General features: G+C 72.1%; 34 protein-coding genes and 5 pseudogenes (1 of these 39 running past the window's edge). 15 read left to right on the top strand and 24 right to left on the bottom strand.

Annotation, left to right across the window (positions count from 1 at the left end):
* A protein-coding gene (locus AB0P17_RS32750) for an amino acid adenylation domain-containing protein (RefSeq protein WP_365816657.1) crosses the window boundary here: on the top strand, positions 1 to 4,409 show its final stretch. Its footprint begins 5,719 nt before the window's first position; the window shows 4,409 of its 10,128 coding nt (coding positions 5,720–10,128); its start codon lies off the left edge, out of view; its stop codon occupies positions 4,407 to 4,409.
* Positions 4,410 to 4,515: 106 nt separating this feature from the next.
* On the opposite strand, the gene AB0P17_RS32745 is transcribed toward AB0P17_RS32750, so the two are convergent.
* Entirely contained in the window at positions 4,516 to 6,138 is a 1,623-nt protein-coding gene (locus AB0P17_RS32745; protein ID WP_365816654.1) for an MFS transporter, read from the bottom strand.
* Between the two features lie 344 nt (positions 6,139 to 6,482).
* Between AB0P17_RS32745 and AB0P17_RS32740 the strand changes: the two genes are divergently transcribed.
* The 3 genes from AB0P17_RS32740 to AB0P17_RS32730 all read left to right on the top strand — a co-directional run bounded on the left by AB0P17_RS32740 (position 6,483) and on the right by AB0P17_RS32730 (position 11,563).
* A complete protein-coding gene (locus AB0P17_RS32740) occupies positions 6,483 to 7,118 on the top strand; it encodes a YigZ family protein (RefSeq protein WP_365816651.1) in 636 nt (211 codons plus the stop codon).
* Positions 7,119 to 7,256: 138 nt separating this feature from the next.
* Complete coding sequence (locus AB0P17_RS32735; RefSeq protein ID WP_365816649.1) at positions 7,257 to 8,423, top strand: exonuclease SbcCD subunit D; 1,167 nt, start codon at positions 7,257 to 7,259, stop codon at positions 8,421 to 8,423.
* Positions 8,420 to 11,563 carry an SMC family ATPase gene (locus AB0P17_RS32730; RefSeq protein ID WP_365816647.1) on the top strand — a complete coding sequence of 1,048 codons (3,144 nt, stop codon included), beginning with the start codon at positions 8,420 to 8,422 and terminating at the stop codon, positions 11,561 to 11,563. The genes AB0P17_RS32735 and AB0P17_RS32730 overlap by 4 nt, the downstream gene beginning before the upstream one ends.
* Before the next feature lie 65 nt (positions 11,564 to 11,628).
* Here AB0P17_RS32730 and AB0P17_RS32725 read toward each other — a convergent pair whose 3' ends face one another.
* Positions 11,629 to 12,849 (bottom strand): MFS transporter, encoded by a 1,221-nt coding sequence (locus AB0P17_RS32725; RefSeq protein ID WP_365816645.1) that lies wholly within the window; start codon positions 12,847 to 12,849, stop codon positions 11,629 to 11,631.
* 57 nt (positions 12,850 to 12,906) lie between these two features.
* Between AB0P17_RS32725 and AB0P17_RS32720 the strand changes: the two genes are divergently transcribed.
* On the top strand, positions 12,907 to 13,878 hold the full coding sequence (locus AB0P17_RS32720) for a transcriptional regulator (protein ID WP_365816642.1): 972 nt from the start codon (positions 12,907 to 12,909) through the stop codon (positions 13,876 to 13,878).
* A 154-nt stretch (positions 13,879 to 14,032) separates the two neighbouring features.
* On the opposite strand, the gene AB0P17_RS32715 is transcribed toward AB0P17_RS32720, so the two are convergent.
* Positions 14,033 to 14,932 (bottom strand): ATP-grasp domain-containing protein, encoded by a 900-nt coding sequence (locus tag AB0P17_RS32715; protein ID WP_365816640.1) that lies wholly within the window; start codon positions 14,930 to 14,932, stop codon positions 14,033 to 14,035.
* 141 nt (positions 14,933 to 15,073) lie between these two features.
* Between AB0P17_RS32715 and AB0P17_RS32710 the strand changes: the two genes are divergently transcribed.
* On the top strand, positions 15,074 to 15,478 hold the full coding sequence (locus tag AB0P17_RS32710; RefSeq protein WP_365816638.1) for a GNAT family N-acetyltransferase: 405 nt from the start codon (positions 15,074 to 15,076) through the stop codon (positions 15,476 to 15,478).
* Between the two features lie 12 nt (positions 15,479 to 15,490).
* Here the strand turns inward: AB0P17_RS32710 and AB0P17_RS32705 are convergent, their stop codons facing one another.
* The 5 genes from AB0P17_RS32705 to AB0P17_RS32685 all read right to left on the bottom strand — a co-directional run bounded on the left by AB0P17_RS32705 (position 15,491) and on the right by AB0P17_RS32685 (position 24,921).
* Positions 15,491 to 17,173, bottom strand: a complete 1,683-nt coding sequence (locus AB0P17_RS32705) for a DUF885 domain-containing protein (protein ID WP_365816636.1) — start codon at positions 17,171 to 17,173, stop codon at positions 15,491 to 15,493.
* 321 nt (positions 17,174 to 17,494) lie between these two features.
* The gene (locus AB0P17_RS32700) at positions 17,495 to 18,952 is read right to left on the bottom strand and encodes a GNAT family N-acetyltransferase (RefSeq protein WP_365816634.1); all 1,458 of its coding nucleotides are present in this window, start codon (positions 18,950 to 18,952) and stop codon (positions 17,495 to 17,497) included.
* 97 nt (positions 18,953 to 19,049) lie between these two features.
* The gene (locus AB0P17_RS32695; RefSeq protein WP_365816632.1) at positions 19,050 to 21,758 is read right to left on the bottom strand and encodes a DUF6493 family protein; all 2,709 of its coding nucleotides are present in this window, start codon (positions 21,756 to 21,758) and stop codon (positions 19,050 to 19,052) included.
* Positions 21,755 to 23,206 (bottom strand): SWIM zinc finger family protein, encoded by a 1,452-nt coding sequence (locus AB0P17_RS32690; RefSeq protein WP_365816630.1) that lies wholly within the window; start codon positions 23,204 to 23,206, stop codon positions 21,755 to 21,757. The genes AB0P17_RS32695 and AB0P17_RS32690 overlap by 4 nt, the downstream gene beginning before the upstream one ends.
* 68 nt (positions 23,207 to 23,274) lie before the next feature.
* The gene (locus AB0P17_RS32685) at positions 23,275 to 24,921 is read right to left on the bottom strand and encodes an alkaline phosphatase D family protein (protein ID WP_365816628.1); all 1,647 of its coding nucleotides are present in this window, start codon (positions 24,919 to 24,921) and stop codon (positions 23,275 to 23,277) included.
* Positions 24,922 to 25,082: 161 nt separating this feature from the next.
* Between AB0P17_RS32685 and sigJ the strand changes: the two genes are divergently transcribed.
* Together sigJ and AB0P17_RS32675 are read left to right on the top strand one after the other, a co-directional pair.
* The gene (gene sigJ, locus AB0P17_RS32680; RefSeq protein ID WP_365816659.1) at positions 25,083 to 25,964 is read left to right on the top strand and encodes an RNA polymerase sigma factor SigJ; all 882 of its coding nucleotides are present in this window, start codon (positions 25,083 to 25,085) and stop codon (positions 25,962 to 25,964) included.
* Between the two features lie 166 nt (positions 25,965 to 26,130).
* Positions 26,131 to 26,895: a GntR family transcriptional regulator gene (locus AB0P17_RS32675; protein ID WP_365816626.1), complete on the top strand. Its 765-nt coding sequence runs from the start codon at positions 26,131 to 26,133 to the stop codon at positions 26,893 to 26,895.
* A 72-nt stretch (positions 26,896 to 26,967) separates the two neighbouring features.
* On the opposite strand, the gene AB0P17_RS32670 is transcribed toward AB0P17_RS32675, so the two are convergent.
* From AB0P17_RS32670 to AB0P17_RS32635, 8 genes are all read right to left on the bottom strand, one after another.
* Positions 26,968 to 28,125, bottom strand: coding sequence for an ROK family transcriptional regulator (locus tag AB0P17_RS32670; RefSeq protein ID WP_365816624.1), 1,158 nt, complete (start codon positions 28,123 to 28,125; stop codon positions 26,968 to 26,970).
* Positions 28,126 to 28,324: 199 nt separating this feature from the next.
* Complete coding sequence (locus tag AB0P17_RS32665; RefSeq protein ID WP_365816622.1) at positions 28,325 to 29,782, bottom strand: MFS transporter; 1,458 nt, start codon at positions 29,780 to 29,782, stop codon at positions 28,325 to 28,327.
* Positions 29,783 to 29,995: 213 nt separating this feature from the next.
* Positions 29,996 to 31,048, bottom strand: a complete 1,053-nt coding sequence (locus AB0P17_RS32660; RefSeq protein WP_365816620.1) for an NAD(P)-dependent alcohol dehydrogenase — start codon at positions 31,046 to 31,048, stop codon at positions 29,996 to 29,998.
* A 165-nt stretch (positions 31,049 to 31,213) separates the two neighbouring features.
* Positions 31,214 to 32,737 carry a mannitol dehydrogenase family protein gene (locus AB0P17_RS32655; RefSeq protein ID WP_365816618.1) on the bottom strand — a complete coding sequence of 508 codons (1,524 nt, stop codon included), beginning with the start codon at positions 32,735 to 32,737 and terminating at the stop codon, positions 31,214 to 31,216.
* Positions 32,738 to 32,743: 6 nt separating this feature from the next.
* Positions 32,744 to 33,967 (bottom strand): D-mannonate dehydratase ManD, encoded by a 1,224-nt coding sequence (manD, locus tag AB0P17_RS32650; RefSeq protein WP_365816616.1) that lies wholly within the window; start codon positions 33,965 to 33,967, stop codon positions 32,744 to 32,746.
* The gene (locus tag AB0P17_RS32645) at positions 33,964 to 34,953 is read right to left on the bottom strand and encodes a 2-hydroxyacid dehydrogenase (protein WP_365816614.1); all 990 of its coding nucleotides are present in this window, start codon (positions 34,951 to 34,953) and stop codon (positions 33,964 to 33,966) included. Before AB0P17_RS32645 ends, manD begins: the two co-directional genes overlap by 4 nt.
* Positions 34,950 to 36,011, bottom strand: a complete 1,062-nt coding sequence (locus AB0P17_RS32640) for a LacI family DNA-binding transcriptional regulator (protein WP_365816612.1) — start codon at positions 36,009 to 36,011, stop codon at positions 34,950 to 34,952. The genes AB0P17_RS32645 and AB0P17_RS32640 overlap by 4 nt, the downstream gene beginning before the upstream one ends.
* Before the next feature lie 204 nt (positions 36,012 to 36,215).
* Complete coding sequence (locus tag AB0P17_RS32635; protein WP_365816610.1) at positions 36,216 to 36,803, bottom strand: TetR family transcriptional regulator; 588 nt, start codon at positions 36,801 to 36,803, stop codon at positions 36,216 to 36,218.
* A 97-nt stretch (positions 36,804 to 36,900) separates the two neighbouring features.
* Here AB0P17_RS32635 and AB0P17_RS32630 point away from each other — a divergent pair, with 97 nt between their 5' ends.
* Entirely contained in the window at positions 36,901 to 37,950 is a 1,050-nt protein-coding gene (locus AB0P17_RS32630; RefSeq protein ID WP_365816608.1) for an NAD(P)-dependent alcohol dehydrogenase, read from the top strand.
* 182 nt (positions 37,951 to 38,132) lie between these two features.
* Here AB0P17_RS32630 and purB read toward each other — a convergent pair whose 3' ends face one another.
* The 3 genes from purB to AB0P17_RS32615 form a co-directional block, all read right to left on the bottom strand.
* Complete coding sequence (purB, locus tag AB0P17_RS32625) at positions 38,133 to 39,566, bottom strand: adenylosuccinate lyase (protein WP_365816606.1); 1,434 nt, start codon at positions 39,564 to 39,566, stop codon at positions 38,133 to 38,135.
* 1,142 nt (positions 39,567 to 40,708) lie between these two features.
* Complete coding sequence (locus AB0P17_RS32620; protein WP_365816604.1) at positions 40,709 to 41,350, bottom strand: universal stress protein; 642 nt, start codon at positions 41,348 to 41,350, stop codon at positions 40,709 to 40,711.
* An 83-nt stretch (positions 41,351 to 41,433) separates the two neighbouring features.
* Positions 41,434 to 41,832: a hypothetical protein gene (locus AB0P17_RS32615; protein ID WP_365816602.1), complete on the bottom strand. Its 399-nt coding sequence runs from the start codon at positions 41,830 to 41,832 to the stop codon at positions 41,434 to 41,436.
* Positions 41,833 to 42,402: 570 nt separating this feature from the next.
* On the opposite strand from AB0P17_RS32615, the gene AB0P17_RS32610 reads away from it, so the two are divergent.
* Complete coding sequence (locus tag AB0P17_RS32610) at positions 42,403 to 46,158, top strand: hydantoinase B/oxoprolinase family protein (protein ID WP_365816600.1); 3,756 nt, start codon at positions 42,403 to 42,405, stop codon at positions 46,156 to 46,158.
* A gap of 6 nt (positions 46,159 to 46,164) precedes the next feature.
* A complete protein-coding gene (locus AB0P17_RS32605) occupies positions 46,165 to 46,968 on the top strand; it encodes a transposase (protein WP_365816598.1) in 804 nt (267 codons plus the stop codon).
* 88 nt (positions 46,969 to 47,056) lie between these two features.
* Here the strand turns inward: AB0P17_RS32605 and AB0P17_RS32600 are convergent.
* Positions 47,057 to 47,173, bottom strand: a pseudogene (locus AB0P17_RS32600) (transcriptional regulator); the annotation flags it as partial.
* 245 nt (positions 47,174 to 47,418) lie between these two features.
* Between AB0P17_RS32600 and AB0P17_RS32595 the strand changes: the two are divergent.
* Together AB0P17_RS32595 and AB0P17_RS32590 are read left to right on the top strand one after the other, a co-directional pair.
* Positions 47,419 to 47,871, top strand: a complete 453-nt coding sequence (locus tag AB0P17_RS32595) for a universal stress protein (RefSeq protein ID WP_365816596.1) — start codon at positions 47,419 to 47,421, stop codon at positions 47,869 to 47,871.
* 154 nt (positions 47,872 to 48,025) lie between these two features.
* Positions 48,026 to 50,773 (top strand): cation-transporting P-type ATPase, encoded by a 2,748-nt coding sequence (locus AB0P17_RS32590; RefSeq protein WP_365816594.1) that lies wholly within the window; start codon positions 48,026 to 48,028, stop codon positions 50,771 to 50,773.
* 350 nt (positions 50,774 to 51,123) lie between these two features.
* Here the strand turns inward: AB0P17_RS32590 and AB0P17_RS32585 are convergent.
* Positions 51,124 to 51,417 (bottom strand): annotated as a pseudogene (locus AB0P17_RS32585) (avidin/streptavidin family protein); the annotation flags it as partial.
* A gap of 89 nt (positions 51,418 to 51,506) precedes the next feature.
* Positions 51,507 to 52,721: an IS110 family transposase gene (locus AB0P17_RS32580; protein ID WP_365816591.1), complete on the bottom strand. Its 1,215-nt coding sequence runs from the start codon at positions 52,719 to 52,721 to the stop codon at positions 51,507 to 51,509.
* Positions 52,722 to 52,836: 115 nt separating this feature from the next.
* On the opposite strand from AB0P17_RS32580, the pseudogene AB0P17_RS32575 reads away from it, so the two are divergent.
* Positions 52,837 to 53,976: pseudogene (locus tag AB0P17_RS32575) on the top strand (IS4 family transposase); the annotation flags it as partial.
* A 123-nt stretch (positions 53,977 to 54,099) separates the two neighbouring features.
* A pseudogene (locus AB0P17_RS32570) lies at positions 54,100 to 55,016 on the top strand (phosphoketolase); the annotation flags it as partial.
* Positions 55,017 to 55,375: 359 nt separating this feature from the next.
* On the opposite strand, the pseudogene AB0P17_RS32565 reads toward AB0P17_RS32570, so the two are convergent.
* Both AB0P17_RS32565 and AB0P17_RS32560 read right to left on the bottom strand, forming a co-directional pair.
* A pseudogene (locus AB0P17_RS32565) lies at positions 55,376 to 56,754 on the bottom strand (IS1380 family transposase).
* 182 nt (positions 56,755 to 56,936) lie between these two features.
* Positions 56,937 to 57,671, bottom strand: a 735-nt coding sequence (locus AB0P17_RS32560; RefSeq protein WP_365816589.1) for a group II intron maturase-specific domain-containing protein, incomplete at its 5' end; no start/stop codon positions are given.

The raw sequence follows: 57,671 nt of genomic DNA, 5'->3' as shown, positions 1-57,671 counted from the left end.
AGCCCCCGTTGACCCGGGTGATACTGGCCCGGCTCTCCGGCGGGCGCGTACAACTCGTCTGGACCTTCCACCATCTGCTGCTGGACGGGTGGAGCAGCGCCGCGCTGCTCTCCGATGTCATCGCCGAGTACGCGGCACTCACCGGCGCCGCACCCGCACCCGCACCTGCACCTGCACCCGCACTCGCACCCGGACATCTGCCCGGTCCGGCGCCGCGCGGCCCGTTCCGGGACTATCTGAGCTGGCTGGCGGGGCGTGACCACGCCCAGGGGGCGGCGTACTGGCAGGACCGGCTGGCCGGCTTCACCGAGCCGGTGGCACTCCCGTACGACCGGCCCTCCGCCTGGCAGCACCGCGGCCGGTCCACCGCGCGCACCGAGGTTCCGCTCTCCCCCGAGGCGGCCGTTCTGGCCACCCGGTTCGCGCGCCGCCACCGGATCACCGTCAACGCGGTGGTCCAGGGCGCGTGGGCGCTGCTTCTCGCCCACCACGGGGGAACGCGCGATGTGGTCTTCGGAGCGACGGTCTCCGGGCGTCCGGCCGAACTGCCCGGAGCCGGGGAGATCCTCGGGCTGTTCATCAACACCCTCCCCGTACGGGTCGACGTGGACCCGTACCGCGGCCGCTCCGCCTGGCTGGCCGGGATCCAGGAGCACGCGTCGGAGGCCGGGCAGCACGAATATGTCGCCCTCCGCGACATCGCCACCGAACTGCCCTCGGGCACCGCGCTCTTCGACAGTCTGGTGGTCTTCGAGAACTACCCGGCCGACGCGGACGCCGCCACCCGCCACGGTGTGGCACTGCGCGAGGTCGAGGCCGTCGAGGCCACGAACTACCCGCTCACCCTGATCGCCGGAGCCGACGGACCCGGCCTGAGCCTCACCCTGGCCTACGACCCGAGTCTGTTCGACGACGCCACGGCGGACCGCCTCGCCGCCCACCTCGTCCGTATGGTCGAGGAGTTGACGTCCGGTACGGATCGGTCACTGAGTGACATCCCGCCGGTCTCCCCGGAGGAGGCGCGCCGTGCGGCCGACCGGGGCACCGGCCCGGCCGCGGCGGCGCCCGTACCGCTGGGGGAGTGGTTCGCCCGGCGCGCCGCGGCGCACCCCGAGGCGCCGGCCCTGGCCTTCGGCGGCGACGAACTGTCCTACCGCGAGCTGGACGAACGGGTGAGCCGGCTCGCTCACCTGCTGCGCGCACGCGGAGTACGGGTCGAGTCCCGGGTCGCGGTGCTGCTGCCGAAGTCGGTGGAGTGGGCCGTCGCCGTGCTCGCCGTGGTACGCGCGGGCGGCGTCCACGTTCCGATGGATCCCAAGTGGCCTGCGGACAGACTGCGTTACGTCCTCGATGACTGCGGTGCCACGCTGCTGCTGGCGGATCGTCACCATCTCTCGGTCCAAGGCGCGGACGGGGCCAGGGCCGGGTCCGGCGGGACGGAGTGGCTGGCCGTGGACGATCCGGCGGTCCTCGGGGAACTCGCGCACTTCCCGGCGACGGCACCGGACGTCGCGGTGCCGGCCTCCGCCGCGGCGTACGTGATCTACACGTCGGGCTCGACCGGGCGGCCCAAGGGCGTGGTCGTACCGCACACCGGACTCACCTCGCTCGCCCGGTCGCTGGTCGGCCGCGACACGATGGACGACACGGACGGTTGCTCGACGGACGGTTGCGTGTCGGACGGTTGCTCGTCCGACGCGTCCGCCCGCGTCCTCCAGCTCGCCTCGTCGGGCTTCGACGCCTCCGTACTGGAGCTGCTGCTCGCCTTCGGCGGCGGCGGAACGCTCGTACTGCCCGCACAGGAAGGGCCGTTGGCGGGCGAGGAGCTGGCGCGAGTGCTGGAGGAGGGCCGGATCACCCACGCCCTGGTGCCGCCGACCGTGCTCGCCAGCATCCCCCCGGGCCGGGCGTCCGGCCTGCGTACGCTGCTGACGGGCGGCGAGGCGTGCGACGCCGGACTGGCCGGGCGCTGGGCCGGCGGACGGACCATGGTGAACGCCTACGGCCCCACGGAGACCACGGTCGTCGCGACGATGAGCGGGACCCTCCCCGGCGGCGAGGACGGCGGTACGCCACCGATCGGCGTGCCGGTGTCCGGGGCCGCCGTCTCCGTACTCGACCGGCGGCTGCGCCCCGTCCCGGTCGGCGTTCCCGGTGAGTTGTACGTGGCGGGCGCCGTGCTGGCCCGCGGCTATCTCGGCCGCCCCGGGCTGACGGCCTCCCGGTTCGTGGCGGACCCGTCCGGCGGCGGACGGCTGTACCGGACCGGCGACCTCGTACGGTGGCGCGCGGACGGCCAGTTGGAGTACGTGGGCCGCGCGGACGACCAGGTGAAAATACGGGGCCTGCGGATCGAACTGGGCGAGATCGAGGCGGTGCTGGCCCGGCACACCGCGGTGGAGCGGGCGGCGGTGACGGTGCGTGAGGACCGGCCCGGCGTCAAGCGCATCGTCGCGTACGTCGTTCCCGGCACCGAGGACGAGCTGCCGACGGGAGACGAACTGCGCGCGTTCGCGGGCGCGTCGCTCCCCGAGTACATGCTGCCCGCCGTCTTCGTCACGCTGCCGGAACTGCCGGTCAACGCCAGCGGAAAGACCGACCGCCGGGCACTGCCCGCCCCCGACGAGGACGCCGACCGTGCCGCCGCCGCGTACACCCCGCCCCGTACCGGGACCGAACGGATCCTGTGCGGGATCTGGGCGGAGGTCCTCGGTGTCGAGCGGGTGGGCGTCCACGACAGCTTCTTCGCGCTGGGCGGCGACTCGATCCTCAGCATCCAGGTCGTGTCACGGGCCCGCCGCGCCGGACTGGAGCTGTACTCCCGCGATGTCTTCGTCGGGCAGACCGTGGCAGGGCTCGCGGCGGAGGCGGACGCGACCCGCGCCACGGCCACCCCGGCCCCCGCGGCGGAGGAGACCGAGGTGGGGCCGCTGCCGCCCACTCCGGTCGCCGAGTGGTTCTTCGCCACGCACACCGAGGACCCGGCCCATTTCGACATGACGATGTCCTTCGAACTCGCCCCCGACACCGATGAGTCGGCGCTGCGACAGGCGGTCGCGTCCCTGCTCCGGCGCCATGGCATGCTGCGCGCGGTCTACCGCGAGGAGAGTTCAGGACCGGCGGGGTCCGGCGCGGCCGACCGTACGGGCCGGTCCGGTTGGATCCTTGAACACGTCGACGAGGACGCGGTGTTCACCGCCCACGACCTTCGCGTCGGCAACGCTCCGACCGCAGTGGCGGCGTCAGCAGCGGATGCGCCGGAGGCACGCTGGGATGCCCTGGTCCGTGAGGTACAGGCCGGATTCCGGCTGGAGTCGGGGCCGCTCTTCCGCGTCCTGTTCGGCACCAGGGGCCCGGGCCTGGCCCCCTGGCTCACCGTTGTCGCGCACCATCTCGTGGTCGACGGTGTGTCCTGGCGGATCCTGCTGGACGACCTGGAGGCGGCGTACGCCGAGGCTCTGGCCGCCAGTTCCGCCAGTTCCGCCAGTTCCGCCGGTTCCGCCAGTTCCGCCAGTTCCGCCAGTTCCGGTGTCTCCGCCGGTTCCGACGAGCGGGCCGGGGCGGTCGTACCCCGGCCGAGGACGTCCTCCGTACGACAGTGGGCCGAACACCTCGCCCGGCATGTCGCGGAGGGCGGATTCGACGGTCAGGTCGGCCACTGGCGGGCGGCCACCGATCCGGCGGCGGTCCCACTCCCCGTGGACCGGCCTGGGGCACCCAACACCGGCGCCGAACTGACCGCCGTCGCCGAGACCCTCGGTGCCGAGCGGACGCACGCGCTGCTCAACCTGGCCCCCGGCCGGTACCGCACCCAGATCAACGACATCCTGCTCGCCGGGCTCGCCCGCACTCTCGCCACCTGGACCGGCCGGGCCCGTACCGTCGTCGACATGGAGAGCCACGGGCGGGAGGACCTGTTCGAGGACATCGACCTCTCGGGCACCGTCGGCTGGTTCACCGCCATCCACCCGGTCGCACTGGAGGCCTCCGCCGACAGCGGCTGGGACGCGACGATCCGCGCGGTCAGGCGACAGCTCCGGGCGGTCCCCGACCACGGTGTCGGGTACGGTGCGCTGCGCCGCCTCAGCGCCCCCGGCGCCCCGGGCGGCACACTCGCGGACGCCGCCGAGCCCCAGATCAGCTTCAACTACCTGGGCCGCTTCGACCTGGCGGGCGGACGCGGCGGCGAAGGACTGCTCCGCTCCGAACTGTCCGTCGCGGGACGGGACTTCAGCCTGTCGGAGGAGCGTCCGCATCTGATCGATGTGGCCGCGGTCGTCCAGGAGGGGCGGCTCACGGTCACCTGGTCCTACTCCTCGGCGATGTACGACCGGAAGACCATCGCCGAACTGGCGGCGGCGTACACCCGCGCCCTCGCGGAGATCGCCGACGGCTGCTCGGTGAGGTGAGGTGGGGTGAGGTGGCGTGAAGTGTGCGGGCCCACCAGGCCCGCACACAGAAAGGCGGCCGGACCGTGGAAGGACGGTCCGGCCGCCGCGGGCCCGGCGGGGCGAGCTACGCGCTCGGCGCTTTGGTGGTCTCCGTACCGGCGTCCGCACCTGTATCCGTATCGGTACCGGCACCCGTACCGGCACCCGTACCGGCACCCGTACCGGCATCCGTACCGGCATCCGTACCGGCCGGTCCCGCCGCCTCGGCCCGTTCCGCGCGGCGCAGCAGCAGCGCCGCCAGCAGGCCGCCCGCGAGCACCGCGACCGCGCCGAAGAGCTGGCTGGTCTCCAGGCCCGAGGCGAAGCCGTCCGCGATACGCTGCCTGGCCGCCGCGCCGTCCGCCTCGGCCAGCACCGTGGGCAGCGACGCCGCCCCCACCGCGCCCGGGACGAGCGCCGCGAAGCGGGAGTTGAGCACCGCGCCGAGCGTGGCGACGCCGAGGCCGTTGCCGAACTCGCCGAGGGTGCCGTTCACTCCCGCGCCCACCCCGGCCTTCTCCGGCGGAATCGCGCTCATGATCGCGTTGGCCATGGCGGGCGTGGCCAGCGCGATGCCGGCGCCCATCACCACCAGGCCGAGCAGCATCCCCGCATAGGCGTGGCCGCCCAGCACGGCGATCGCCGTCAGCCCCGCGGCGAGCATGGCCATTCCGATGGCGATGGTGAGCGGCGTGCCCAGCCGGGGCAGCAGCCGGGCCCCGACGCCGGTGAGATTGAGCGCGACGACGGTGAGCGCGAGGGGAGCGGTCCGCAGGCCGGCCTCCAGCGGGCCGTACCCCAGCACGAACTGGAGGTGCTGCGTGAGCAGGAAGAGCGAGCCGCCCATCCCGAAGGCGATCAGAACCGCGCCCGCCACCGCCCCGACGAACCGCCGGTCGCGGAAGAAACGCATGTCCAGCATCGGGTGCGGGATACGCAGCTCCCAGAGCACGAACGCGGTGAGTACGGTCACCCCGACCGCCCCGGAGGCCAGGACCTGCCCCGACGCCCAGCCGTGCTCGGGGCCCGAGATGATCGCGTAGACCACCCCGGTCATCCCGATCGTGGAGAGCAGCGCGCCGAGCAGGTCGGGGCGGTCGCCCTCCTTGGTCTTCGACTCGGGTACGAGCGCGATCACCGCGGCCAGCCCCATGACGGCGACCGGGATGTTGATCAGGAAGATCGCGCCCCACCAGAAGTGGTCCAGCATCACCCCGCCGACCAGGGGGCCCACGGCGAAGCCGAGCGAGTTGACCGTGGCCCAGAGCGCGATGGCCCGCACCCGCTCCTGCTCGTCGAAGATCTGCACGACCACGGCGAGGGTGGTGGTGATCAGCAGCGCACCGCCGACGCCCATGCCCGCCCGCGCCGCGATGAGCTGCGCGGAGGAGTCCGCGAGACCGGCCACCAGCGATCCGATGCCGAACAGGGTGAGCCCCGCGACCAGCATCTTCTTCCGGCCGTACCGGTCGGCGGCGCTGCCCGCGGTGAGCAGCAGACCCGACTGGACCAGGGAGTAGGCGTTGATCATCCACTGGATGTCGGCGGTGGACGCGTCCAGCTCCCGGGTGAGGGAGGGGATCGCGACGTTCAGCACCGTGTTGTCGAGCAGCACCGTGAGCTGGGCCAGGCAGATGACGCCGAGGATGAGCCAGCGTTGCGGATGGCCCGACGGGGCTCTGCCCGCGTCGGTGGTCGTGACCGTCATGCGGCCCTGCCCTTCTTGTCCTTCTCGATACGTGTGTACGGAACCGTTCCGGCGGGCGCCGACGCGGGCACAGCCGCCCCGGCGGGGAGCCTTCGGCGGGGAGCCTTCGGCGGGGAGCCTTCGGCGGGGAGCCCCCGACGGAGAGTCCCTGGCGGAGAGTCCCCGGGGGCGCCCCGCATCGGCCGTCGTCACCGAACCATCGAGGCGGCCACAGTCGTCGGACCCACGACATCCGTTCACACTCATGGCCCGGCACGGGCCCGGACAAGGAGTTTCCGTACAGCCCGAAACGCGCTTCCCCGCTTCGGTCGGGGCGGCGATCACGCCCCGCATAGGGTGGGGGCATGCAGGAGCAGTACCGGACCGTCGCCCGCGCGGGCGTCCACGAGACCGAGGTCAACCGGTCGCGCTTCCTCTGTGCGCTGGGACCGGCGGCGACCGAGGAGGAGGCGCAGGAGTTCATCGCGCGTGTCCGCAAGGAGCACCCGACGGCCACGCACCACTGTTTCGCGTACGTGATCGGCGCTGATGCCTCCGTGCAGCGGGCGAGTGACGACGGCGAACCGGGCGGCACGGCGGGCGCACCGATGCTCCAGATGCTGATGCGACGTGAGGTGCGCTACACGGTGGCCGTCGTCACCCGCTACTACGGCGGGGTCAAGCTCGGCGCCGGTGGCCTGATCAGAGCGTACGGGGGAGCGGTCGGCGAGGCGCTGGACGCGCTGGGGACCCGGATCAGGCGGCGCTTCCGGCGGGTCACCGTCACCGTCGACCACCAGCGCGCGGGCCGGCTGGAGAACGATCTGCGCGCCATGGGGCGCGCGGTGGGCGAGGTGCGCTACGCCGAGGCGGTGACGATCGAGCTGGGGCTGCCGGACGCGGAGGTCGACGCGTTCCGCGCGTGGCTCGCGGACACCACGGCGGGGACGGCCGTCCTGGAGCTGGGCGGGGAGGCGTACGGCGATGCCCCCTCGGAGTGACCTGCTGATTCGACCGAGCCGACCGAGCCGACCGAACCAACCGAACCAACCGGATCAACCAAACCAACCGGACCAATCAACCCCACCGGGCCAACGAGACCAACTGGGTCAAAGGCGCGAACGGGAGGAATGTCTCTCTTGAGGTTTCTGCACACGTCGGACTGGCATCTCGGCCGGTCCTTCCACCGCGTGAACCTGCTCGACGCCCAGGCGGCCTTCCTCGACCACCTCGTGGCGATGGTCCGCACCCACGACGTCGACGCGGTCCTCGTCGCCGGTGACGTCTACGACCGGGCCGTACCGCCGCTCGCCGCCGTCGAGTTGTTCGACCGCGCGCTGCACCGCCTCGCCGGTGCCGGGGTGCCCACCGTCATGATCTCCGGCAACCACGACTCGGCCCGCAGGCTCGGCGTCGGAGCCGGGCTCATGGAGCACGCGGGCATCCACCTGCGGACCGACCCGGCAGGCTGCGCCACCCCCGTCCTGCTGGCGGACGCCCACGGCGAGGTGGCCTTCTACGGACTGCCCTATCTCGAACCGGCCCTGGTACGGGCGGAGTTCGAGGCGCCGAAGGCCGGTCACGAGGCGGTGCTCGGGGCCGCCATGGAGCGCGTACGGGCCGACCTCGCCGCCCGCGCGCCCGGCACCCGCTCGGTCGTCCTCGCGCACGCCTTCGTCGTCGGTGGCGCGCCCAGCGACAGCGAGCGCGACATCACCGTCGGAGGGGTCGCGGCCGTGCCCGCCGGGGTCTTCGACGGTGTCGACTATGTCGCGCTCGGGCACCTGCACGGCTCCCAGACGCTCAGCGAGCGCGTCCGCTACGCGGGCTCGCCCCTCGCCTACTCCTTCTCCGAGGCCGGCCACCGCAAGACGATGTGGCTGGTGGACCTCGGGCCCGAGGGGGAGATCGACGCCCGGCGGATCGACTGCCCGGTGCCACGCTCCCTCGCCCGGATCCGCGGCCCGCTCGACGAACTGCTCGGCGACCCCACCCTCGCCCGCCACGAGGAAGCCTGGGTCGAGGCGACCCTCACCGACCCCGTGCGCCCGGCCGAACCCATGGCGCGGCTCGCCACGCGCTTCCCGCACACGATCAGCCTCGTCTTCGACCCCGAGCGGCCGGAGGGCGATCCGCTCGCCTCCTACTCCAGGCGCCTCGCGGGCCGTACCGACCAGCAGATCGCCGCGGACTTCGTGGCGCACGTACGGGGCGGGGCGGGGCCGGACGAGCGGGAACGCGTCGTGCTGGGCGCCGCGTTCGACGACGTACGGGTCGAGGCGGCGGCGCGCGAGGTGGCCCCGTGAGACTGCACCGGCTGACCGTCACCGCCTTCGGTCCCTTCGCCACCACCCAGGAGGTCGACTTCGACGCGCTCTCCGGCGCCGGGCTCTTCCTGCTGCACGGCCCGACCGGCGCCGGAAAGACCTCCGTGCTGGACGCGGTCTGCTACGCGTTGTACGGGGCCGTACCGGGCGCCCGGCAGGGCCCCGGCACCACCCTGCGCAGCGACCACGCGCCCACCGGGGCCGTCACCGAGGTCGTCCTCGAACTGACCGTCGGCGGGCGGCGGCTGGAGATCACGCGGCGGCCCGCGCAGCTCCGTCCCAAGAAGCGCGTCAAGGGCTTCACCACCGAGAAGGCGCAGAGCTGGCTCCGGGAGTACGCACCCGACGGCCACGCCGGCGGCGGAGCGTGGCGCGCCCTGAGCCGTTCCCACCAGGAGATCGGGGAGGAGATCAGTCAGCTCCTCGGCATGAGCCGCGAACAGTTCTGCCAGGTCGTGCTCCTGCCGCAGGGCGACTTCGCCCGCTTCCTGCGCGCCGACGCGGAGGCGCGCGGCAGACTCCTCGGCACGCTCTTCGACACCCGCAGGTTCGCCGCGGTAGAGGAGCGCCTCGCCGAGCTGCGGCGTGCCGCCGAGCACCGGGTACGCGCCGGGGACGACCGGCTCCTCGGCATCGCGCAGCGCATCGCCCAGGCGGCGGAGGGGAGTTCGGCCGCGGCGGGGGGCGGGGAGGTGCCGCAGCCGCCCGAGGGGAGGCCCGGTGAGGCCGGGCTCGCGCCTGCCGTGCTCGCCTGGGCGGCGGTCGTACGCTGCGACGCCCACGAGCGGGCGGACATCGCGGCGTCCGGCCTCGCCCGGGCCGAGCACCGGCTGGCCGAGGCCCGGAGCGTACGGGACGCCGAGGACGAACTGGCCGTACTCCAGGAGCGGTTCGCGGAGGCTCAGCGGCGCCGCGCCGCCCTCGAAGCGCGCCGCCCCGAGTACGAGCGCAGCCGGGCGCTGCTGGAGCGCGACCGCAAGGCCGAGCTCGTCGCCCCGGCGCTCGCCCTGCGCGACGAGGCGGAAGAGGCCCACCGCGCCGCCTCCGCCGCGCACGGGCGGACCAGGGGCCTGCTGCCTCCGGAGCTCGCCGACGCCGGGGCCGAGCAACTCGCCGCCCTGGAAGGGGCCGTACGCCAGGAGCTGGGCGCCCTTGACGCGGCGCGGCGGGCGGAACGCCGCAGCGCGGAGATCACGGCCGAACGCGCCGAACTGGACCGACAGGCGCGCGCCGACGACGACATCCTCCAGGAGGCGGCCGCCTGGCTGGCGGGCTGGGAGTCCGAACGGCGCGCCCTGCTCGACCGGGTGGAAGAGGCACTGGAGGCGGCGACCCGCGCCGAACAACTGGCCGGACAGCTCGAACCGGCCGGGCGGCGACTGGCCGCGGCCCGGCGGCGCGACACCCTCGAAGGGGACGTACGGGAGGCGGAGCGGCGGCTGCTGGCCGCGGGCACCCGCGTCAACACCGCCCACGAGCACTGGCTCGACCTGCGCGAGCGACGCTTGAAGGGCATCGCCGCCGAACTGGCCGGCCGGCTCGTCGAGGGCGCCCCCTGCGCGGTCTGCGGCTCCGCCGACCACCCCGACCCCGCGCGCCCCACGGACGACCAGGTCGAACCGGCGGCGGAGGACGCGGCCCTGGTGGAGTACCGGCGGTCCGGCACGGCCCAGGAGGAGGCCGACCGCGCGCACGCGGCGCTCCGGGAACAGTACGCGACGGCCCGCACCCAGGCCGCCGACCCGTCCCCGCCCGCCGACCCGTCCACCCAGGACCCCACCCTCGTCGAACGCCCCGTCGTCGAGCCCACCGTCCTCGACCCCACGGTCATCGAACTCGCCGCCCTCGACCCCACCGTCCTCGAACTCGCCGCCCTCACCGAGCGGTTGGACCGTGAACACACCGCGGCGCGCCAGGTCGCCGCCGGGGCACACGCGGCGCGCGAGGTCCTGGCCCGGGCCGAGCGTGAGTACGAGGGGCGGGTCACCGCACAGCGGGAGGCCGAACGCCGCGCCGCCGCCCGGACCTCGCGGCGCGAGGCGCTGGAAAGCGAACAGGGCTCGCTGCGGGCCGAGTTGAGCCGCGCCAGAGGAGAGGCCGCCACCGTCGCGGACCGGGTGGCCGAACTGGCGGGCCGGGCCCGGCTGCTCGCCGCGGCGGCGGAGACCGCACGCGCCGCCGACGCCACCGCGCTGCGCCTCAAGGAGGCCGACGGGCATCTCGCCGGCGCCGCCTTCCGGGCCGGCTTCGACACCCCCGGCGCCGCCGCCGAGGCGCTGCTCGGCGCCGCCGACCGGCGGTCGCTCCAGCACCGTATCGACGACTGGCAGGCCGAGTCCGCCGCGGTCGCCGACCGGCTCGCGGAACCCGCGCCCCGGGAAGCCGCCGCGCGCCCGCCCGCCGACCCCGGCCCCGCGCGGGCCGCCCACGACGCCGCCGAACGCGCCCTGCGTGCCGCCTCGGCCCGGGGCGCCGCCACGCGGGAGACCCGGGAGCAGCTCGCCGGCCTCTCCCGGCGGGCCGAGGCCGAGGTGCGCGGGCTCGGCCCCGTGCGCGAGGAGTACGACCGGGTGGCCCGCCTCGCCGGGCTCACCGCAGGCACCTCGGCCGACAACGAACGCCGGATGCGCCTGGAGTCGTACGTCCTGGCGGCCCGCCTCGAACAGGTCGCGGCGGCCGCCACCGTGCGCCTCCAGCACATGTCCTCCGGGCGTTACGCCTTGTCCCACACCGACGCCCGCGCGGGCGGACAGCGCCGGTCCGGGCTCGGGCTCCACGTCATCGACGCCTGGACCGGCAGCGCCCGGGACACCGCGACGCTCTCCGGCGGCGAGACGTTCTTCGCCTCCCTCGCGCTCGCGCTCGGCCTCGCGGATGTCGTCACGGACGAGGCCGGCGGCGTACGGCTGGACACGCTCTTCATCGACGAGGGCTTCGGCAGCCTGGACGACCAGACCCTGGACGAGGTCCTGGACGTACTCGACTCGCTGCGGGAGCGGGACCGCAGCGTCGGCATCGTCAGCCATGTCGCGGACCTGCGCCGCCGTATCCCGACCCAACTGGAGATCGTCAAAGAGCGGCACGGGTCCGCGGTGCGCCAGCGAGTCGTCGGGGAGTGAGGGGAGTAAGGAGGGTGGGGGAATGAACAGGCCCGCCCCCTACGGACGGTGCCACCGCGGCGCTCTCAGTGCGACGGTGTTTCCGTACGGGGCGCCCGCGCCGGCCGCGGTGCCCCACCGCCGGCCGTCGGCACCTTCCGCAGCCCGGGCGCCAGGGTCAGTGTGACGGTGACGGAGAGCACCGCCATGACGGCCGGCGCCGCCGACACCGAGGTGAGCTGGGCGACGCCACCCGCCAGCGCGGCGCCCACCCCCTGCATCGCGAGCATCCCCGAAGTGTGCAACCCGAGGGCGTGGCCGCTCAGTTCGTCCGGAGTCAGGGACATCAGCCGCTCCTGGAGGACCAGACTCGCGGCGAACCCCACCGAGGCCAGGGCCACGGCCACCGCCACGAGCGGCAGCGCCGGACGCGGGGCGAGCAGCGGATACGGCAGGGCGAGCAACAACAGCAGCGGCACGCCGAGCCGCTCCCGCCACCGGCGCGGCACGAACCGGCCCACCGCGACGTCCCCGGCCAGCATGCCGCAGGCACCGCAGGCGAAGAGGAGCCCCGCGTACCGGGGCGCGTAGGCGACGAAGAGCGATTCACAGCCGACGATCAGCCCGTTGGGCACCCACAGCGCGAGATAGACGGAGCGGCGGGGACGCGAGGACCACAGCAGCGCGTTGGTCCGCCAGGTCTCGGCGGGCGAGGGGCGCCCCGTCGCACGCGGCGGCCGGCCGCTGAGACCGAGGCGGGCGACGGCCGCGGTGGCGAGGTGGAGAGCGGCGCCCGCGAGCAGGGTGCCGCGAGGCGACAGGGCGGTCACCAGCAGACCGCCGGCCGCGAAGCCGCCGATCTGCGCCGCGCCCGCGCACTGGTTGAGCACGGAGCGCCCGAGCAGATAGCCGTCCCGCTCCAGGATCTCGTTGAGCAGCCCGTACCGCACCCCGCCGACCGGCGAGGCGACCGTACCGAGCAGGAACAGCACCCCGAACGAGGCCCCCACCGGCAGCCCGGGGACGGCCAGGACGGCGGTGCCGAGGGCGAACAGCAGCGACGTCCCGGCCAGCGTGGCACGCGGCGGCAGCCGGTCGGCCGCCGAGAGGAGCGTGGCCGCGCCGACCACCTGGGCGAGGGAGGGCCCGAACATGGCGAGCGCGGAGAGCAGCGGTGAACCGGTCGCCGAGTAGATCAGGGTGCCCAGCGCGAGCCCGCCGACCGTCTGGGCGCCGACCTGTCCGGCGGACAGGAGGAACAGCGGGGTGAACTCGGGCACACGGAAGAGTTCGCGGTAGGTACGCATGAGTGGAGTGTCGAGCGGCCCCGGCCGGGCCGTTACTCTTTCGCGGGGAGGCGAAACATGGGCTGGTGGCAGGTCAGCGCGGACACCCTCGCGAGCAGCCGTTTCGTCGTCTCCGCCCTGGCCGAGACGGTCGCGAGCCTCAAGATCCTGGAGCGGGGCACGGCCGCGCATCCGGGCGAGCGCGCCTGGCTCGGCCTCCACCTGCCCGCCTACCGCGAGCGCCAGGCCGACGACCCGGTCGGCGCGCTGCTCGTACGGGCCGCGCTGGGGCGGCACTGGAACGCGGACTACCTCACGCCCACCCCGACCGGCGACGGCGACCAGCCCTTCGAGGACGAGGTGAGGTGCGTACGCGAGACGCCCGCCGACGCCGCCCGCGCCGATCTGACCGTATCGCTGAACGGCCCGCTCCCCGCCCTGCTGCACCGCTCCGACCTGCCGGAACGCACCGCCGAGGTACTGACGTGGGTGTGGACGCGGACCGTGCTGCCCACGTGGCCGAGGCGCCGCCGCGTCATCGAGGCGGACGTCGTCGCGCGTACGGCCCGGCTCGGCCGGGCCGGCTGGGCCGCGACCCTGGAGGGCATGCGCCCCGGGATGCGCTGGCTCGGCGGGAGCCGCCTCCAGATCAACACCAAGGACAACCCGCCGAGAGAACTGTCCGGGGCGCGCCTGATGTTCGTCCCCGTGACACCGGTCACCGGATGGGTCTCCTGGGACGCGCCGCACCGGTACGCCGTGGTCTACCCCTGCTCCGGCGCCCTGGCCGAGGCGGACCGCGCCCCCGTCCCCGAGAGCCTCGGCGCGCTGCTCGGGCCCGCGCGGGCGGGCGTCCTGGTCCTCCTCGACACCCCGAAGAGCACCACCCAACTGGTGGCGCTGACCGGCCAGGGCCTCGGCTCGGTGGGCCGCCACCTCAAGGTCCTCCACGACGCCCGGCTGATACGCCGCCGGCGCGCCGGCCGGTCCGTGCTCTACTTCCGCACCGACGCCGGCGAGGTCCTGGTCAACGCCCAGCACGACGGCTGACCCGGCGCCCGGGAACCGCGCACCCCGGAGGAAAACCGCATGACAACCACCGCCGCCCCGGCCATCATGGGCCCCCATGTCCGCACCCGAGCCGCCCGCCCGCCGTGCCGCCGGACGCCCCGTGGCACCGGAGGCGGTTCGGGGCAGGGGCGGGTCAGTCCGTGGCGCCGGCCTCCGCGAGCGCGGTGAAGAGATCCGTCAGGTCCGCCCCGGCCGGCGCCCCGCTCACCTGTCCGTCGCCCACCTCCACCACCCGCCACACCCCGTCCTTCCGCAGCGCCAGATCCGTCGTCAGGAACCGGCAGCCGAGGGCCCGTACGGCAGGTGCCACCGCTGCCAGCACCGTCGCCGCACCCCGCGCGGATTCCAGGTCCGGCAGGTGGCCGGGGGTGTCCGGGTGGGGGGTGGTCAGGACCGGCACGCCGTCCACCCACCACACGCGGGCCTCACCGCCGGGCGTGAACGGCTCGTACGCGCGCAGCACCACCCCGCCGGCCAACGAGTCCTCCTGAAGCGCGAAGAAGCGGTCCACCACCGCTATGAGGCGCTCGTGATCGGTGAGTTCGGGGATGAAGCAGGCCTCGTCCCAGCGGTCCTTCCGGGACTTCACGTAGTCCTTGACGATCCCGGGACCCGGCCCGAGGGGCGCCGCGAGCGCCGCCAGTTCCGCGCGCCCGGGGGGTTCGGCGGGTGGCCGCTCCTGCCAGACGCTCCGTGGCGTGAGGTCCGCGAACTCCACGTACCAGCCCGGGAGTTCATGCGCGCGCCGGTACGAACCGGGGTCGGTCAGCAGCCGGCAGCCCCGTACCTCCATGCCGCGCGCCAGTTCCTCGTACGACGCGGGGGGCATCATCCACCCCCGGTACCAGTACGGCCCCGAACCACGCCGCACCCCCGCCAGCGCGCCCGCCGTGTCGCCGGAGAGCAGCGCGTCATGGTCGAGCAGCGCGAACGCCGAGTCGGGCGAGCGCGCCAGGGCCGCCTCGGCGGCGAACACCGGATCGGTCCGGACAGTCCGCAGCGGATCGGCGCAGAACAGAAAACCGGCTTCCATCGCATCCCCCAGACATTTCCCACGCTTGAGTCACACACCTTGTGACTGCCCTGACTGTCCTGTGATTGTCGCGCTTCCGGCGGAAGGGCATCAGCGGAAGGGCATCAGCGGAAGAGAATCAGAAGAGAACCAGGAGAGAACGTGTCCACGGCCCCCGCACTCGACATCCGTCCCGCCCTCTCGGACGACGAGCTGAACGAACTCTTCGCCGCGTCGTGGCCGGACCACACCACGACGGCGTTCGCGCCCCTCCTCGACCGCAGCCTGCTCTGGGTGGCCGCCCGGCGCGCCGGGCGGCTCGTCGGGTACGTCAACGTCGTCGGCGACGGCGGACTCCACGCCTTCGTCCTCGACACCACCGTCCACCCCGACGAGCGCCGCCGGGGCCTCGGCCGCCGGCTCGTGCGGACCGCGGCGGCCGAGGCGTGCGCGCGGGGTGCGCGCTGGTTCCATGTCGACTACGAACCGGCGCTGGCGCCCTTCTACGCGAGCTGTGGTTTCCGGACGACCGAGGCCGGGCTCATGCCGCTCGTGCCACGCGGCTGAGCCCGGCCCGCGTCAGAGCTTCGACAGCTCGTCCACCAGATCGTCCAGGCCCAGCGAGCCCTGCGACAGCGCGGCCATGTGCCACGCCTTCGCGTCGAACGCGTCGCCGTGCGCCTTGCGCGCGTTCTCCCGGCCCAGCAGCCAGGCGCGTTCGCCCAGCTTGTAGCCGATGGCCTGGCCCGGCATCGACAGATAGCGGGTCAGCTCGCTGCTGACGAAGTCCGCGGGACGGCCGCTGTGGCTGCCGAAGAACTCCTCCGCCAGGTCGGGCGTCCAGCGCTCGCCCGGGCGGAACGGCGAGTCCGCCGGGATCTCCAGTTCCAGGTGCATCCCGATGTCCACGATCACCCGGCAGGCGCGCATCATCTGCGCGTCCAGATAGCCGAGCCTGCGCTCCGCGTCCGGCAGGAAGCCCAGCTCGTCCATGAGACGTTCGGCGTAGAGCGCCCAGCCCTCGGCGTTGGCGCTGACCTGCCCCACCGACGCCTGATAGCGGGAGAGCTGGTCCGAGACATGCGTCCACTGCGCGATCTGGAGGTGGTGGCCCGGGACGCCCTCGTGGTACCAGGTCGACACCAGGTCGTACACCGGGAAGCGGGTCTCGCCCATGGTCGGCAGCCAGGTGCGGCCGGGGCGTGAGAAGTCCTCGGAGGGCCCGGTGTAGTACGGGGCCGCCGCGCCGCCGGGCGGGGCGATGCGGGACTCCACGCGGCGTACCCGCTCGGCGAGTTCGAAGTGCGTGCCGTCCAGCGCGTCGATCGCCTCGTCCATCAGCTTCTGGAGCCAGATCCTGACCTCGTCGACGCCCTCGATGTGCGCGCCGTGCACATCGAGATGGGCCAGCGCCTCCCAGGGGCCCGCGCCCGGCAGGATCTTCCCCGCCTCGTCCTTCATCTCGGCGAGCAGCCGGTGGTACTCCGACCAGCCGTACGCGTACGCCTCGTCCAGGTCCAGGTCCGTACCGTTGTAGTAGCGCGCCCAGCGGGCGTAGCGCTCCCGGCCCACGGTGTCGGGCGCGTCCTCGACGGCCGGGGCGTACACCTCACGCATCCAGTCGCGCAGTTCCGCCACGGCGGCGGTCGCCGCGTGGGCGGCGCCGTCCAGTTCCGCGCGGAGCGAGTCGGGGCCGGCCGCGGCGAACTCCTCGAACCAGCCCCGGTCCGTACCCGCCCACTCCGTGAGCTGTTCGACGAAGGTCGCTGTCGCGCGCGGCCCGGCCGGCAGCTTGCGCTCGATGCCCAGCGCCAGCGACGCGCGGTACCCCTCCAGCGCGGCGGGCACGGCACGCATCCGCGCGGCGAGCGCCGCCCAGTCCGACTCGGTCTCCGCGGGGGTCACGCTGAAGGCGTTGCGGATGAAGTGCGGGGCGGAGTGGAGATTGCTGACCTCGCGCAGCCCCTCGTCCGTGTCGTGGACGGCGAGGAACGCGGTGAGCCGCTCGCGCAGCAGCCGGCCGCAGCGCCGCTCGGCGTCGCTGTCGGCGCCCGGCAGGGTCTCGGCCTCGTCGAGCCGGGCGAGCGTGGCCCGGGCGAGATCGGCGCGGGCCTGCTGACCGGCAGGGGAGAAGTCGGGGAGGCGGCGGGAGGATTCCGCCACGCCGAGATAGGTCCCGGTGATCGGATCGAGTTCGATGAGCGCGTCGACGTAGGCGTCGGCGACCTGGCGGGGCAGCGCGCTGCCGGCTGTGTCTGACATGCCGCCATCCTCTCCGACCCGGACGGCCGCGTCACTTCACCTTCTCCGGTGCACGGTTGGAATGGCTGATCAGATGGGATGGCGTGAGACGGGCCGCCCGGCACCGCCCGCGTCGTACGCCCCGGGACGGCGCGGGCAGGCCACGACGAACACCGGAATCCAGCCTTCTCCATGCGGCGAAACGGCCGGTCAATTCCGCCCGTTACGGACGGACCCGGGCCCAGAACCGAGGGGGAGCGGTGCCCGCGGCCCCGGACCGACTTTGGCCGGATCCCGACACTCGCGCGCGCCGCCGGGCGACTGGCCGCCGCCCGGCGGGCGTCACGGAGTGGTCCGGTCGAACAGGCCGGAATCGTTGTACGACGGACGGGGCGACCCGCCCGGGGCGGCGTGCTCCAGCCGGGCCGTGATCACGAGCGTGCCCTCGTCGATCTGGTAGTCCAGCGGCAGCCCGAGGTCGCGCATGGCCGCGACCATGCCCGTGTTGGAGGCCTGGGTCACCGCGTACACGCTGCCCGAGCGGGCCTCGACGGCCAGCGCGACGAGCCGGCGCAGCAGTTCGGAGCCGATGCCGCGCCGCTGCCAGGTGTCCTCGACGATCAGCGCGACCTCGGTCTCGTCGCCGTCCCAGAGGAGATGGCCGAGCGCGACGAGTCGTCCCGAGGCGGTCTGGACGGCGAGCGTCCGTCCGAAGCGCGGGCTGAGCAGGTGCGTCAGATAGCGGTCGGCGTCGCCCACCGGGCCGTGGTAGCGCAGGCCCAGCGTGCGCGGCGTGCAGCGGCTGTGCATGGCGAGCGCGGCGTCGAGGTCGGCGATGTCGGCCCGGCGGACGGTGATCTCCTCGCCCTCGGGGAGGGTGAGCACGTCCTGGCTGCGGGGGATGCGCGGGCCGAGCCGGGTGTCCAGCTCCACCAGCGCGTGGGCGCGGGCGAACTCGGTGGGGGTGAAGGGGAGATACGGGCGCTCTATGGTGATGCTGCCGCCGTGCGGGTCCCGCAGCCGCATCTCCGTACCGTCCTGTCCGTCGATGCCCTCGCACTCGTCCTCCGGGCCGCCGTCGCCGCCGGCCGCCCGTCCGCCGGTGGATCCGGCGGGCCGGGAGTGGATGGTGCACCGTCCCAGCAACTGACGGAGCGCGAGCGGGAGTTCGGCCCCGTCCAGCGCCGTGCGCGTGGCGAGGCCGAGCACCCGGGTGGGGGTGTCCACCAGATCGTGCGCATCGGCCCGCTCGACCCAGGTGGCGGTGCCGCCCGCGGCCGAGACCTCACGGACGAGGTCCTTCGCCTGGAGCGACGCCGGGGCGCGCAGCAGGAATTCGTCGACCGTGCCGTCGGCCAGCGGATGGGTCCCCAGGGTGAGGATGTCCACCCGGTGCGTCGCGAAGGTGACGCACAGCGCGGCCAGGCTGCCCGGTTCGTCCTTCACGGTCGTCCGCATCCGCCACAGGGTCGTCTCCTCCCGTTCCGCCCCCTCCCGTCCCATGCTCTCCGATACGTCCGGTGCCGTGGCCGGGGCGGAGGCGGACGGCCCGTCTCCGCCGGACGCGGGTGGTGCGTGCCCGTGCCCGTGCCGCCGTGCCCACCAGGTGTGGAACGCGGCCGTGGCGATCAGCGCCACGGCCGAGGCGACCAGCAGGAACCCGCCGTCGGGTCCGTGCGCGATCAAGTTCGCCAGCGCGTCGGCGACCGCCACCGCGGTGAACAGGGCGGCCAGCTCGACGAGATCCCGCCGCCAGTGGTGGGGGCGGCGGGCACTCTTCGCGGAAGTCACATTGGTCATGACCTCACTCTGACCGAACGGTGTTGCGTGATCACGAACGGTTTGTGACTGATGGGTTAAGGCTGGATCTGTTCCCTTTTGGGCTATCTTCGGCCATTTATGGCGCGGAGTGATCGCTTCCCTGGCGGATCGCGATCAGAAGCCGGGAGGCTTGTGTGATCACCTGTGAGGTGCCCCGGCGTCCGGCGAGCTCCGCCAGCCCCGGTATCTCCTCGGAGCCCCCGCCGCGCTCCACGCAGTCGGCGGCCACGGACAGTATCTCCCCGAGCCCGGGGAGCGCCGCCGCGGTGCGCGAGCCGCCACCCGGCGCCGCCGGCTCCGGGGCCATCAGGGCGGGCAGGGCCGGCAGCAGCACCGAGGCGACCGTTCCGTACGCACCGGTCGCGGCCGCCGTACGGGCCGCGTCGGCCAGCCGGTTGATCTTCATGTCCGTGGAGATCACCAGCGCGGCCAGCTCCTCGCCCAGCATCGGCCCGGACAGCTCGCCCCGGGCCGCGAGCACCAGCAGAGCGTCCACGGCCGACAGCCGGTCCTGCGGATGCCGGGCGCCCAGCCCGTACGCCAGCCCCCGGTGCAGACACCGGCCCACCGGCCCCCCGATCTCGGCGAGCAGGGGCAGCCACCAGTTCCCGCCCCGCTGATCGTCCCGCGCGCTCGACGCGGACTCGGTGAGCAGCCGGGCGGCCAGCGCCTCCCGGTCCTGCGGCAGGACCGCTGTCCAGTGGCTGCCCCGCATCCCGTTCCAGTGGTAGCAGGCCTGCACCGTCCGCGGCGCCGGGCGGCCGAGCCAGTGGAACGACTCGGGGAACTTCCGCCACACGGACGACAGCTCCTCCCGCTCGGTCTTCTCGGTGGTCTCGGTCTTATCGGGCTCCCTCCTCGTCCGGCTTGGCCACACGGTCCCCGCGACCTCCGCGGGCCGGGGCGGCTCCGCCATCGGCCGCAGCGCCGGTACGGGGGCGCCGTCCGCCGTGAGCCAGGCGACGAGTCGGTCCGCCTCCGGCGTGCCGAGCTCCACCGCCGCGCGCACCGCCGCCGGATCATCGCCCCGGTCCACCCGCAGCAGCGCCTGGGCGAAATCGGCCGGCCCCGGTGTCGCACCCAGCCGTCGGTACTCCCGCAGCCGCTCGACGAGAACCCCGGCGTCCAGCGCTCCCGTCTCCCAGCCCGGGGTGGCGAGCAGGAAGGGCGGCGGCTCCGCGTGCACCAGATACGCCGCCTCCCGCAGCCGGGCGTCGATCACCCCGACGAGCGGGGAGTGCGCACACGACCGGCCGGCCTTCCCCTGGTTGGACGAGGCGTGCAGCGTCCGCGTGGACACCCGGTCGAGCAGCGCGGCGGCCACCACCTCCAGATCGCAGATGTTCCGCGTGAACCACTGGTCGCGGTCCCGGCGGTCCTCGTCCTCCAGCCACCAGCACCCCGCGAGCGCCGGGCGCAGCGCGCCCACCAGCGCCACCCGGTCCCGGTACGCGTGTCTGACCAGGCCGTCCAGCGCCCGCTCGAACGCCGGCATCTCACCGGGCGTCGCGATCAACGCCGCCACTTCCTCGACCAGTTCGGCCAGATCCGCCGGGGCGGGCGCCAGCGCCACCCGCTCCGGGACGGGCGGCAGGATCTCCACGTACGGCGCCGCGCCCGCCGACGGAATGTCACCGAAGATCTCGCCCGCCCGGGAGTGGTGGACCGGACTCAGCAGCGCCGCCGCCCCCGCCACCTCGGGGCGCCGGTCCGCGTCCAGGGCCGGGAGATGCCGGGCCACCAGCTTCAGCGCCCGCTCCTGGACATCGGTGTCCTCGTGCCCGAACGCCTCCGCGACCACCGGCAGCAGCTCGCCCGCCGCGCCGGCGTCGGCCCGCAGCACCTTGCCCAGCAGCACCAACTGCGCCCGCACCAGCTTCTTCTCCGGCCGGAAGAGCATCGAGGCCGAGAGGTCCGCGAGGCTCCGTACGGGCAGCGCGCCGGAGAGCGCGAGCCGGCCCAGCACCTCCTGGGCGTGCCCCGCCACGGCCACCGGACCGTCCGCCGCCATGCCGGTCCAGTCGGCGGTACGGTCCCGCTCCTCCTCCGCCGTCAGCGTCAGCCGGCGCAGCAGACGCAGGAAGAACGTCAGCGCGCCCGGCCGCCCGCCGCGCAGCAGCCGCGCCACCGTGGCGTCCACCAGCACCCGACGCTCCACCACCCCCTCGTCCGCGAGGACGGCGAGCACCGAAGGCCAGTGGTGTGCCTCGTCCGGATCGTTCTGCCAGGCGAGCGGCCCGGACAGCTCGGCCGTCTCGAACAGCCGCGGCACCATGATCCGTACGTCGGGGTCCGCGCGCAGCGCGGGGAGCAGCTCGCCGTGCGAGGGCAGCGCCGCCGCCCAGCCGTGCACATAGCCGTCCGTGGTCGGCACCTGGCACCCCGCCAGGCGGACCAGCTCCGTGATCAGCCGGTAGTCCAGCGCGGCCGTCGACGCCCGGTCCGCGAGCCGGTGGGCGACATCGCCCAGCCACCGCGGGTCACGGTCGGCGAGGACCTCGATCAGCAGCCGGTGCGGGAGCGAGGAGCTGACCCGCAGATCGCGGGCGCTGATCCAGGCCGCCGCGGCCGCCGCGCCCGTCAGGCATCCGGCGCCCGCCACCACCAGCGCGCACCCGACCTGCTGCCGCTCCTGCCACCGCCGGAATCCCCAGTCGCGCAGCTCCGCGCGGAGCGCCTTCAGCGCGGCCAGCTCCGCCTTCCGCTCCACGGCGGTCAGCGGCTTCACCAGCCCGGGAACGGCCGCGACTCGCCCCGCCCGGACGGCGTCGAGCAGCGCGCTCATCGCGCACCGCCCGTGGCCGCCACGGCCGCGCGACGCGCCATCCGGACGGCGAGCGCGTGCTTGCACGGCCCCCGGCGCCCCCGGTGGTCGGCCCACCACCGGCACGTACAGCTCGGCACACCGCCCGACTCGCGCACCTGATACCGGCGTTCACCCGAGGCTACGGAGGAGACAGAACTGACAGAACTGACAGAAGAGGTGGAGGAGACGGAAGAGACGGGCGCGTCCGACGCGGCCCGGGCCGGCCCGTCGTCCAGCGTCACCGCCCCCTCGGCGAACAGGGCGCGCGCCGAGACCAGCCGTGGGTTGTGCCGCTCCACGCGCCCCGCGTCGTACGGCAGCTCCCGGTGGAAGTACGCCGCGTCCGCGACGTCGTAGCCGACCCGGCCCGCCGTGCCCAGCCGGGTGAGCGCGGCCCGCACCCGCTCCACCGACAGCCCCGACTCCGCCGCCAGCTCCGCCGGATCGATCCGCGGCTCCCACGCCAGCAGCACCGACACCAACTCGGCGTCCCCGGCCGCCTCCTCGGTGGCCAGCGCCTCCAGCACACCCCCCTCGCCGGAGAAGCCGCGCGCCGCCTCCGGCGACAGCGTGAGCGTCAGCCGCATCCCCGGCAGCACCGCCTCCCAGGCGCTCGACACCGCCGCCCCGTCCGTCACCGGCGGTCCGTACACCCGCAGCGCCGTCGCGTCCCGCAGCACCCGCTGCAGCGCCGCCAGCCGCTCAGGACCCGGCAGGCACACAGCGCCCGGCACCGGCCGGGTCGTCGGCCGCAGGGTCCGCCCCGCCGGCACCACCCACAGGGCCCCGCGCGACGCACTGCCCCCGCCGCGGGGCAGCGAGCGCAGGAAACGCACCGCCTCGGCCCCGGTCAGCTCCGCCCGCAGATCGAAACCGGCGGTGACCACCTGCGCCTCGGCGAACCCCCGCAGCCAGCGGTCCGGCAGCGGAACCTTCTTCTCCACCACCGCCCCGCCGACCGTCGTGACCGCCAGCTCGTCCGGCCCCACCCGCAGATGCAGCGGATCGTCGCCGGTCATCCGGGACAGCGCCTCGCGCAGCGGATTGTTCACATCCACATTGGTCGTGCCGTGGCCCGTCCGCGCCCCGTCGAGACCGTCCTCCAGCACATCCAGCCGCGCGTACACCCCGCAGCAGCCGGAGAACGACTCGAAGCGCAGCCGGTCGCCGTTCCCCGTCACCACCGGGTCCAGCGAGGCCCCCGGCACCCGCTGGTGGTACCGCGCCCCCGCCACGTCCGCGACGGCCAGCAGGCCGCGCGCCGCCGCCCGCGGCGAGGACAGGAACCCGGAGAAGAAGCGCGGATGCGCCTCGGCGCCGGCCGGAGTGAGCCCGCCCGACGTCTCCAGGCCGAGCAGCCGTCCGCCCCGGGTGTGTGCCAGGGCGGACGGACGGGAATAGGCCAGAGCCTGTGTGGATCGCGTCATGGGAAAAACCGTAGACGCGACCACTGACAATCAGCCTGAGCTGGGAAAACCCCGCTCTCCGACCGGATTTACTGGCCGACCTTGCCCGGCTGGAGCACCTTCGTGAACAGCACCGTGCCGCCCTGCTCCCGCAGCCGCACCGTCAACTCCCCACTGGCGCCGTCGATCTCCACCTCGCCGAAGAGCGGAGGCGTCTCCATCGGAGAGAGGTTCGCGCCCGACGGCGCCTTGACGAAGACCCGGTCCGGGCCGAAGGTCCCGTCCAGCGCGCTGGCCGGGAACTGACCCGCCGCGATGGGGCCCGTGACGAACTCCCAGAAGGGCTCGAAGTCCTTGAAGGCGGCCCGCTCCGGCAGGTAGTGCTGCGCCGAGGTGTGGTGCACGTCCGCCGTCAGCCACAGGGTGCCCGTGATCCGCCGGTGCTTGATGTACCGCAGCAGATCGGCGACCTGGAGCTCCCGGCCGAGCGGCGCGCCCGGGTCGCCCTGCGCGACCGCCTCGATGTTCGCCGAGCCGTCCGGCACGACCAGACCGATCGGCATGTCGGCGGCGATGACCTTCCACACCGCGCGCGAGCGCGACAGCTCGCGCTTGAGCCACTGGAGCTGCTCCGCGCCGAGGATGCCGGTGGTGTCGTCGGACTGCCGGCCGGGCGAGTTGGCGTTGCGGTACGTCCGCATGTCGAGGACGAAGACGTCCAGCAGCGGACCGTGGTTGATCACCCGGTGCACCCGCCGGTCCGTACCGCGCGCGTGCAGCGTCGAGATGGGGAAGTACTCGCGGAACGCCTGGCTCGCGTAGCCGGCGAGCACGTCCACGTTCTTCTCGGTGTAGCGGTCGTCGTCCAGGATCTGGCCCGGGTACCAGTTGTTGCGCACCTCGTGGTCGTCCCACTGGGTGATGGAGGGTACCTCGGAGTTGAAGCGCCGGACGTTGTGGTCCAGCAGGTTGTAGCGGAAGTTGCCCCGGTACCCGGCGAGGGTCTCGGCGACCTTCGCCTTCTCCTCGGTGGTGACGTTGCGCCAGAGGCGCCCGTCGGGCAGCGTCACGCTCGGCTCGATCACCCCGTCCGCGTAGATGTTGTCGCCGCTGGACAGGAAGAAGTCCGGGGCGAGCCGGCGCATCTCCTCGTACACGGTGAAGCCGCCGAGGTCCGGGTTGATCCCCCAGCCCTGCCCCGCGATGTCGCCCGACCAGACGAAGCGCACGTCCTGGCGGCGCTTCGAGGGCGCCGTACGGAACGTGCCGTACACCGGTTCGCCGGTACGGCGCGGGTCGTCGGGGTCCGCGAGCGTCACCCGGTAGTGGACCCGCTCGCCCGCCGGGAGCCCGCGCAGCGGGACCGTACCGGTGAAGTCGCTGCCGGCGCCCAGCAGCGGACCGCGCACGACGTGCGCGCGGCGGAACGACTCGGTGGCCGAGGTCTCCACGATCATCCGGGCGGGCCGGTCCGACCGTACCCACACCAGCCCGGAGGAGGTCGTGATGTCGCCGGCCTGTACGCCCCAGTCGGCGCGCGGCCGGCCCGACAGGGCCTGCGCGGGCGCCGCGCCGCCCAGTACGGCGGCGCCGGGCAGCGCCAGCGCGGCCGAGGCGGCGAGCGAACCGCGCAGCACGCCGCGCCGGCCGGGGTGGCGCGCGGCCTCGGAGGAGGTGGCGGGAGAGGAGGCCGGGGAGGAAGAGGGAAGCTGGCTGTTCTGGGGGCCGTTCGGCATCGATGCGTCTCCTGGGCGAGAGGTGACCCTGGTCGTGTGGTGACCGGAGTGTCCTGCCATGCCTAATGCCCGGCGACGGCCACCGCGCGAACCTCGGGTGAACAACCGCCCGCGCGCACAAGGGAACCGGACCGTAGGATGGCACGGTGGCAGCCGACCCCATGAGCACCGAGGCGTTCGAAGCACACCGGTCGGTGCTGACGGGGGTCGCGTACCGCATGCTCGGCCGGTACGCCGACGCCGAGGACGTCGTGCAGGAGGCGTGGCTGCGCTGGAGCGCCGCCGACCGCGCGGACATCCGCGAGCCGCGCGCCTACCTCGTACGGATCACCACCCGCCTCGCCATCGACCGGCTGCGCCTGGCCCACACGCGGCGCGAGGCGTACGTGGGCCCCTGGCTGCCCGAACCCGTCGTCACCGATTTCGGCCCGACCCTGCCCGACACGGCGGACCGCGCCGTGCTCGCCGACTCCGTCTCCCTCGCGGTCCTGGTCGTCCTCGAATCGCTCTCGCCGCTGGAACGCGCGGTGTTCGTCCTGCGGGAGGCGTTCGGCTTCCCGTTCGCGGAGATCGCCGCCACGCTGGAGCGCAGCGAGGCCGCCGTACGGCAGCTCGCGGGCCGGGCCCGCCGCCACGTGGAGGAGCGCAGGCCCCGCTACGACGTCGACCCGGCCGAACGCCGCGATCTCACCGAGCGGTTCCTCGCCGCGGCCGGCGGCGGCGACCTGGAGAAGCTCCTCGCCCTGCTCGCCCCCGACGCCCGGCTGGTCGGCGACAGCGGAGGCAAGGCCCTGGCGCCCCCGCGCGTCCTGGAGGGCGCCGACAAGGTCGGCCGCTTCCTGGCCGCGATCTCCGCGGGCCTCGCCCTGTACGACTTCACCCTCACCGAGGTCAACGGCGCCGTCGCGGTCCTGGCCACGGACGGCGGAAAGCCCGATTCCGTCCTCCAGTTGGAGATCAGGGACGGCCGGGTGCAGTGCGTGAACATCATCCGCAACCCCGACAAGCTCGGCGGCATCACGGCGGGCCGGCCCGCCGTGTAAGGCGGGACTCCACACCGGGTAAAAGATCCGTTTCCTTCCGTGACCGGCATGCCCATTGGTCTTGACCAAGGGGTGGGGCCGTCTTATGGTCGCTTTTTAGTGAGGAACCTTTAATAAACAAGGGCACGGAAACCCGCCGGGCGGCCGGCGATTGCGGAGGATCAGGGTGGGGACCACGCAGCTCGAAACGGTGCCGGAGCCCAAGTACTGGCATCTCAGGACCGTCCTCGCCGAGGCGCTCGACTCCGACTTCGTGGTCGGTGAGGTGCTGCCCAACGAGCGTGAACTCGCCGCCCGTTTCGGGGTTGCCCGCGCCACCCTGCGGCAGGCGCTCGAACAACTGGAGCTGGAGGGCCGCCTCCAGCGCCGTCGCGGCGTCGGCACGACCGTCGCCCCGCCGCGTGTCGGTGTCGACGTCTCCACGCCCCGGCGCGCCTGGCCGGGCGCGGGCGAGGACGCCTGGCAGCCGCTCGACTGCGGCCCGGCGGCGGCGCCCGCCGCGGTGGCCCGGCTCCTGGAGACCGACGACGGCGATCAGGTCCACACCGTCCGCAGGATCCGTGTCACGCACGGCCAGTCCGTGGCCGCCGAGCTGATCTACGTGCCGTCCGCCTCGGTGCCCGGCCTCTCCGCCATCGACGCCCCCTCGGGTCCCGCGCGCGCCCGTGCCGTCCTGCGGGAACTCCAGCACCTGGAACTCGACTCCCAGGAACGGGCGGTCGAGCTGGGCTCGGCCCGCGCCGACGACGCCAAGGAGCTGGACCGCCTCCCCGGCGCGCCCGTCCTCGTGGTCACCACGCGCTACGTGGTGGCGGGCCGGGTCGCCGCGGTCTCCGTGGCCACGTACCGGGCGGACACCTGCCGGCTCACCTTCGGGGACTCCGGCGGTCTGGAGATCAGCGACGAGACGCAGGAGCGCAGGGCGTCGTAGCCGAACCCAGCCGAGCCGAGCCGAGCCGAACCCAGCCGAGCCGAGCTGAGCCAGCCGAGCCACGTACAGTCCCTAGCGGCGGGCCGTCACCGTGCTCTCCACCGCGAAGAGCTGCTCCTCCACATGGTCGATGGCCAGCCGCAGCGCGCCCGTGGCCACCGCCGCCTCGCCGAGCAGGGAGAGCGTCACCCGGGGCGGGCGCAGGCAGTAGCGGGCCAGTTCGTCGCGGAGCGGGTCCAGTACGCCGTCGAGTCCCGCCGCCCAGCCGCCGATCACCACGAGCTCCGGGTCGAGCGCGAGCACCAGTGCCGCGACGTCGTGCACGAGCCGCAGGATGAACCGCTCGACGGCCTCCTGGGCGCGCGGGTCGCCCTGCCGGGCCTCGGCGAAGACCCGCGCCACCGCCTGCTCGTCCAGCGGATGCAGCGGCTCGTCCGTCGTCGACAGCAGCCGCTCCGGGGTGACCCCGCGCCCCAGCAGATGCAGCGCGCCGATCTCGCCCGCCGCCCCGCCGAACCCGCGGTGCAGCCGACCGCCGATCAGTGAGCCCGCGCCCGGGCTGAGCCCGGCCAGGACGAAGACGATGTCGTCGGAGTCGGTGGCCGCGCCCTTCCACTGCTCGGCGACGGCCGCCGCGTTGGCGTCGTTCTCCACCAGCACCGGGCAGCTGAACGAGCGCCGCAGCCGTTCGCCGAGCGCCAGCCCCGTCCACTGGGGCAGCGCCGTGCCGAGCCGTACGGTCCCGTCGGCCTCGACGATGCCCGGACTGCCCACCCCCACCGCCCGGAGCGAACCGCGCGCCACCCCGGCCCGCGCCAGCACCTCGTCGGTGACCAGGTGGACGCCCCCCAGCCGCTCGTCCGCGTCCGCCTTCGCCGAGACCTCCCGGGACCCGGCGCCGATGATCTCGCCGTCCAGGCCGGCGACCATGGCCGCCACCCGGTGCGGCCCGATCTCGATGCCCAGCAGATGCCCGGCCTCGGCGCGGAACCGGAACCGCCGCGCCGGGCGGCCCTGTCTGCGGGTCTCGCCCTCCTCCGGGGCCGACCCGGCGACCAGCCCGGCCTCGATCAGCCCCTCCACCACACCTTCGACCGTCGGCCGGGACAGACCGGTGATCCTCGTGATGTCCGTGAGGGTGAGCGAGCCCGCGTCCCGCAGGGTGTGCAGTACCACCGCGGAGTTGATCCTCCGCAGCAGGGACGGATCTCCGCCGGTCAGCCGCCCCACGGTACTCCTCCAGCTCGTGCGCGTGTGTGGCGGATCGTACTCGGTGCCCGACGGCCCGGCGAGTGGTGTGCACGGGGCGTACGCGGGCGGACCCGGCCGCCGCCCGGGCGGGCGCGCCCCGACGCGGAAGCGGGCAGCGCGGTGCGGAGCGCACCACGCTGCCCGGGACGGGCCGAATCCCGGCCGCCCGCCGCGGCGGTCAGTCGCCGACCTTCTCCATCCGCTCATCGGACCGGTCCGGCACTCGCTCCCGCCGGGCGTGTACGTGTCCAGGATCCGTGCTGTCGTACGGCAGTGTCAGATCGCGGTCACGGGTCTCCGGCGCCATCCGGGTGGCGATGAGGCTCACGGTCGTGACCAGCATCATGTAGACGGCGACGGGGATCCAGGAGCCCGAGAACGCGGTGACCAGCGCGGTGCAGATCAGCGGCGCGACCCCGCCGCCGATCACGGAGGAGAACTCCCGGCCCAGGGTGACCCCCGCGTACCGGTAGCGGTTCCCGAACAGCTCGGGGAAGAAGCTCATCTGCACACCGACCGCGCCCTGGCAGGCCAGGATGAAGCCGACGATGATCGCCACGGTGATAGCGACCTTGGACCCCGAGTTCAGCGCGACGAAGGTGGGTGCGGGGAGCAGGATCAGGGCGCTCAGGATCAGCGTGTACACCGGCCTGCGCCCGAACCGGTCCGAGAGGGTGCCGAAACAGATCGCCGCGATACCGCCGCAGATGGCGCCGAGCAGCAGCACCTCCGGTACGAAGTCCTTCGGCACGCCCACGGTCGTCACCAGGTAGGAGGCCATGAAGACCTGGTACGTGTAGGACTGCGTGCTGATCCCGAAGTTCATGAAGAGCACCAGGAGCATCGGCCTGCGGCCCTGTGTGAGGACCTCCCGCACCGGTGACGCGGCCTTCTCCCGCCGCTCCTGCTCCTGCGCCTGCTGTTCCTTGAGATCCTTGAAGACGGGGCTCTCGTTGAGTTTCCGCCGGATGATCATGGCGGCCACGGTCACGACGAGACTCGATCCGAAGACCAGCCGCCAGCCCCAGGACATCAGGGCCTCGTCGGAGAGGCGCTGGGCGAGGATCCAGGCGACGGCGCCGAGGGCCGTACCCAGCGCCGCGCCGGTCATGACCAGCGACGAGAGCCTGCCCCTGCGCCCCTTGGCGGCTGTCTCGGTGAGCAGGGCGGCGGCGCCCGACTGCTCGGCGCCGGCGCCGAAGCCCTGGCCCATGCGGCAGATCAGCAGCAGGATCGGGGCGAGCAGGCCGACCTGTCCGTACGTCGGCAACAGCCCGATGGCGAGCGTGGAGCCGCCCATCAGGAGGAGCGTCGCGACCAGGATCCACTTACGGCCGAGCCGGTCCCCGTACCGGGAGAAGAAGAGCCCGCCGAGCGGCCGGGCGGCGAAGCCGACCGCGTACGTGCTGAAGCTGGCGAGGATGCCCACGGACGCCGAGACGTTGGGGAAGAACAGCTCGCTGAAGATCAGCGCCGAGGCGGTCCCGTAGATGACGAAGTCGTACTGTTCGAGCGCGGTGCCGATCAGGCCGGCCCAGGCCGCGCGGCGTACCGCGGCGGGGTCCGGCGTCGGTTCCCCGGACGGGGTCGTGGCCGGCGGGGACGGGGGTGTCACGGCAGGTGTGGTGTGGTCCATGATCCATGCCTCCTTGAACGGATCGAAGTTCCGGAGCGGAGCGGAACTGGTGGAGCAAAGCTGGTCAAAAGGGGTGTGTGAAGGTGTGTTGAGGTGCGTTGAGGTGTGCGGGGGTGTGTTGGGGTGGTAACTGGGGTGCGCGGTACGAGGTGTTGCGGCCCCGCGGGGTCGCCGCAGGGTCGCCGCGGGGTCCGTCCGTGTGCCCGGCGTGTGTCAGGCGGTGCTGTCGCCGGGGCGTACGACGACCTTGAGGTGGGCCGGGTCGTTCCCCGGGGCCCGCAGCGCGTCCACCGCCCGGTCGAGCGGGAACCGTCCGGTCAGGACGCCCGCGAGATCGACGCGTCCCTCGGCCACCAGCGCGATGGCGGTGGGGAAGGCGTGGGCGGAGCGGAACGCGGTGGACAGCTCGATCTCCCAGCGCTGGAGATGCGCCAGCGGCAGCCCGTCCACGCTGGGCGGGGCCTGCCCGACGACGATAGCCCGGCCCGCGGGGCGCAGGGTCGCGAGCCCCTGCCGGAGCGCGGCCGGATGGGCCGAGCACTCCAGCAGTCGGTCGGCACCGGTCAGGTCGAGCTCCTGTTCCGCCGTGTTGACGACGGAGCTCGCGCCCAGCTTGAGCGCCTGCGCGAGCCGCGCGTCGTTGACATCGGTGACGATCACCTCGCTCGCCCCCGCGGCACGCGCCACCTGCGCGACGAGGATGCCGATCGGCCCCGCCCCGGTGACCAGCACACGGTCGCCGAACTCGACACCGGCGCGCCGCACCGCCCACACCGCGACGGCCAGCGGCTCGACCAGCGAGCCGACCTCCAGGGGGATCGCGTCGGGCAGCGGATGGACGGCGCGCGCGGTGGTGACGATGTGTTCGGCGAAGGTCCCGTCGGTCGGCGGGGAGCCGAGACAGGTGCCCACCGGGCAGAGGTTGTAGCGCCCGGAGCGGCAGGTCGGGCACGAGCCGCAGCCCACGGCCGGCTCCACCGCGACCCGGGTGCCCACGTCCAGCGCGACGGCGGAGCCCTTGGCGCTGATGACGCCGGACGCCTCGTGGCCGAGCACCGTCGGCCGGCGCAGTTCGTTCCGGCCGTTGCGGCCGCTGGTGAAGTAGTGCATGTCCGAGCCGCAGACACCGACGGCGTCGACCGTGACGAGGACGTCGTCGGGGCCGAGCGGCCGCAGCGGGCGGTCTTCGACGCGCAGGTCGCCCGGGCCGTACAGGACGGCGGCGCGGGTCGAATCGGGAGGGAACACTTCTCTGACGTCTCGCACGTCTCTCACATCCTTGTGAGCGGGGACCGGGAAACCCGGGAGGGGAAAGGGGAAGAGGGAGGGGGAGGGGGAGGGGGACGAGGGAGCGGTGGTCCGCCGACAGGGCACGGGAACGGTCGGAAACGGTGTCGGGCCGGGGGCCGGGGAAGGATGTCGCCCCCGGGCTCAGCCTGTCGGCTGCGGCTCGCACTCCGCGGCGCGCGCGGCCTCGGCGGCCGCCGCGCCCGGTCCGAACCGGACGATGACATCGATGAGTTCGGCGATCCGGCCGCCGAACGACGGGTACTCGGTCAGCCCGTCGCCGAGCAGCCCGCTGTCCAGCACGGCTTCGACGAACGCGGCACGCGACGCCCCGGAGCCCGCGGGCGCCGTGGCCGAGCGTGCCGCGATCGCCGCCAGCGTCCCGCGCGCCGGATCCACCATCGCGGCGGCGTGCGGGCCGGGCGAGAACCCCTCGGGCGGGGCGACGCAGCACAGGTACGCGGCCACGGTCAGCGCCAGCCGGTGCGGCATGCGCCCGGCACGCAGGTGCAGCAGCGCCGGCTCAGGCACCCGCTGCCGCAGCTTCACCGAGCCGTCGGACCCGACCTGCTGGGTGCGGTGGCCCAGCGCCGTGTTGGCCCAGCGTTCGAAGAGCTGCCCGACGTACGCGTCCAGATCGATGTCGTCGGGCACGGTGAGGCTCGGCAGGTACTCGCCGCGCAGCACCCCCCGCGCGGCCTCCGCGACGAACGGCCGGCCCACCGACTCCGGGATGGTCGCCCGCCCGTCCAGCGCGCCCAGATACGCGATGAGCGAGTGCGTGCCGTTGAGCAGCCGGAGCTTGAGCAGTTCGTACGGCTCGACGTCCGCCGTGAAGAGCGCCCCGCCGTGCTCCCAGCGCGGTCGCCCGGCGGCGAACCGGTCCTCCATCACCCACATGGAGAACGGTTCCGCCGGCACCGGTACCGCGTCGCGCACCCCGAGCCGGGCGGCGACCGCCTCCCGGTAGGCATCGGTCGTCGCGGGGACGATCCGGTCCACCATCGAGCTGGGGAACGTCACCGAACGCTCCAGCCACGGCGTCAGCGCGTCCCGCTCGGCGGCGGGCAGTGCCTGGGCGAACTCGTGCACCAGGCGCTCGGTCTGCGCGCCGTTGGCCACCAGGTTGTCGCAGCTCAGCACCGTCACCGGAGCGGCATGCGTACGCTGCCTGCGCTGCAGCCCGCGGACGATCTGCCCGATGGTGGTGCGCGGTGGCGTGTCACCGCGCAGATCCGACCGTACGGCGGGGGCGTCGAAGTCGAGGCCGTGGGTACGCGGCGAGAACGTGTAGCCGTGCTCCGTGACCGTCATCGTGATGACGGCGGTGCCGGGCGCGGCCAGCGCGTCGAGCACCTCGTCCGGCTGCGCGGCGGCCACCAGCGCCCCGGTGTGCACCGACGGGACGGTCACCTCGGTGTGTTCCGGGGAGATCTCCACGACCGCGTACCGCATGTCCTGCTCCCGCAGGGCCCGGGCCACCCCGGCCGACCGGCTCGCCACCCCGAGGATGCCCCACGGCCCCTCGGTGTGCGCCAGCGCGGCGGCCGTGTGCACGGCCTGGTGGGCGCGGTGGAAGTTGCCGAGCCCGAGATGGACGAGGCCGGTCTCGGCCGGCGGCTTCGCCGCGACGGTTCCGGCACCGAGCCGGGGGAGTGATGTGGTCATCACCGGTCACCAGTCCGTCATCGAGCCGTCGCGGCGGCGCGCGATCGGCAAGTAGGCCGGTTCGTAGGGGAATCGGGCGGCCAGCTCCTCGTCGACCTCGATCCCGATACCGGGCTGCTCCCCGGGGTGCAGATGTCCGTCCTCGTAACTCCACGCGTGCCGGAACACCTCGTGGACGAGCGGCTCGTACCCCATGTACTCCTGGATGGCGAAGTTCGGTGTGGAGAGGCCGACATGGAGGGACGCGCCGAGCGCGATCGGCGACACGTCGGAGGGGCCGTGCGGGCCGAGCTTGACCTGCCAGATCTCGGCGAGCGCGGCGATCCGCCGGAGGTGGCTGATGCCGCCCGCGTGCGTGACACACGTCCGTACGTAGTCGATGAGCTGCTCGGTGATCAGTGACTGGCACTCCCACACGGTGTTGAACACCTCGCCGATGGCGAGTGGCACGGTGGTGTGCCGCCGGACGTGCCGCAGCACCTCCTGGTTCTCCGCCGGAGTGACGTCCTCCAGCCAGAACAGGTCGACGTCGTCCAGCCGCTGTCCCAGTCTGGCCGCCTGGCCGGGCGTCAGCCGGTGGTGCACGTCGTGCAGCAGTTTCAGCTCCGGGCCGACGTGCGCGCGGGCCGCCGCGAGGACACCGGGGGCGTGTCGCAGGTAGGACTCCGTGTCCCAGACCTCCTCCACCGGTGCCGCGCCCCGTCCGGCGGGCTCGTATCCGGCGCCGCCCCGCGTCACCCCGTACACCATGTCATGACCCGGCACACCGCTCTGCGCCCGTACGGCGAGGAAGCCCCGGTCGCGCTGGGCGTCGATGGCGTCGAGCAGTTCGGGCACGTCCCAGCCGGAGGCGTGGGTGTAGGTGAGGACGCGGTCGCGGACCGCGCCGCCGAGGAGCTGGTACACCGGCTGCCCGGTGGCCTTGCCCTTGATGTCCCAGAGCGCGAGGTCCACCGCGCCGATGGACGTCATCGTCACCGGACCGCGCCGCCAGTAGACGCCGCGGTAGAGGTACTGCCAGGTGTCCTCGATCCGCGCCGGGTCCCGGCCGATGAGGAGCGGAGCGACATGGTCGCGCAGATACGAGGCGACGGCCAGCTCACGCCCGTTGAGGGTGGCGTCGCCCCAGCCCACGAGCCCCTCCGCCGTGGTGATCTTGAGGGTGACGAAGTTACGGCCGGGGCTGGTGACGAGCACGTCCACGGCGGCGATGGTGTCGGTCCTGGTCATCGGGCCACCGCCACGACGTTGTGGAGCTGTTCGCCCGCGGCGAGCCGGCCGATGTTGGCGGCGATGTCGGCGGCCCTGCGTGCGAAGGTCTCGCGGGTGAGGCCCGAGGAGTGGGGAGTCATCAGTACGTTGTCCAGCGTTTCGAAGGGGTGTGTGCCGGGCGCGCCGGAGTGGCCGTCGGACGGGTACCGGTACCAGACGTCGAGTGCGGCGCCGCCGATGGCCCGTGTGCTCAGCGCGTGGAACAGGGCGTCCTCGTCCACGACGGGGCCGCGGCCCACGTTGACCAGGACGGCCGAGGAGCGCATCCGGGCGAACTCGGCCGGACCGATCAGCCCGGTCGTCGCCGCGCTGAGCGGCGCCGAGACCACCACGACGTCCGACGTCTCCAGCAGGGTGCCGAGATCGTCCACCGTCCCCGACCACTCCAGCCGGTGCGCCGCCGCGTCGACGTCGCCGCGCCGGGTGACCGCGACGCCCCGCGCGCCGAACGCCCGGAACAGCTCCCAGCTACGGGCGCCGATATGGCCGAAGCCCACGAAGCCGACCGTCGCCGCGCCCAGGCTGTCCACCCAGGGCGCGCGGGCGTCGTACACGGGGGAGTCCCACTCGCCGCGGCGCAGTGCCTCGTGCTGGCGCAGGAAGCCCCGGCGCAGCAGGACCGCCGCCGAGACCGCGTACTCCGCCATGGAGTTCTCGTGGTGGAAGGTGTTGGCCACGACGGTACCGGCGGCGAGCGCGCCGGTCTCGATGCGCTCCGTGCCGGCGCCCGCGGCGTGCACCAGACGCAGCCCGGGGGCCGCGGCGGCCATGGCGGCGGTGCACTCGCCGGAGACGAGGACGTCGGCGTCGGCCAGGGCGGTTCCGACGGCGGCGGTGTCCCGCGGGTCGGGCCAGCGTACGGCCGTACCCGCGGGGAGCGCGGCCTCGAACTCGGCGCGCAGGGGACGGAGGTTGGAGTCGGCGACGATCACGGTGAGTGTCATGACGCGTCCTTCGTGGCTCGCCCCGCGGTGGTGTGGAGCCCGGCGTCGTGGGTGCGGGCCGGACCGCTGTGGGTGAGGGCCGGGCCGCTCGAACCGCGGACGATGAGCTGGGTCGGCAACCGGAGCGTGCGGGGGGTGTGGCGGTCACCGGCGAGCACCTGGCCGAGCAGGTCCATGGCGAGGGAACCCGCCTTCGCCATGGGGACGGCGATGCTGGTGAGGGAGGGCTGGGACACCTCGGCGAACGGGATGTCGTCGACCCCGATCACACTGAGGTCCTCCGGCACACCGATCCCCAGCGCGCGGGCACCCGCGATCACACCGAGCGCGACCAGGTCGTTGTGGGTGATCACCGCAGACGCCCCGGAGGCCATCACACTGGCCGCCGCGGCGGTCCCGCCCGCCACCGTCTCGGACTGCCACCCCAGCAACTCCAGCTCCAGACCGGCCCGTTCGACCTCGGTGCGGATCAGCTCGACGCGCTGGGCGTTGGACCAGGAGCGCTGCATGCCCTGGACGTATGCGATCCGCCGGTGGCCGAGGGCGGCGAGGTAGTCGACGGCCTGGCGCAGCCCGTGCGCGGCGTCGGTGAGCACACAGTCCGCGCCGGTCGTCTCCCGGTTGACCAGCACGGCGGGCGTACGGCCGCAGATGCCGAGGATCTCGTCGGCGTCCAGCCGTGACGACACCACGACGAGCCCGTCGGCCTGGTCCCGCAGATGGGCGATCACCTCGCGTTCGCGGTCCGGGTTGAGATCGGTGTCGGCGAGCACGACGGTCTGCCTGCGGTGCCACCCCTCACCCTGGGCGGCCTTCACGAAGGCACCGAACACGGGGTTGGCGATATCGGGGACCACGACGGCCACCGTGGCGGTCTCCCCGTCGGCGGCGGGCTCGGCGACCCGCGATCCGTTCGGTTCGTATCCCAGCTCTTGCGCAACGGCGAGAACCTTGCGCAAGGTTTGCGGTCCGAGCCGGTCCGGGTCGCTGAAGGCGCGGGACGCGGTGGACAGGGCGACGTTGGCGCGTTTGGCGACGTCGGTGAGGGTGGGGGCCATGGAGTACTCCGTTTACCGGTTCGACGGAGAAAGGGGAGAAGGGTGCGTGAACGACATGCTGCATGGTCGTCACCGTTGTGCAAACTTGTCAACGCTTGCCACAAAATTGGCAAGGGTGCTGCCCCGGTGTTGCCACTCCGGTTGTTGCCGCTCCGGTGTTGTCTTCCCGCCCCTGGGTCGCCTCGCGACGGTCGAGGTGAGCGGCTACGCGACGGTCACCGCGCGCCGGACGCTCTCGTGCAGCAGGGCGCGACGTCGCTCATGCACTTCCGCGGGCTCCTCGGCGGTCGCTGTGTAGACGTTGCTGACCGGCGACCAGGCCATCGACATGGCGATCACCATCGCCATCAGGTCGAACGGGTCGCCCTCGCGTACCAGGCCGGCGGCCTGTGCCCGGGTGATCGCGCCCAGCTTGCCGTCATCGAGCCGGTCGGGTCCCTCGACCAGGTGGCCCGCCGGACGCCGCTCCAGGCGTACCCAGGTGGCCAGGCGGATGAGATCGGGGCGGCGGAGGTACTCGTCGTAGAGGCGTACGGCCCAGTCCGCCAGGTCCGTGGCGTCGATCGGGACGACGTTCACGATCCGCTCCAGGGAGCTGAGGAAGATGGCGTCGAAGAGCCCTTCCTTGCTGCCGAAGTAGGCGTACAACTGCGCCTTGTTGGTGCGTGCCGCGGCCACGATCCGCTCGACGCGCGCCCCGGCGATCCCGTACGCGGCGAACTCCTCGGTCGCCACGTCGAGGATGCGCTGGTACGTCGCGGCTCCGCGCGTGGTCAGGGGCCGATCGCTCATACCGGAACCGTAGCAGACAGAACAGTTGGTTTGCTTTCTGCTCCCTGCTGTGCCTACTTTCAAATAGACCGAACAGTCTGTCTGGGAAGTGAGGGACATGAGAACCACCGTTGGCTGGCAGGCGGAGGGCCCGGCGAAGGCGACGACACTGCGACGAGCACCGCTGGAACGGAGGGAGCTGCGCCCGGACGACCTCGCGATCCGCGTGGACTACTGCGGCGTCTGCCACTCCGATCTGCACGCCCTCCACGCCCGGGACGGCGTGGGGAGCCCGCCGCTGGTGCCGGGGCACGAGTTCACGGGCACGATCACCGCGACCGGGCCCGAGGTCACCCGCTTCGCCGTCGGCGACCCGGTGGCGGTGGGCAACATCGTCGATTCGTGCGGCACGTGCGCCATGTGCCGGGCCGGCCAGGAAAACTTCTGCCATGCCTTTCCGACCCTGACCTACGGCGGCGCGGACCGGCACGACGGATCGACCACGCTGGGGGGCTACTCCCGCGAGTACGTCGTACGTGACCGGTTCGCCCACCCGCTGCCCGCCGGGCTGGACCCGGCCGCCGCGGCGCCGCTGCTCTGCGCCGGGATCACCGTCTGGGAGCCGCTGCACGCCCTGGAGGTGGGGCCCGGGAGCCGGGTCGCCGTGGCGGGCCTGGGCGGTCTCGGCCATCTCGCGGTCAAGATGGCCGTGGCGCTCGGCGCCGACACCTCCGTCATCAGCCGCTCACCGGACAAGGCCGACGACGCCCGCCGGCTCGGCGCCCACGGGCTCGTCGTCTCGACGGACCCGGAGCAGATGGCGGCGGCCCGCGACCGGTTCGACGTCCTCATCGACACCATCTCCGCCCCGCACGACGTGGGCGCGTACCTGGGCCTGGTCGCGATGGACGGGACGCTCAGCCACCTCGGGCACCTCGGCCCCGTCACCGTGGACACCATGGACCTGCTCGTGGGGCGCAAGAAACTCAGCTCCGCGGGGAGCGGCGGCGTCCCCGCCACCGCCGCCATGCTGGACTTCTGCGCCGAGCACGGCGTCACCGCCGACATCGAACTGCTGCCGTCGGCGCGCGTGAACGAGGCCCTCGACCGGCTCCGGCGCAACGACGTCCGCTACCGGTTCGTGCTCGACCTGTCCGACCTGGACTGAACGACGGGGAACCGGACGGGCGGACGAGAACCGCCCGTGACCACGTCGGGCAGGACGTGGTCACGAGCGGTTTCACGGGCGGTTCAGGGCCCGGGGTTCCGGGGCCGGAGCCTCAGGCTCCGGCCAGGAGCGGATCGTACGGCTGTCACAGCCGTCGCAGCGCGGATCGTACGGCCGTCACGTCACAGAATGGAGCCCGGTGTGTAGCTCGCCGCCTCGGGGTGCCGCTTCAGGATCTCCTCGATCCGGCCCACCACCGTCGCGATCTGCTCCTCCGCCGCACCGGTGAAGGAGAGCTTGTCGGCCATCAGCGCGTCCAGCTCCGCCCGGTCGAGTGGCATGCGTCCGTCCGCCGCCAGCCGGTCGAGCAGTTCGTTGCGCTCGGCACCCTGCTCGCGCATGGCCAGCGCCGACGCCACCGCGTGCTCCTTGATGACCTCGTGCGCCGCCTCCCGGCCGACCCCGGCCCGTACCGCGCCCATCAGGACCTTCGTCGTCGCCAGGAATGGCAGGTAGCGGTCCAGCTCGCGCGCCACCACGGCGGGGAACGCGCCGAACTCGTCCAGGACGGTCAGGAAGGTCTCCAGCAGCCCGTCGAACGCGAAGAACGCGTCCGGCAGCGCCACCCGGCGCACCACCGAGCACGAGACGTCCCCCTCGTTCCACTGGTCGCCCGCCAGCTCACCCGTCATCGACGCGTAGCCGCGCAGGATCACCATCAGCCCGTTGACCCGCTCGCAGGAGCGCGTGTTCATCTTGTGCGGCATCGCCGAGGAACCGACCTGGCCGGGCTTGAAGCCCTCCGTGACCAGCTCGTGCCCGGCCATCAGCCGGATCGTCTTCGCGACGGAGGACGGTGCGGCGGCGAGCTGCACCAGCGCGGTCACCACGTCGTAGTCGAGCGAGCGCGGATACACCTGGCCCACGGAGGTGAACGCCCGCCCGAAGCCGAGATGCCCCGCGATCCGCTGCTCCAGCTCGGCCAGCTTCGCGGTGTCGCCGCCCAGCAGGTCGAGCATGTCCTGCGCCGTGCCGACCGGGCCCTTGATCCCGCGCAGCGGGTAGCGGCCCAGCAGGTCCTCCAGCCGGCCGTATGCCACCAGCAGCTCGTCGGCCGCGGTCGCGAACCGCTTCCCGAGGGTGGTGGCCTGCGCGGCCACATTGTGCGAGCGGCCGGCCATGACCAGCGCGCCGTACTCGCCCGCCAGCTTCCCGAGCCGGGCCAGCACCGCCACCGTACGGTCGCGCGTCAGCTCCAGGGAGAGCCGGATCTGGAGCTGCTCGACGTTCTCCGTCAGGTCGCGCGAGGTCATGCCCTTGTGCACCTGCTCATGACCGGCGAGGGCGTTGAACTCCTCGATCCGCGCCTTCACGTCGTGCCGGGTGACCTTCTCGCGCTCGGCGATCGACGCCAGGTCGACCTGGTCGAGGACGCGCTCGTAATCGGCGAGGGCGGCGTCGGGCACCTCGATCCCGAGGTCCCGCTGCGCCCGCAGCACGGCCAGCCAGAGCTGACGCTCCAGCTTCACCTTCTGCTCGGGGGACCACAGCACGGCCAGCTCCGCGGAGGCGTAGCGGCCGGCAAGGACATTGGGGATACGAGGCTTGGGAGTCACGTGAGCTGATTCTACTGTCGGTTCACGCGGTGCCGCGCCGCGCCCGTTTTCGTCTGTTCCTACGATGCGTGTTCCTGCGGCCCCTGATCCTGAGTCTCGTGCGCCTCGTACGGCAGCAGCTCCGGCCGCTTCGCCGCCCTGCCGTCCCCGGACGGTGGGACACCCACCCAGGCTTCCTGCACGTAGGGTAGAGGGCGCGTACAGCAAGGGGGGACGGCGCGATCCGAGCACCAAGGAGCACCACCCCCGATGGCCGTCAGCCTTCTCATAGGCCTCTACCCGCGCAAGAGGCAAAAGAGCAAGAGCTTGCGGGAGGACGATCACCGTCGAGAGCAGTCCACCGACACGCAGGAGGCCTCCGGGCGTCGCTGGGCCGACCGCAACGGCTACACCGTCCGTCATGTGTGGGTAGACCTGGCCTCCGGCTATAGGCGGATGCCAAGCGTCCCGACTTCGACAAGGCGCTAGCAGCGCTACGGAACCGTGAGACCTCGGCGCTGTGGTGCTACATGGTGGACCGGTACTCTCGCCAGGGGGCCCGTGCTGTCCTCGACGTGATCGACCCGGCAGACGGCACCGAGCCCGGCCGCCTGATCATCAGGCGCGACGGGCGCCTGGCCTCCACGCCGGTGGTGTGGACCGACGTCGACAGCGGACGGCTGATCGTGCTGTCCGGCAACCACCGCACGCCTGCCCCCGTTGAATCCAGCCTGAGCAGATCTGGTGGATGCAGGCGGACGAACCGTTGCCCCGCCAGCGGCAGATCGCCCTCCAGCTCTCCCACAACGCCATCGCGGGCCAGGACGACCGGGCCATCCTCAAGGAGCTGCACGACGAGCGGGAGTCGGTGGAGTGGCGCCACTACACGGGCCTGGACGACAAGACGCTGGACCTGCTGGCGAAGGTGGACGGCGCCGCCGGCCTCGGTGAGACCAGGCTCGACTTCACCTCCGTGCAGCTGATGTTCCTGTCCGATGAGCTGGAGCGCGCCGAGGCCGCGTTCGACGCCGCCCGTTCCATGGCTTCTGTCGACCAGCGATGGGTGGCCGACCTGGAGCAGTACGAGCCGGTTCTCGATGCGCTGGAGACCTCCCGGGCCGCGTACAGGATCGTCAACGCCGCGACGGCCTTCGGCGTGATCCTCACCTTCGGAGGCTTGGCGCAGTACCCGTGGCGGCCAGCGCGGTCACGGGATCACGCCGGGCGGGGAGGACATCGCATCCCGTCAGAATGTACTGGATGTAGGTCCACGTGCTCAGCAGACGGAAGGACGCCTTCCGCCGTCTGGCCGTCTCCTCGGCGAAGCGCACAGTCTCGAGGTCCCGCTCATCCCGTACGCCCACCACGGTCACCCCGCTCGACGGCCGTTCCGTACCACGCACGACGCCTACCGGGCACCTTGCCTGTCCGGCCAGTGTCAGCGCGACCGAGCCGAGCAGCAGCGCGGAGAAACCGCTCAACCCCGCGAGCCGACGACGATCGTCACGGCGCGTTCCCGGCATGTGGCACTGTCGATGCGGCCCATAGCAGGCTGTCCGCCACGGGTTGCCGGCCGACCTCCGTGGTGACCACAGGTCAGGCGCCCTGCCGGAGGCTGCGACCGCCGCCTCGGCCACCAGAGACCGGGCGGCCTCGCGGACCCGCCGGGCGGTTTCGGTGGACAGGCGCTCCGCCAGGTCGAGGTCGACGGCGCACACGATGTGGAGCTGACGCCGGAGAGCGGCTTCCCGCGCCGCCCACAGCACCGCGCGTGCCGCCCCGGCCGAGCCGTCGGTCGCCACCACCACTGGCCCTTCAGACATGCCTGACCAGCTCTTCCCGGCAGTGAGCAGAACCCGCCCCGCGGTCCCGGCCGGGCGACGGGGTGTCACAGCGGCACCCCTGGGTCGGTGTACCGCAGCAGCATCCCCACCCGGTCCTGCTGAGACAACTCCTCCCGCGGCACGACCACCTCGGGCAACGCGCTGAACCGGGCAGCGTCGTGCGCCGACGGGTCGGGCAGTGCCTCCGCCAACGCCAGATGGCCGTGGCTCGCGAAGATGGCCTGCCCATGACGCCGGGAAACCTCCCGGTCCGTACCCGCCACATCGTCGACAACGGCCACGGTGGCATGGCCGGTCCCCCGCTGGGCCAGATCCTCACGCAGATGCCGGCGCCGCAGTCTGATCGCCGCCTCCGGGGCACGGACGTCACGTGAGGTGTCCAGGTAGGCGCAGGCATAGGGGCCCGGTCGTGCGTACACAGGGCCGAGAAAGGTCAGCTCCACGGTCTCTCCTCATCACAGTGGCCGGCCGAGCCACCCCGGACCGCCCTCCCTCCGCATCCCGGCCACCGCTTGCGGTGACACCCCACCCCCCCCTGCGCTGCTTCCAGCAGACCTCCCGGCCACCGACTTTGCGCGCCGGACGGTGCACCGCCAACCCACAGTGGATCGCGGATCGAATCCGCAGAGAGGATTCCGCGGCCTGCGCGGACGCGAAACGAGGCAACCGCCGTGCGCCGACTGGGACGGTCGCCGGCCGCGGGTGCCAGCAGCGGTTCCAGAGCCGCGGCGAATCCGCGATCAGCCGGCCGTGGACCGAACCCTCAGTCGAAGCGCCACGGCATCCAACGGCAGTCCTCGACCTCGGTGTCATCAAGAAGCTCCTGCCCATGCCTGTCGAGACCGGAGTCCAGGTTCGGCGCGAACCCGAAGGCGCGCCGTCATGTCTGCTTCTACGTGATCGCGGGCGCCTCGTTTGCTTGCCCGTCGGTTCGCGGGGACCCTGCCGCTGGTCCGGACACGGCGATGTGTCATCGACCGGCCGGTCACAGGCCGAGGGCGCACAATGGCTCCATGTCTGGTCGCTGGCAGTTCTGGATCGACCGTGGTGGCACTTTCACCGACGTTGTGGCGGTGTCGCCGGATTCCGAGGTGGTCAGCCGCAAGCTGCTGTCGGAGCGGCCGGAGGCGTATCGGGACGCGGCGGTCGCCGGGATTCGGCTGGTGTTGGGCCTGGAGGCGGACGAGCCGATTCCGGCCGGCCGGATCGAGGTGGTGAAGATGGGCACCACCGTCGCCACCAACGCGCTGCTGACGCACACCGGCGAGCCCACGGTTCTCGTGATCACTCGGGGTTTCCGGGATGCCCTGCGGATCGCCTACCAGAATCGGCCGCACATCTTCGACCGGCGCATCCTGCTTCCGGAGGCCCTGTACGACCGGGTGATCGAGGTGGACGAGCGGGTGGGCGCGCACGGCGAAACCGTCCGCCCGCTCGACCTGGACGCCGCGCGCGAGGCGCTGGCCGCGGCGTACGCCGACGGGTTCCGCAGTGCCGCGGTCGTCTTCCTGCACGGCTACCGTCATTCGGCGCACGAGGCCGCCGTCGCCGAGGCGGCCCGCGCCGTCGGCTATGGGCAGGTCAGCTGCTCGCACGAGGCGAGCCCGCTGATCAAGCTGGTACCGCGAGGCGACACGACCGTGGTCGACGCCTACCTTTCGCCCATCCTGCGTCGCTACGTGGACCAGGTGGCCGCCGAGCTGAACGGTGTGCGACTGATGTTCATGCAGTCCGGGGGCGGCCTGCGCGAGGCGGGTGGCTTCCGGGGCAAGGACGCCGTGCTGTCCGGCCCGGCGGGTGGGGTCGTGGGCATGGCGCGCGCCGCCACCGGTGCGGGTCATGTCAAGGCGATCGGTTTCGACATGGGTGGTACCTCGACCGACGTGTCCCACTACGCGGGTGAGATCGAACGGGTACTGGGCACCCAGGTGGCCGGGGTGCGGATGCGGGCGCCGATGACCGACATTCACACCGTCGCCGCGGGCGGCGGATCCGTCCTGCACTTCGACGGGATGCGCTACCGCGTCGGGCCGGACTCGGCCGGTGCCGACCCCGGCCCGGTCTGCTACCGCCGCGGCGGGCCGCTGACCGTCACCGACGCCAATGTCCTGCTCGGCCGCATCCAACCCGCCTATTTCCCCCGAGTCTTCGGCAAGAACGGCGATCAGCCGCTGGCCGAGGCCGCGGTCCGTGCCCGCTTCACGGAGCTCGCCGAGCAGACCGCCGCCGCGACCGGAAGACCTCTCGGCCCGGAGGAGGTCGCGGCGGGCTTCCTCGACATCGCCGTCCTCAACATTGCGAACGCGGTGAAGAAGATCTCCGTCCAGCGCGGCCACGACATCACCCGCTACGCGCTGGTCGGATTCGGGGGCGCGGGCGGCCAGCACGCCTGCGCAGTCGCCGACCGGCTCGGCATCGACACCGTGCTGATCCCGCCGCTCGCCGGGGTGCTGTCCGCCTACGGTATCGGGATGGCCGACGCGCTCGCGCTGCGCGAACGCTCCATCGAGGCCCCCCTCGACCGGCCGGATACAGCGGCCCGTGTCGAGACCGTCCGCGCGGAACTGGCGGAACGGGCACGCACCCAGCTCCGCGAGGACGGCGTGCCGGACGCCACCGTCCATACGACCGCCCGCGCGCTGCTGCGCTACGAGGGCACGGACTTCTCGCTGCCCGTGCCGTTGGGCCCGGCCGAGGACATGCGGGGCGCCTTCGAACGCGATCACCGGGAGCGCTACGGCTTCACCATGGCCAAGCCGCTGGTCGTCGAGGCCATCGCGGTCGAGGCCACCGGTTCCTCCGGCCCCCGTACTGCCACCACGCCCGTGCTGCCGTCGCGGACCGGCGCACTTCAACCCGCCGCCATCGTACGGATGTTCACCGAGAGCCTCTGGCAACCCACGCGGCTGTACCGGCGCGAGGAATTCCGCCCGGGGGACGCGGTCGAGGGTCCGGCGATCATCGCCGAGGCGGACGAAACCACGGTCGTCGACCCCGGGTGGCGCGCCGCGGCCGACGAGCACGGCGACCTCGTCCTCACCCGGTCCCGGCCCCGCCCATCCCGTACGGCGGTCGGCACCACCGTCGATCCGGTGATGTTGGAAGTCTTCAACAACCTCTTCATGTCCGTTGCCGAGCAGATGGGTGTACGGCTCGAGAGCACTGCTCACTCTGTCAACATCAAGGAGCGCCTCGACTTCTCCTGCGCCCTGTTCGACCCGGACGGCAATCTCATCGCCAACGCGCCCCACATCCCCGTACACCTGGGCTCGATGGGCGAGTCCATCAAGGAGGTGCTGCGCCGCAACTCCGGCTCACTGAGGCCCGGCGACGTCTACGCCATCAACGACCCCTACCACGGCGGTACTCACCTGCCCGACATCACCGTCGTCACCCCGGTCTTCGACGAGACGGGCGATCGGCTGCTCTTCCTTGTCGCCTCCCGCGGCCACCACGCTGAGATCGGCGGCATCAGCCCCGGGTCGATGCCCGCCTTCAGCACCACCGTCGACGAGGAAGGCGTCCTGTTCGACAACTGGCTGCTCGTGCGCGACGGCGACTTCCGCGAGACCGAAACCCGCGACCTGCTGACGACCGCTCGATACCCGTCGCGCGACCCGGATACCAACCTCGCCGACCTGCGGGCCCAGATCGCCGCGAACAACAAGGGCATCCACGAACTGCACATGGTGATCGACCAGTTCGGGCTCGACGTCGTCCACGCCTACATGCGGTACGTCCAGGACAACGCGGAGGAGTCCGTGCGCCGTATCATTGCCACCCTCCGTGACGGCGAGCACCGCTATGAGACGGACAACGGCGCCATCATCCAGGTCACCCTGCGCGTCGACCACGAAACCCGCAGCGCCGTACTGGACTTCACCGGGACCGCACCCCAGCAGCCCGGCAACACCAACGCCCCCACATCCGTCGTCATGGCGGCCGTGCTGTACGTCTTCCGCACCTTGGTCGCCGACGACATCCCCCTCAACAGCGGCTGCCTGAAACCCCTCGACGTCCGTATCCCCGTCGGCTGCATGCTCGCCCCGGTCCACCCGGCCGCCACCGTCGCCGGCAATGTCGAGACATCCCAGGCCGTCACCGGTGCCTTGTACGCCGTATTGGATGCCCAGGCCGAGGGCTCCGGCACCATGAACAACCTCTCCTTCGGTAACGAGCACGTGCAGTACTACGAGACCGTCGCCTCCGGCTCCGGCGCGGGCGACGGCTTCGACGGCGCGGACGCCGTACAGACGCACATGACCAACTCCCGCCTCACCGACCCTGAGATCCTGGAATGGCGCTACCCGGTACGGGTCGAGGACTTCCGCATCCGCGAAGGCAGCGGGGGCACGGGCCGGTGGCACGGTGGGTGCGGCGTGGAACGCCGGATCTGCTTCCTGGAACCGATGACCGTCGCAGTCGTCTCCAGCCACCGCCGCATCCCGCCTTACGGCATGGACGGCGGCCGCCCCGGCGCCCTCGGCGAGAACCTCATCGCACATGCAGACGGTACGACCACGCCCCTGCGCGGCTGCGACACGGCGGACGTTGCCGCCGGAGACACGCTCGTCATCCGCACCCCCGGCGGAGGCGGATACGGGCCGAGCGAGGAGACACCGTCGCAGCACACACGACCGCCGACTGATCCCCAGGCCGCTTGGGCGCGTGCCCTGCCTGACACGGTGCAGGTCGCGGACCGGTGGCATGTGGGGAAAAACCCGTGCGAAGCCGCCCTGAGCGAGGTCAAGGCGCACAGCACCTGCTAAGCCACCGTGCTGGACGCGCCGACCTACGACGGACCTCGCGCCCAGACCACCCTGGAACGCCGGCACCAGGTCCACGGCCTCCTCGACCAAGGCGTCGGCCTGCTCGAATGCGCCCGCCGCCTGCAACTGGCCCTGAACACCGTCAAACGCTACGCACGAGCCGACCGGCCCGAGCGCATGCTCCGCGTCCCGAAATACCGCACCAGCCTCGTCGAACCCTCCCGTGAACACCTGCGTAAACGCCGGGCCGAGGACCCCTCCGTCCCCGTGGAGCACCTCTTCGAGGAGATCAAGGCCCTCGGCCTCACGGGCTGCCTCAACCTCCTGCACAAGTACATCAGCCAAGGCCGCGCGGACGCCGACCGCAGCCACATCTCCCCGCGCAGGCTCGCCCGGATGGTGCTGACCAGGCCCGACAACCTCAAAGCCGAACAACACGAACTCCTGGCCAAGCTCACCGCCGCCTGCCCCGAAATGACCCAACTGGCCACTGGGATCAGGGACTTCGCCACGCTCCTCACGCCGCACGTCGATAACGCCGCCGCGCTCACACGCTGGATCGCGCAAGTCCGAACAGCTGACCTGCCCCATCTGCATGCCTTCACCCGGGGCCTGGAACGAGACCATGAAGCCGTGATCGCCGGGCTCACGCTTCCGTACAGCAACGGCCCCACCGAGGGCGTCAACACCAAGACCAAGCGGATCGCGCGTCAGATGCACGGACGAGCAGGCTTCGCCCTGCTCCGCCACCGCATTTTCCTCAGACAGCAGCACTCTCCGTCACCACCGAATGTGAGACAGGGCCGTTGATCGGACACTCCCTTCAGGTGTGTCGTCGGCGCACGGTCGAGTCTCGTGGACCGTCCGTGCACCATGCCCATAGACCAGCCGTTCGCTCTCATTCCCCTTCTGTCGGTACCCCTGGGATTGTCGCGTAGCGGTCGCGCATCGCGTCGCTCGCGGCGGGCCCTGCCGTGAAGACATACGCCCTGCTGTCGTCGAGCGAGCGCTCCGTGATCACCTTATGCCGCGCGTGCTGTTCCGGTCGGCTGTCCCGGCCGGTTGCCGCCCACCCCAGGGACTCCATTCGGTGTCAGCCATCCCCGCGGCCGTACTCGTCGTGTGCTCCTCTGTCCCTGCGTGTGCCGCTGAGGGAGGAATAAGAGGGGCGAATCGGGTGAGCGGGAAGGGCCGCAGCGGGCCTCACCGGCCTGCAGCGGGAAAGCTGGGGCAGTGGCGGGAGGAACCGGGAGGCGGGCGGTGAGCGACGAGGCGGCATCCACTGGACGGATCATGGCCGGGGGCGATGGGTCGGAGCAGTCGAAGGCAGCCCTGCGGTGGGCGGTCGCTCAGGCCGAGCTCACCGGCGGCGTGGTCGAGGCGGTCTTCGCCTGGCAGAACCCGTACTACTGGTACGGGTGGAGCCCTCCCGAGGAGGGGCCCTTCGACTTCGATAAGCAGGCCCGCAGCAGCCTCGCCAGGGCGATCATCGATGCCATCGGCCTCGACCAGCCGGTGCGTGTCACGCAGCGCGTCATGGAAGGCAACCCCGCGCGTGCCCTGCTGGATGCCGTCCAGGGGGCGGATCTGCTGGTCGTGGGCAACCGGGGACACCGAGGGTTCACCCACGCACTGCCGGGATCGGTCGGCCAGCACTGTGTCCAGCACGCACCGTATCCCGTCGTTGTCATCCGCGGCGCCGAGATCCGGTGAACCGGTCTGCGGCCCGGACCTCTACGTCGAGCAACAGCGGCTCGCCGTGCACCCAGTCCCCCCGACCGTGTCTCGCCCGGTGGGTTTTCCAGCCCGGCGAGATGGGGGCCCGCCCGGCCCACCAGCAGCTGAGGGAGACGGGCGGTGGGGCGAGATGAACGCCGAAGCCGGTGGGACCGCGGTGGTGGAGATCGATCCGGAGGAGCGCCTGGAGCTGCTGCTGCGGGATCTGCGCAGCACACGGAAGGGCCTGTCCTCGCGCGAGGCGGCTCGGCGACTGGTGCGCTACGGGGCGAACGAGCTGCGGCGGCGTGGTGGCAGGCGCTGGCCGGGGGAGCTGGCCCGGCAGGTGACCCACCCACTCGCGCTCCTGTTGTGGGCGGCCGCGGTGCTGGCGTGGTGGGCGGGGATCGCGGCGGTGGCGGTGGCCATCGTGGCAGTGATCGTGGTGAACGCGGCGTTCGCCTTCGTGCAGGAGATGCAGGCAGAACGGGCCGTGGAGACGCTGGCCGCCTACCTGCCTACGCATGCGACCGTGGTGCGGGACGGGCAGGTACAGCAGGTCGAGGCGGTCACCCTGGTGCCCGGCGACGTGCTGGTGATCGAGGAAGGGGACCGCATCTCGGCTGACGCGCGGCTGACCAAGGGCGGAATCGAGGTCGACCTGTCGCCGCTGACGGGCGAAGCGATGCCTGCCTACCGTGCGGCCGACCGGGTCGACGTCCATGTGCCACTGTTGTCGGCGCGCGACCTGGTCTTCAGCGGGACCACGTGCACCGAGGGCGAGGCCAGAGCGGTGGTCTTCGCGACCGGTATGCACACCGAACTCGGGCGTATCGCGGCGCTGTCCGAGCGTGTCGAACGGGAGATCAGCCCGCTGGAGGCGCAGGTCCGGCGAGTGGCGTGGCTGATCGCGGTGATCGCGGTGATCATGGGGGTGGCGTTCTTGCCACTGGCCATGCTCGCGGCGAAGCTGCCGTTCCACGACGCGGTCGTCTTCGCCGTCGGCCTGCTGGTCGGCAACGTGCCCGAGGGATTGCTGCCGGTGATCACACTGGCTCTGGCGCTGGGCGTGCGGGAGCTGGTGCGGCGTGGAGCGGTCGTCAAACGCCTCAGTGCGGTGGAGACGCTCGGTTCCACGGATGTGATCTGCACCGACAAGACCGGCACCCTCACCGAGAACCGTATGCAGGTCACCGTCGTGTGGACCGCGGCGGGTCAGCAGGAACTCGTCGGCACCGCTGCCGCCGGAGAGCCGCCGGGCGACGCGGCGTTGCGTGCCCTGGCCACCGTGGTGACATGGTGCAACAACGCACAGCTGGATGCCCCCGGCGGTCCGGTGGGTGATCCCACCGAACTGGCGCTGCTGGCAGCCGCCGGGGATCTGGGCTGCGCTGTCAGCACCGACGAGCGGGATGCCGGGCGCCGCTGCCAGTTCCACTTCGACCCCGTACGCAAACTGATGTCGACGGTCGACCAGCGCGACGACGAAGGATGCTGGATCGACGCCAAGGGAGCCCCCGAGGCGGTCCTGCCGCTGTGCACCACCGTCAGACTGGCCGACGGCACGATTGGCCCGCTCACCGAGCAACGACGCCGCACGATCGCAGGACAGGTGGACGCATTCGCCCGCCAGGGCCTTCGTGTCCTGGCCGCGGCCGAGCGGCAGTTGGCTGCTGGTGCCGGCTTACCGGAACGTCGCGAGGAGGCCGAAGACCGGCTCGTCTTCCTGGGACTGACGGCGATGGCCGATCCGCCCCGCCCGGAGGTGGCCGACGCGGTCGCCCGCTGCCACAGTGCCGGTATCCGGATCATCGTGGTCACCGGCGACCACGCCCTGACCGCGACTGCGATCGCCGGCCAGGTCGGCATCGGCGGCCCGGAACCGAAGGTGGTCATCGGCGACGTACTCGACCGCATGCCCGAACACGAACTCGACCAGCTCCTGCGCCACCACCGGGAGCTGATCTTCGCCCGCACCTCCCCGGAGGCCAAGCTGCGGATCGCCGACGCGCTGCGCGCCGAAGGCCACGTCGTGGCGATGACCGGCGACGGCGTCAACGACGCACCCGCCCTGCGCAGGGCCGACATCGGAGTCGCCATGGGCCGCTCCGGCACCGACGTGGCCCGTGAGGCGGCCACCATGGTGCTCACCGACGACAACTTCGCCACCATCGTCGCCGCTGTGCACGCGGGCCGCCGCGTCTACGACAACATCCGCAAGTTCGTCTGCTACATCTTCGCCCATACCACCCCGGAGGTTGCCCCGTTCCTGGTCTTCGCCGTGAGCGGTGGGGCCGTACCGCTGCCGCTGACCGTGCTGCAACTGCTGGTCTTCGACGTCGGCACCGAGACCCTCCCCGCGCTCGCCCTGGGCCGGGAGAAGGCCGAGCCCGGACTGATGGACCGCCCGCCCCGCCCCCGCTCGGAAGGCGTCATCCGCGGCTCCATGCTGCTGCGCGCCTGGCTGTTCCTCGGAGTCATCTGCGCCGCCCTGCAGCTGACCGGCTTCTTCGCAGTGCTCTGGCACGCAGGCTGGCAACCCGGCGCCCCCACTGGTCCCGGCACGCCGCTGCACCACGCCTACCAGCAGGCGACCACCATGACCTTCCTCGGCATGATCGCCGGTCAGATCGGCACCGCGTTCGCCGCCCGCACCGAGCACGCCTCGCTGCGCTCGATCGGCGTGTTCTCCAACCCCTTGCTGTTGTGGGGCATCGCCTTCGAACTCGCCCTCGCCGCCGTCGTCATCTACACCCCGCCCCTGCAGTCTCTTCTGGGCACCGCCGCCCTCACCCCCCGCATGCTCGCCTTCGTCGTCCCCTTCCCCTTCATCGTCTGGGGCGCGGACGAACTACGGCGCTGGCTGCTGCGGCGCCGACGGGCCGTCCGGGCAAGGTAGTGGTGCGCAGGCCGCCGACGAGAACGCCGTTCATGATGTCGGGCCGGCCGACAGGAACAAGGGACCCGGGAAGACACCCACCTCATCAGGAGCCGGACCACGGGCATTTGGCAGACGGCGACCCGGCCCGGTGTCGCCTGCACTCCCCGGCCACCCGTGCGCCGCTTCCGAGCCGGACAGCCTCGTCGCCCGCGGGCGGCCTGGGGCCACCACGGTGGGACGCGTCCCCGGCCGGCTGCTCAGCCCGCCAGGGCTTGGGTGTGCATGAGAGGAGTTGGGTTCACCGGCCCTCGGTGTTCCCGGTGACCGGTCCGGACGTGGATGCTGGACACACCCACGGGTGCCGCTCTTCAGGACGGCATCGGGTGCGAGACCGGTCGGCCGCTGCGAAGAGCGCGATCGACGTCCTCGCCGGTGGGCTTCTGTCGCGTGAACACATCCTGTCCCACCACAGTGGACTCCCACGCCTCCACCGTGGCGGAGCGGGTCGGCAGCCAGGTGCTGAGGATGCGTTCCGGGTCTGCCAAGAATTGGCCGCTCCAACTCGTGACCGAGCCTACGTTGCCGTGTTCGTTGCGCCAGGCGACTGTCCAGCCGAGAGCGATGCCGTTCCCCGGGCTCGTAGGCCCGTCATGGCGCCCGGTGAGGAGGTACGTCCCCGGCGTGTGTCCTGCGGGGTGCCTCTATGTACTTCGTCAAGGCTGTGCTGCCGCGTTTGAGTTGTTTGTCTGGGTCATGTGGTGAGGGTGATGGTGGGGGTTCGGGACTCGTGGAAGGTGCCGTCGCGGGGCATGGCGAACAGGGCGCTGATGCGTTGGCGGGCGAGGCGGAGGAGTGCCTGGGTGTGGGTCTTTCCGCGGGTTCGCTGGCGGTTGTAGTAGGTGCGGGAGGCGGGATCGGCGTTCATGCAGGCGAAGGCGGAGAGGAACATAGCGCGTTTGAGCTGCCGGTTTCCGCCTCGTGGGGCGTGTTCGCCGTGGATCGATGTGCCGGACGATTTTGTGGTGGGGGCGAGGCCGGCGTAGGAGGCGGGGTGGGCGGCGGAGGGGAAGCCGGTGCCGTCGCCGACGGTGACCAGCAGGACTGCGGCGGTCCTGACGCCGACGCCGGGCATCGACGTCAGGACCGGAAAAAGAGGGTGTGCCTCCAGCAGGGCGTTGATCTGGGCTTCCAGGGCCCGGCGCTGTTCGTGGACGGCGGCGAGCGAGCGGGCCAGGGACGGGATGACGATGTCGAGGGTGCCGGTCCCTGGCACGACCACGGTCTGTTCGTCGAGCGCGTCGAAGACGTCGTCGATCAGCCGCTGTGCCATGCGCGGGGCCTTGGGACGGATGAGCTCGACGAGTCTGCGGCGGCCGGCCTTGCGCAGCGCGGCCGGGGAACCGTGACGTTCCAGGAGCCAGGTGACGGCCTGGTGGTCGAGACGGGCGCCCAGGATGCGCTCCAGGCTGGGGTGGAACTGGGTGAGCAGGCCGCGTATCCGGTTGGAGGTGCGGGTGGCCTCGGCGGCGAGGTCCTGGTCGAAGCCGACGAGGACCGTGAGTTCGGCGGTGATCTCGTCGGTGAGTCCCAGCGAGCGCAGGGTGTGCGGCATGGTGCGGCCGGCGTCCGCGATGACCGCGGCGTCCTTGGCGTCGGTCTTGGCCTCGCCCGGGTAGAGGTCGGCGATTCGTCGCATCGCCAGGCCGGGCAGGTAGGCGACCTTGCAGCCCGCGTCCCTGACCACGGTCAGGGGCAGGGCGCCGATGGAGGCGTGCTGGTCCACGATGACCAGCACGGTGCCGAACTTCGCGGCCAGTTTGTCGAAGACGGCCCGCAGTTTCGGCTCGGTGTTGGGCAGCGGCTTGTCGAAGACCTTCTTCCCGGCCGGGGTGAGCCCGTGGCCGTGATGAGTGGTCTTGCCGACGTCCAGGCCGAGGAACACGCCCACGTCTTCGGTGTCGAACATCGCCCCCTTTCCGGGGAGTTGAACGTGCCGGCCTCGGCATGGGTGTCGTACGCACGCATCCACGTTATGCAGACCTGCCGCCCGCGAACTGCCCGGCATTGCGCCGGACCGGACGGTGGCCGGACCTCTCATCAGCGTCTCCGACGGCACCTCCCGGGCCCGGCGACACCACCCCCCAGGTCATGCCTTCCAATGCCGTTGCTTTTGGAGCCGGCAGAGCGTTGGGCCGTTCGTGTTGGTATCGCGTCTGGAGCGGCTGGGGTTGGGGATCTTGACCCGGTCGTGTCCGCCTGAGGTGGTGGACCGGGTCGTTGCCGAGGCGGGGTGCGGGGAGAAGCGCCGCCGCCTGCTGTCGGCCCGATTCACGGTGTACTTCGTCCTTGCGTTATGTCTGTTTCCGCGGGTCGATTACCTTGAAGTCCTTCGGCTGTTGAAGGCGGGCGAACCGAGGCTGAGGCCGTGGTCAGGAGTGAACAAGTCGTCCCTGACCAGGGCAAGGCAGCGGTTGGGCTGGACGGTAATGCGCGACTTGTTCCGTGAGGTGGCCCGGCCGCTGGGAAGCAGTCCCGAGCTCTTTCGCGGTCTGAGCGTTCTGGCCGTCGATGGCATGCTGCTGGCGGTTCCTGACTCGGCCGGCAACCGGGAGGCGTTCGGCAAGTCCGGCTCCCAGCGCAGCCCCATGGGCTATCCGATGGCGCGAATGGTTGCTGTGGCGGAATGCTCCTCGCACGCGGTGCTGGACGCGGTGATCGGCGGCTGGAAGGACTCCGAGCGGATCGTGTCCGACGAACTGGAACGGCATGTCGGACCGGGCACGTTACTGCTGGCCGATCGCGGATTCTGGGGCCTGGCTCGCTGGCACCGACTTCGTGACCAGGGTGCTCACCTGCTGTGGCGGACGGAGCGGCGGATGGCCCGGAGGGTCGAAGACGTTCTGGCGGACGGAAGCTATCTGGCCCGGATCCAGGCGAACAAGCACAGCAAAGCGGCCGGGACCGTCAAAGCCCCGCCGGCCCCGGTGCGGGTTGTCGAGTACCGGATCGACGGTCAGGCCGAGGTGATACGGCTGATCACCAGCCTGATGGGCCACGAGAAGTACCCAGCTGCCGAACTCGCCGAACTGTACGCGCGACGCTGGGAGATCGAGCTCGTCCTCGACGAGATCAAGACCCACCAGCGCGACAGACCTGTCCTCCGCTCACAGACCCCCGATGGTGTCCGGCAAGAGATATTCGCCCACCTGATCGTCCACCACGCCACCCGGGACCTGCTTGTCGAGGCCTCCGTTGTACCACTCTCCGTCAATGGGCATGATCTTCTCTCCAGCGGCGCCGGCGTGAGCGAGGGAGTAGCCGAGCTCGCCGCCCGCCAGCACATGGCCCGCGCCGAGGGGGCCACCGAGCGCCCACGCTGGCCAGTGATCGTGGTGCGCACCCCCAAGGGCTGGACCGGGCCGCGTGAGGTGGCCGGTGTGCCGGTCGAGGGCACCTGGCGCGCCCATCGGGTTCCCCTTGCCGAGGCGCGCACCAACCCCGCCCACCTGCGGAGGAATGGCTGCGCTCCTAACGGCCCGAGGAACTCTTCGATGATCACGGCCGCCCCCGCACCCAGGTGCTGGCCCACATCCCCGAAGGTGAGCGGCGGTTGGGTGCCACCCCGCGCGCCAACGGCGGCCTGCTCGCGCGCGAGTTGCCCATGCCGCCGCTGGAGAAGTTTGCGGTGCCGGTGGAGATCCCTGGCGGCAGCCTGCACGAACCCACCGCCGTGCTCGGCGGCCTCCTCCAACAGGTGATGGCCGACACCGTCCGGCGGCGAGACTTCCGCGTCGTCGGCCCCGACGGGACCGCCTCCAACCGGCTCCAGGCCCTCTACGGCGCCACCAGCAAGGCGTGGCAGGCCGAGTTCCTGCCGAGTGACGAACACCTGGCCCGCGGCGGCCGGGTGATGGAGATCCTCTCCGAGTACACCTGCCAGGGCCGGCTGGAGGGCTATCTGCCGACCGGCCGGCACGGCCCGTTCTCCCGCTACGAAGCATTCGTCCAAATCGTCGACTCCATGGCCAACCGGCACATCAAGTGGCTGCGTACATCGTGCCGCCTGCCCCGGCGGGCCCCGGTCGCCTCGCTGAACCACCTGTTCACCTCCCACGTGTGGCGCCAGAACCACAACGGCTTCTCCCACCAGGACCCCGGATTCGTCGACCACGTGGTGCGCAGCCGCGACTATGTCGACCTCGTCGTCGCGGGCAAACAGCCCTGCCACGACTGGCTGTCGCTGGGCGAGGCGCGTGCCCACTGAAGATCCGCCATCTTGAAGATGCTGTTCACGGTGCTGGTGTGAGTCGTTGTTTGTGTACTCGTGCTGATCGTGGGCGGTTGTCGGGCGTGAAGATCATTTGCCCTGTGTGTCACCGTCCGCTGTCTTTCAATCGGGCGTTTGACAGTGAACCCAGTCGTTTCGGCTTCCTTGCCGGCGAACCTAGCCTCGATCGTTCATGAGTCCTCGTCGGTGTGCTGACGGGGGCTCTGCGTTCGCGAGGTGCGGTTTTTTCGGGGGTGGGGCAGGTTGACGGCCCGGTTATCGCGTCGGGTGGGCGCCGGGTTCCACTGCGCCGGTGAGGTGGTTCGGGTTGTCGGGACGGGTGAATTGGCTGGTCAGCCGGGGTTCGGGAGGATGTAGAGCCTGTTGATCGCGTGGGTGATGACGTCGGTCCAGGGCCATCGGGTGGGGAAGCGGAGCCAGTGGCGGCGTCCGGTGTTCACGAGTTGGGCGGCGGCGGAGAACAGGCGCCGGCGAAGCCGTTTGGGTTCCCAGCCGCGGGTTGGGCCGGTGAGGGCGAGCCTGGGCATCCAGGCGAGGAGGTCGAGTGCGAGGGAGACGATCTCCAGCCAGATCCGGTTCTGTGCGGTGTCGTGCAGGGGCAGGTTGCGCAGGCCGGTGTCGCGGGCGCCTCGGATGCGGTCTTCGCAGCGGGCCCGTCGGCGGTGACGCAGTTCGAGGTCGGCGAGCTGTCCGCCTTTGGTGTTGGTCGCGAAGCAGGTCAGCCGCAGCCCGTCGAGGTCGGTGAGGCGCAACTGGGCGCCGGGGTGTGGTCGTTCCTTGCGGACGATCAGCCGCATGCCCTTGGGTCAGGTGCTCAGGTCGGGCATGTCGGTGATCTCGGCGACCCAGGCGCCGGGCCGCTCGGTGCCTGGGCGTCGTAGGCCGGTGTCCACGCCTTCTTCGGGAGCTTCAGCACAGCCTGGTGGAGGGTGTCGGTGATGGTCATTCCGACGGAATACGACAGCCACCGGCCTGGCCTGGAGAGCCAGTCGAGGAAAGCGTGGGTGCCGCCGGCGGAGTCGGTGCGGATCAGTGTCTGCCGTCCCCGCCGCAGGTGTGTGGGCAGTTGGGCCAGGGCGAGCCGGGTGGTGGTGATGTGATCGCTCGCGGTGTTGGAGCCTGCGTTGCCGGGACGCAGCAGCGCGGCCACCGGCTCTCCGGAACCGGCCTGGCCGTGGTCGACGAACGCGACGAGCGGATGATGGCCGAAGGTCTTCTTCCAGGTCGCGGTGGCTTCCTGCTTCTCGGAGTGCGCGAGGACCAGCACGCCGTCGATGTCCACGATCACGCTGCCGTCAGAGGTCGGACCGTCCGCACCGGCCCGCTCCCAGACCCGCGACCGTACTTGGGCCCGCGCCGACCGGATCGCTGTGAGGGCCTTCGGTCCGGCTGCGGCGAGGACGTCGATGAGCCGGGAGACCGTGGGGTCGGATGCCACCGGGCCGAACACGTCGGGCTCGGCCCTCAGCATGGCGACGTCGGCGAGGCAGTCCCCGCCCAGAGCCGTCGCGAGCGCGACATCCGGCAGGATCTTGCCCGGGTCGTGCACTGTCCGCGGCTTGCGCCACGGCGCCAGCGCCGCCGATATCGCAGTGTCCAGGCCGGACTTGCGGACTGTCTCGACCAGCAGCACCGCCCCGGCCTGCGAAACCGTCCCGCTGCCATCGCCCTCGACGCGGACACGCGGGTACAACCCGATACGCTTGCTCACCTGGAGAGTGCTTCTTTCCGTGCAGCCAACAGGACCCTAGACAAGTCCCATCGTTGCAGGTCAGAAGCACTCTCCGCTTATTTGATCAAGGCATGGACAGGTCCACTCGGTCGGGTAGCGGGGACGCATTGCTGCGTCCCCGCCCCCTCAGAACCGTGCTTGCGCCTTCCAGCGCACACGGCTCAAGCGGACCTGTGGCCGCTCAGTTCGGTGCCATTCTTCCGGTCACCGGCGTGCAACTGCCGGTGGCACAGAGTGTGTACGACTTCCAGATTGTCGAGGCGGTCGCTTCCACCTCGGCTGCGGTATTGCAGATGGTGCACGTGAATTCCCCGGTATGAGGCCGTGAACCAGCGAGCCCAGTCGTTGACGTCATCAGGGTCGTACCCCGCGCCTTCGACCAGGTCCTGCCCGCATCTGGGGCACAGTCCCTTCTGTCGGGCCGCCAGCAGAAGGATCCGTTTGGATTCCACTCCCGGCATCCGCTTTCGGGCTCGTTTTCTCCAGTAGCTGTCCAGTTCCGCGTCGTCCCGGGAGGAGTTTCCCTTGACCATCACGTGCCGGACGATTCCGGTCCAGGCGAACTTGGGCAAGTATCCGGTTTCGGAGCCGAATACCCACCTGTCCTCTCGACTTTTGTCGAACTTCCCCCAATACCGCTCCCGGAGCCAGCGAGGCGTCTTCCGTCGATTGCAGTAGATCACCCACCTTCTCAAGGCGTGGTGCGTGAAGTCGTCCAGCTTCCTGAAGGTTTCCTTCGAGACAACGTGCCGATAGTAGATGGACCACCCTCGAACAAGGGGGCTGAGGGCACCCGCCAGGCGTTCGGCGGGTGCGCCCCGGTGTTGTCGGATGATGGCCTTCATCTTCTTCTTGACCCGTTGTACTGCGTCCTTGCTCGGTTTGATGATCAGCTT

Source organism: Streptomyces sp. NPDC088124 (genome assembly GCF_040685895.1).
In the GTDB taxonomy this organism is placed as follows: domain Bacteria; phylum Actinomycetota; class Actinomycetes; order Streptomycetales; family Streptomycetaceae; genus Streptomyces.
The sequence above is the reverse complement of the archived record's forward strand: the minus strand, read 5'-3'. Positions and strand labels throughout refer to the sequence as shown.

Excerpts from the sequence above, each read along its gene's own strand:
- AB0P17_RS32645 (WP_365816614.1), bottom strand. The coding sequence starts at position 34,953 with ATGACACTCACCGTGATCGTCGCCGACTCCAACCTCCGTCCCCTGCGC.
- AB0P17_RS32665 (WP_365816622.1), bottom strand. The coding sequence starts at position 29,782 with ATGGACCACACCACACCTGCCGTGACACCCCCGTCCCCGCCGGCCACG.
- sigJ (WP_365816659.1), top strand. The coding sequence starts at position 25,083 with ATGAGCACCGAGGCGTTCGAAGCACACCGGTCGGTGCTGACGGGGGTC.
- AB0P17_RS32705 (WP_365816636.1), bottom strand. The coding sequence starts at position 17,173 with ATGTCAGACACAGCCGGCAGCGCGCTGCCCCGCCAGGTCGCCGACGCC.
- AB0P17_RS32695 (WP_365816632.1), bottom strand. The coding sequence starts at position 21,758 with ATGAGCGCGCTGCTCGACGCCGTCCGGGCGGGGCGAGTCGCGGCCGTT.
- manD (WP_365816616.1), bottom strand. The coding sequence starts at position 33,967 with ATGACCAGGACCGACACCATCGCCGCCGTGGACGTGCTCGTCACCAGC.
- AB0P17_RS32640 (WP_365816612.1), bottom strand. The coding sequence starts at position 36,011 with ATGGCCCCCACCCTCACCGACGTCGCCAAACGCGCCAACGTCGCCCTG.
- AB0P17_RS32745 (WP_365816654.1), bottom strand. The coding sequence starts at position 6,138 with ATGACGGTCACGACCACCGACGCGGGCAGAGCCCCGTCGGGCCATCCG.
- AB0P17_RS32630 (WP_365816608.1), top strand. The coding sequence starts at position 36,901 with ATGAGAACCACCGTTGGCTGGCAGGCGGAGGGCCCGGCGAAGGCGACG.
- AB0P17_RS32610 (WP_365816600.1), top strand. The coding sequence starts at position 42,403 with ATGTCTGGTCGCTGGCAGTTCTGGATCGACCGTGGTGGCACTTTCACC.
- AB0P17_RS32700 (WP_365816634.1), bottom strand. The coding sequence starts at position 18,952 with ATGACCAATGTGACTTCCGCGAAGAGTGCCCGCCGCCCCCACCACTGG.
- AB0P17_RS32590 (WP_365816594.1), top strand. The coding sequence starts at position 48,026 with ATGAACGCCGAAGCCGGTGGGACCGCGGTGGTGGAGATCGATCCGGAG.
- AB0P17_RS32635 (WP_365816610.1), bottom strand. The coding sequence starts at position 36,803 with ATGAGCGATCGGCCCCTGACCACGCGCGGAGCCGCGACGTACCAGCGC.
- AB0P17_RS32690 (WP_365816630.1), bottom strand. The coding sequence starts at position 23,206 with ATGACGCGATCCACACAGGCTCTGGCCTATTCCCGTCCGTCCGCCCTG.
- AB0P17_RS32720 (WP_365816642.1), top strand. The coding sequence starts at position 12,907 with ATGGGCTGGTGGCAGGTCAGCGCGGACACCCTCGCGAGCAGCCGTTTC.
- AB0P17_RS32580 (WP_365816591.1), bottom strand. The coding sequence starts at position 52,721 with ATGTTCGACACCGAAGACGTGGGCGTGTTCCTCGGCCTGGACGTCGGC.
- AB0P17_RS32740 (WP_365816651.1), top strand. The coding sequence starts at position 6,483 with ATGCAGGAGCAGTACCGGACCGTCGCCCGCGCGGGCGTCCACGAGACC.
- AB0P17_RS32715 (WP_365816640.1), bottom strand. The coding sequence starts at position 14,932 with ATGGAAGCCGGTTTTCTGTTCTGCGCCGATCCGCTGCGGACTGTCCGG.
- AB0P17_RS32685 (WP_365816628.1), bottom strand. The coding sequence starts at position 24,921 with ATGCCGAACGGCCCCCAGAACAGCCAGCTTCCCTCTTCCTCCCCGGCC.
- AB0P17_RS32725 (WP_365816645.1), bottom strand. The coding sequence starts at position 12,849 with ATGCGTACCTACCGCGAACTCTTCCGTGTGCCCGAGTTCACCCCGCTG.
- AB0P17_RS32655 (WP_365816618.1), bottom strand. The coding sequence starts at position 32,737 with ATGACCACATCACTCCCCCGGCTCGGTGCCGGAACCGTCGCGGCGAAG.